This is a genomic window from Acinetobacter sp. IK40, from assembly GCF_035615075.1.
GTDB lineage: Bacteria > Pseudomonadota > Gammaproteobacteria > Pseudomonadales > Moraxellaceae > Acinetobacter > Acinetobacter courvalinii.
Genome location: NZ_JANBOE010000003.1, coordinates 1 through 57,671 on the forward strand (window position 1 = coordinate 1; position 57,671 = coordinate 57,671).

At 43.1% G+C, this 57,671-nt stretch carries 57 protein-coding genes and 1 pseudogene (1 of these 58 running past the window's edge); 27 read left to right on the top strand and 31 right to left on the bottom strand.

Going from position 1 to position 57,671, the window contains the following annotated elements; translation table 11 throughout:
• Positions 1-92: pseudogene (locus tag MSG93_RS06340) on the top strand (IS5/IS1182 family transposase); the annotation flags it as partial.
• Positions 93-140: 48 nt separating this feature from the next.
• On the opposite strand, the gene MSG93_RS06345 reads toward MSG93_RS06340, so the two are convergent.
• Complete coding sequence (locus MSG93_RS06345) at positions 141-959, bottom strand: NAD-dependent epimerase/dehydratase family protein (RefSeq protein WP_324621035.1); 819 nt, start codon at positions 957-959, stop codon at positions 141-143.
• Between the two features lie 18 nt (positions 960-977).
• Here MSG93_RS06345 and recG point away from each other — a divergent pair, with 18 nt between their 5' ends.
• The gene (recG, locus tag MSG93_RS06350; protein WP_324621036.1) at positions 978-3,023 is read left to right on the top strand and encodes an ATP-dependent DNA helicase RecG; all 2,046 of its coding nucleotides are present in this window, start codon (positions 978-980) and stop codon (positions 3,021-3,023) included.
• Entirely contained in the window at positions 3,016-3,699 is a 684-nt protein-coding gene (locus MSG93_RS06355; RefSeq protein ID WP_324621037.1) for a ComF family protein, read from the top strand. Before recG ends, MSG93_RS06355 begins: the two co-directional genes overlap by 8 nt.
• Here MSG93_RS06355 and MSG93_RS06360 read toward each other — a convergent pair.
• Both MSG93_RS06360 and MSG93_RS06365 read right to left on the bottom strand, forming a co-directional pair.
• Complete coding sequence (locus tag MSG93_RS06360; protein WP_032873781.1) at positions 3,653-4,048, bottom strand: NUDIX hydrolase; 396 nt, start codon at positions 4,046-4,048, stop codon at positions 3,653-3,655. The genes MSG93_RS06355 and MSG93_RS06360 overlap by 47 nt on opposite strands.
• Before the next feature lie 10 nt (positions 4,049-4,058).
• Positions 4,059-4,643 carry a TIGR00730 family Rossman fold protein gene (locus MSG93_RS06365; RefSeq protein ID WP_032868638.1) on the bottom strand — a complete coding sequence of 195 codons (585 nt, stop codon included), beginning with the start codon at positions 4,641-4,643 and terminating at the stop codon, positions 4,059-4,061.
• A 172-nt stretch (positions 4,644-4,815) separates the two neighbouring features.
• On the opposite strand from MSG93_RS06365, the gene MSG93_RS06370 reads away from it, so the two are divergent.
• On the top strand, positions 4,816-5,832 hold the full coding sequence (locus tag MSG93_RS06370; RefSeq protein WP_005227453.1) for a CorA family divalent cation transporter: 1,017 nt from the start codon (positions 4,816-4,818) through the stop codon (positions 5,830-5,832).
• 46 nt (positions 5,833-5,878) lie between these two features.
• On the opposite strand, the gene MSG93_RS06375 is transcribed toward MSG93_RS06370, so the two are convergent.
• From MSG93_RS06375 to dxs, 8 genes are all read right to left on the bottom strand, one after another.
• The gene (locus tag MSG93_RS06375) at positions 5,879-6,166 is read right to left on the bottom strand and encodes an STAS domain-containing protein (RefSeq protein WP_005227455.1); all 288 of its coding nucleotides are present in this window, start codon (positions 6,164-6,166) and stop codon (positions 5,879-5,881) included.
• An 11-nt stretch (positions 6,167-6,177) separates the two neighbouring features.
• Positions 6,178-6,810 carry an MlaC/ttg2D family ABC transporter substrate-binding protein gene (locus MSG93_RS06380; protein ID WP_005227457.1) on the bottom strand — a complete coding sequence of 211 codons (633 nt, stop codon included), beginning with the start codon at positions 6,808-6,810 and terminating at the stop codon, positions 6,178-6,180.
• A 19-nt stretch (positions 6,811-6,829) separates the two neighbouring features.
• Positions 6,830-7,504: an outer membrane lipid asymmetry maintenance protein MlaD gene (locus tag MSG93_RS06385; protein WP_009514011.1), complete on the bottom strand. Its 675-nt coding sequence runs from the start codon at positions 7,502-7,504 to the stop codon at positions 6,830-6,832.
• A complete protein-coding gene (gene mlaE / locus MSG93_RS06390) occupies positions 7,504-8,283 on the bottom strand; it encodes a lipid asymmetry maintenance ABC transporter permease subunit MlaE (RefSeq protein ID WP_005227460.1) in 780 nt (259 codons plus the stop codon). The genes MSG93_RS06385 and mlaE overlap by 1 nt, the downstream gene beginning before the upstream one ends.
• Complete coding sequence (locus MSG93_RS06395) at positions 8,280-9,098, bottom strand: ABC transporter ATP-binding protein (protein WP_005227462.1); 819 nt, start codon at positions 9,096-9,098, stop codon at positions 8,280-8,282. Before MSG93_RS06395 ends, mlaE begins: the two co-directional genes overlap by 4 nt.
• 418 nt (positions 9,099-9,516) lie before the next feature.
• Positions 9,517-11,403 (bottom strand): DEAD/DEAH box helicase, encoded by a 1,887-nt coding sequence (locus MSG93_RS06400; protein WP_324621038.1) that lies wholly within the window; start codon positions 11,401-11,403, stop codon positions 9,517-9,519.
• A gap of 847 nt (positions 11,404-12,250) precedes the next feature.
• The gene (locus MSG93_RS06405) at positions 12,251-13,081 is read right to left on the bottom strand and encodes an inositol monophosphatase family protein (protein WP_005227466.1); all 831 of its coding nucleotides are present in this window, start codon (positions 13,079-13,081) and stop codon (positions 12,251-12,253) included.
• A gap of 133 nt (positions 13,082-13,214) precedes the next feature.
• Complete coding sequence (gene dxs, locus MSG93_RS06410) at positions 13,215-15,110, bottom strand: 1-deoxy-D-xylulose-5-phosphate synthase (RefSeq protein ID WP_324621039.1); 1,896 nt, start codon at positions 15,108-15,110, stop codon at positions 13,215-13,217.
• Positions 15,111-15,414: 304 nt separating this feature from the next.
• On the opposite strand from dxs, the gene ribA reads away from it, so the two are divergent.
• The 3 genes from ribA to hemF all read left to right on the top strand — a co-directional run bounded on the left by ribA (position 15,415) and on the right by hemF (position 17,607).
• Complete coding sequence (gene ribA, locus MSG93_RS06415; protein WP_038346448.1) at positions 15,415-16,017, top strand: GTP cyclohydrolase II; 603 nt, start codon at positions 15,415-15,417, stop codon at positions 16,015-16,017.
• Between the two features lie 41 nt (positions 16,018-16,058).
• On the top strand, positions 16,059-16,544 hold the full coding sequence (locus MSG93_RS06420; protein WP_005282932.1) for a DUF4844 domain-containing protein: 486 nt from the start codon (positions 16,059-16,061) through the stop codon (positions 16,542-16,544).
• Between the two features lie 121 nt (positions 16,545-16,665).
• Positions 16,666-17,607 carry an oxygen-dependent coproporphyrinogen oxidase gene (hemF, locus tag MSG93_RS06425; protein WP_324621041.1) on the top strand — a complete coding sequence of 314 codons (942 nt, stop codon included), beginning with the start codon at positions 16,666-16,668 and terminating at the stop codon, positions 17,605-17,607.
• A 54-nt stretch (positions 17,608-17,661) separates the two neighbouring features.
• On the opposite strand, the gene MSG93_RS06430 is transcribed toward hemF, so the two are convergent.
• Positions 17,662-18,243, bottom strand: a complete 582-nt coding sequence (locus MSG93_RS06430; RefSeq protein ID WP_005227474.1) for a histidine phosphatase family protein — start codon at positions 18,241-18,243, stop codon at positions 17,662-17,664.
• Between the two features lie 157 nt (positions 18,244-18,400).
• Between MSG93_RS06430 and aroE the strand changes: the two genes are divergently transcribed.
• On the top strand, positions 18,401-19,189 hold the full coding sequence (gene aroE, locus MSG93_RS06435) for a shikimate dehydrogenase (RefSeq protein ID WP_324621043.1): 789 nt from the start codon (positions 18,401-18,403) through the stop codon (positions 19,187-19,189).
• A gap of 59 nt (positions 19,190-19,248) precedes the next feature.
• On the opposite strand, the gene MSG93_RS06440 is transcribed toward aroE, so the two are convergent.
• Positions 19,249-21,561, bottom strand: coding sequence for a hypothetical protein (locus MSG93_RS06440; protein WP_324621044.1), 2,313 nt, complete (start codon positions 21,559-21,561; stop codon positions 19,249-19,251).
• A 239-nt stretch (positions 21,562-21,800) separates the two neighbouring features.
• Here MSG93_RS06440 and MSG93_RS06445 point away from each other — a divergent pair, with 239 nt between their 5' ends.
• Positions 21,801-23,624 carry an acyl-CoA dehydrogenase C-terminal domain-containing protein gene (locus MSG93_RS06445; protein ID WP_005227481.1) on the top strand — a complete coding sequence of 608 codons (1,824 nt, stop codon included), beginning with the start codon at positions 21,801-21,803 and terminating at the stop codon, positions 23,622-23,624.
• Between the two features lie 57 nt (positions 23,625-23,681).
• Here the strand turns inward: MSG93_RS06445 and MSG93_RS06450 are convergent, their stop codons facing one another.
• The gene (locus MSG93_RS06450; RefSeq protein ID WP_324621045.1) at positions 23,682-24,353 is read right to left on the bottom strand and encodes a hypothetical protein; all 672 of its coding nucleotides are present in this window, start codon (positions 24,351-24,353) and stop codon (positions 23,682-23,684) included.
• 341 nt (positions 24,354-24,694) lie between these two features.
• On the opposite strand from MSG93_RS06450, the gene MSG93_RS06455 reads away from it, so the two are divergent.
• Positions 24,695-24,964, top strand: a complete 270-nt coding sequence (locus tag MSG93_RS06455) for a PspC domain-containing protein (RefSeq protein ID WP_005227485.1) — start codon at positions 24,695-24,697, stop codon at positions 24,962-24,964.
• Between the two features lie 63 nt (positions 24,965-25,027).
• On the opposite strand, the gene MSG93_RS06460 is transcribed toward MSG93_RS06455, so the two are convergent.
• The 5 genes from MSG93_RS06460 to MSG93_RS06480 form a co-directional block, all read right to left on the bottom strand.
• Positions 25,028-26,131 carry an HPP family protein gene (locus tag MSG93_RS06460; protein WP_324621046.1) on the bottom strand — a complete coding sequence of 368 codons (1,104 nt, stop codon included), beginning with the start codon at positions 26,129-26,131 and terminating at the stop codon, positions 25,028-25,030.
• A 120-nt stretch (positions 26,132-26,251) separates the two neighbouring features.
• Entirely contained in the window at positions 26,252-26,668 is a 417-nt protein-coding gene (locus tag MSG93_RS06465) for a lysozyme inhibitor LprI family protein (protein WP_202740480.1), read from the bottom strand.
• Between the two features lie 132 nt (positions 26,669-26,800).
• Entirely contained in the window at positions 26,801-27,592 is a 792-nt protein-coding gene (locus MSG93_RS06470; protein WP_202740479.1) for a TIGR03915 family putative DNA repair protein, read from the bottom strand.
• A gap of 2 nt (positions 27,593-27,594) precedes the next feature.
• Positions 27,595-28,857 carry a putative DNA modification/repair radical SAM protein gene (locus MSG93_RS06475; RefSeq protein WP_005227493.1) on the bottom strand — a complete coding sequence of 421 codons (1,263 nt, stop codon included), beginning with the start codon at positions 28,855-28,857 and terminating at the stop codon, positions 27,595-27,597.
• A 211-nt stretch (positions 28,858-29,068) separates the two neighbouring features.
• Positions 29,069-29,863: a tetratricopeptide repeat protein gene (locus MSG93_RS06480; protein ID WP_324621048.1), complete on the bottom strand. Its 795-nt coding sequence runs from the start codon at positions 29,861-29,863 to the stop codon at positions 29,069-29,071.
• 716 nt (positions 29,864-30,579) lie between these two features.
• Between MSG93_RS06480 and glyQ the strand changes: the two genes are divergently transcribed.
• From glyQ to MSG93_RS06505, 5 genes are all read left to right on the top strand, one after another.
• A complete protein-coding gene (gene glyQ, locus MSG93_RS06485; RefSeq protein WP_004775941.1) occupies positions 30,580-31,569 on the top strand; it encodes a glycine--tRNA ligase subunit alpha in 990 nt (329 codons plus the stop codon).
• Positions 31,569-33,638: a glycine--tRNA ligase subunit beta gene (gene glyS / locus MSG93_RS06490; protein ID WP_324621051.1), complete on the top strand. Its 2,070-nt coding sequence runs from the start codon at positions 31,569-31,571 to the stop codon at positions 33,636-33,638. Before glyQ ends, glyS begins: the two co-directional genes overlap by 1 nt.
• A gap of 73 nt (positions 33,639-33,711) precedes the next feature.
• Positions 33,712-34,122: a hypothetical protein gene (locus tag MSG93_RS06495; RefSeq protein ID WP_262754872.1), complete on the top strand. Its 411-nt coding sequence runs from the start codon at positions 33,712-33,714 to the stop codon at positions 34,120-34,122.
• A gap of 160 nt (positions 34,123-34,282) precedes the next feature.
• A complete protein-coding gene (locus tag MSG93_RS06500) occupies positions 34,283-34,753 on the top strand; it encodes a hypothetical protein (RefSeq protein WP_262475756.1) in 471 nt (156 codons plus the stop codon).
• A 108-nt stretch (positions 34,754-34,861) separates the two neighbouring features.
• On the top strand, positions 34,862-35,284 hold the full coding sequence (locus tag MSG93_RS06505) for a hypothetical protein (protein WP_005227501.1): 423 nt from the start codon (positions 34,862-34,864) through the stop codon (positions 35,282-35,284).
• A 41-nt stretch (positions 35,285-35,325) separates the two neighbouring features.
• On the opposite strand, the gene MSG93_RS06510 is transcribed toward MSG93_RS06505, so the two are convergent.
• Entirely contained in the window at positions 35,326-36,828 is a 1,503-nt protein-coding gene (locus MSG93_RS06510) for an NAD(P)/FAD-dependent oxidoreductase (RefSeq protein ID WP_324621053.1), read from the bottom strand.
• 239 nt (positions 36,829-37,067) lie between these two features.
• Between MSG93_RS06510 and MSG93_RS06515 the strand changes: the two genes are divergently transcribed.
• Positions 37,068-37,472, top strand: coding sequence for a hypothetical protein (locus MSG93_RS06515; protein WP_324621054.1), 405 nt, complete (start codon positions 37,068-37,070; stop codon positions 37,470-37,472).
• 93 nt (positions 37,473-37,565) lie between these two features.
• On the opposite strand, the gene MSG93_RS06520 is transcribed toward MSG93_RS06515, so the two are convergent.
• Together MSG93_RS06520 and MSG93_RS06525 are read right to left on the bottom strand one after the other, a co-directional pair.
• On the bottom strand, positions 37,566-38,921 hold the full coding sequence (locus tag MSG93_RS06520) for a S8 family serine peptidase (RefSeq protein WP_262768927.1): 1,356 nt from the start codon (positions 38,919-38,921) through the stop codon (positions 37,566-37,568).
• A gap of 73 nt (positions 38,922-38,994) precedes the next feature.
• Positions 38,995-39,306 carry a hypothetical protein gene (locus tag MSG93_RS06525; protein ID WP_324621056.1) on the bottom strand — a complete coding sequence of 104 codons (312 nt, stop codon included), beginning with the start codon at positions 39,304-39,306 and terminating at the stop codon, positions 38,995-38,997.
• Between the two features lie 617 nt (positions 39,307-39,923).
• On the opposite strand from MSG93_RS06525, the gene MSG93_RS06530 reads away from it, so the two are divergent.
• Positions 39,924-40,538, top strand: a complete 615-nt coding sequence (locus tag MSG93_RS06530) for a hypothetical protein (RefSeq protein ID WP_005282875.1) — start codon at positions 39,924-39,926, stop codon at positions 40,536-40,538.
• 64 nt (positions 40,539-40,602) lie between these two features.
• Here MSG93_RS06530 and MSG93_RS06535 read toward each other — a convergent pair whose 3' ends face one another.
• Positions 40,603-41,877 carry a hypothetical protein gene (locus MSG93_RS06535; protein ID WP_324621057.1) on the bottom strand — a complete coding sequence of 425 codons (1,275 nt, stop codon included), beginning with the start codon at positions 41,875-41,877 and terminating at the stop codon, positions 40,603-40,605.
• Between the two features lie 121 nt (positions 41,878-41,998).
• Here MSG93_RS06535 and MSG93_RS06540 point away from each other — a divergent pair, with 121 nt between their 5' ends.
• Positions 41,999-42,778: a class I SAM-dependent methyltransferase gene (locus MSG93_RS06540; RefSeq protein WP_324621058.1), complete on the top strand. Its 780-nt coding sequence runs from the start codon at positions 41,999-42,001 to the stop codon at positions 42,776-42,778.
• A gap of 19 nt (positions 42,779-42,797) precedes the next feature.
• Positions 42,798-43,358 (top strand): hypothetical protein, encoded by a 561-nt coding sequence (locus MSG93_RS06545; RefSeq protein WP_324621059.1) that lies wholly within the window; start codon positions 42,798-42,800, stop codon positions 43,356-43,358.
• A gap of 282 nt (positions 43,359-43,640) precedes the next feature.
• On the opposite strand, the gene MSG93_RS06550 is transcribed toward MSG93_RS06545, so the two are convergent.
• Complete coding sequence (locus MSG93_RS06550; RefSeq protein ID WP_009513834.1) at positions 43,641-44,204, bottom strand: hypothetical protein; 564 nt, start codon at positions 44,202-44,204, stop codon at positions 43,641-43,643.
• A 167-nt stretch (positions 44,205-44,371) separates the two neighbouring features.
• Here MSG93_RS06550 and MSG93_RS06555 point away from each other — a divergent pair, with 167 nt between their 5' ends.
• Positions 44,372-45,007 (top strand): class I SAM-dependent methyltransferase, encoded by a 636-nt coding sequence (locus MSG93_RS06555; protein ID WP_324621062.1) that lies wholly within the window; start codon positions 44,372-44,374, stop codon positions 45,005-45,007.
• On the opposite strand, the gene MSG93_RS06560 is transcribed toward MSG93_RS06555, so the two are convergent.
• Positions 45,004-45,471, bottom strand: a complete 468-nt coding sequence (locus tag MSG93_RS06560) for a Holliday junction resolvase-like protein (RefSeq protein WP_004775965.1) — start codon at positions 45,469-45,471, stop codon at positions 45,004-45,006. The two genes, MSG93_RS06555 and MSG93_RS06560, sit on opposite strands and share 4 nt — an antisense overlap.
• Positions 45,472-45,601: 130 nt before the next feature.
• On the opposite strand from MSG93_RS06560, the gene MSG93_RS06565 reads away from it, so the two are divergent.
• A complete protein-coding gene (locus tag MSG93_RS06565; RefSeq protein ID WP_005227525.1) occupies positions 45,602-46,246 on the top strand; it encodes a ParA family protein in 645 nt (214 codons plus the stop codon).
• 81 nt (positions 46,247-46,327) lie between these two features.
• Here the strand turns inward: MSG93_RS06565 and MSG93_RS06570 are convergent, their stop codons facing one another.
• On the bottom strand, positions 46,328-46,678 hold the full coding sequence (locus MSG93_RS06570) for a hypothetical protein (protein WP_324621065.1): 351 nt from the start codon (positions 46,676-46,678) through the stop codon (positions 46,328-46,330).
• A gap of 307 nt (positions 46,679-46,985) precedes the next feature.
• Here MSG93_RS06570 and MSG93_RS06575 point away from each other — a divergent pair, with 307 nt between their 5' ends.
• Both MSG93_RS06575 and sodC read left to right on the top strand, forming a co-directional pair.
• Positions 46,986-48,080, top strand: a complete 1,095-nt coding sequence (locus tag MSG93_RS06575; protein ID WP_005227529.1) for an AI-2E family transporter — start codon at positions 46,986-46,988, stop codon at positions 48,078-48,080.
• Positions 48,081-48,187: 107 nt separating this feature from the next.
• The gene (sodC, locus tag MSG93_RS06580) at positions 48,188-48,769 is read left to right on the top strand and encodes a superoxide dismutase [Cu-Zn] SodC (protein ID WP_324621067.1); all 582 of its coding nucleotides are present in this window, start codon (positions 48,188-48,190) and stop codon (positions 48,767-48,769) included.
• A gap of 95 nt (positions 48,770-48,864) precedes the next feature.
• Here sodC and MSG93_RS06585 read toward each other — a convergent pair whose 3' ends face one another.
• Together MSG93_RS06585 and MSG93_RS06590 are read right to left on the bottom strand one after the other, a co-directional pair.
• Positions 48,865-50,100: an MFS transporter gene (locus MSG93_RS06585; protein ID WP_420714304.1), complete on the bottom strand. Its 1,236-nt coding sequence runs from the start codon at positions 50,098-50,100 to the stop codon at positions 48,865-48,867.
• Positions 50,101-50,457: 357 nt separating this feature from the next.
• Positions 50,458-50,829 (bottom strand): hypothetical protein, encoded by a 372-nt coding sequence (locus tag MSG93_RS06590; protein ID WP_324621069.1) that lies wholly within the window; start codon positions 50,827-50,829, stop codon positions 50,458-50,460.
• Positions 50,830-51,009: 180 nt separating this feature from the next.
• Between MSG93_RS06590 and MSG93_RS06595 the strand changes: the two genes are divergently transcribed.
• The 3 genes from MSG93_RS06595 to MSG93_RS06605 all read left to right on the top strand — a co-directional run bounded on the left by MSG93_RS06595 (position 51,010) and on the right by MSG93_RS06605 (position 52,911).
• Complete coding sequence (locus MSG93_RS06595; RefSeq protein WP_324621070.1) at positions 51,010-51,885, top strand: DUF4349 domain-containing protein; 876 nt, start codon at positions 51,010-51,012, stop codon at positions 51,883-51,885.
• 110 nt (positions 51,886-51,995) lie between these two features.
• Positions 51,996-52,583 (top strand): NAD(P)H-dependent oxidoreductase, encoded by a 588-nt coding sequence (locus tag MSG93_RS06600; RefSeq protein ID WP_005227538.1) that lies wholly within the window; start codon positions 51,996-51,998, stop codon positions 52,581-52,583.
• 13 nt (positions 52,584-52,596) lie between these two features.
• Positions 52,597-52,911: a putative quinol monooxygenase gene (locus tag MSG93_RS06605; RefSeq protein WP_324621071.1), complete on the top strand. Its 315-nt coding sequence runs from the start codon at positions 52,597-52,599 to the stop codon at positions 52,909-52,911.
• Between the two features lie 126 nt (positions 52,912-53,037).
• Here the strand turns inward: MSG93_RS06605 and MSG93_RS06610 are convergent, their stop codons facing one another.
• The 3 genes from MSG93_RS06610 to MSG93_RS06620 form a co-directional block, all read right to left on the bottom strand.
• Entirely contained in the window at positions 53,038-53,898 is an 861-nt protein-coding gene (locus tag MSG93_RS06610; protein ID WP_005227542.1) for a hypothetical protein, read from the bottom strand.
• Between the two features lie 205 nt (positions 53,899-54,103).
• Positions 54,104-54,664 carry a hypothetical protein gene (locus MSG93_RS06615; RefSeq protein WP_324621074.1) on the bottom strand — a complete coding sequence of 187 codons (561 nt, stop codon included), beginning with the start codon at positions 54,662-54,664 and terminating at the stop codon, positions 54,104-54,106.
• A gap of 119 nt (positions 54,665-54,783) precedes the next feature.
• Complete coding sequence (locus MSG93_RS06620; RefSeq protein WP_324621076.1) at positions 54,784-56,193, bottom strand: FAD-binding oxidoreductase; 1,410 nt, start codon at positions 56,191-56,193, stop codon at positions 54,784-54,786.
• Between the two features lie 346 nt (positions 56,194-56,539).
• On the opposite strand from MSG93_RS06620, the gene serA reads away from it, so the two are divergent.
• A protein-coding gene (gene serA, locus MSG93_RS06625) for a phosphoglycerate dehydrogenase (RefSeq protein ID WP_005227546.1) crosses the window boundary here: on the top strand, positions 56,540-57,671 show its 5' portion. Its footprint extends 101 nt past the window's final position; only the first 1,132 of its 1,233 coding nucleotides appear in the window; the start codon lies at positions 56,540-56,542; the stop codon falls past the right edge of the window.

A 57,671-nucleotide genomic window follows, 5' to 3' on the forward strand; every position in this document is an offset into this window, starting at 1 on the left:
TTAGAGGGATAGCCACTCGATACGACAAGTTAAAACGGAACTATGAAAGTTCTGTTGCATTAGCTTGTATATTTTTATGGCTCCCCTTGTAGGTTAAATTATGAACCCTAAATGTCAACAGACCCTACAGTGTAATCGAATTATTTTTCATTACTATGGACAGATAAGGCCGCAGCGTAGTCATTAAAGCAAATCAAATGGTCAAATTTAAATCCGGTCTTTGGCAAGCGGGTGGCATAAATTTGCTTGCCGCTCGGTCGGTCCGAAAGCAACTTTAAAGGCGCTAAATGCAATTGCTGTTGAAACCATAATAGAATTTCATGCATCGGAAGCGGTCGATTATTGGTGACGATATAGCTCTGTTCAACTTGAACCAAATTCACCAGTAATGCTAAAAACCTAGCCAGATCATCAATATGAATCCGGTTGCTATAATGAACAGTGGGATAAGTCGGGCTTTGCTCAGCCAGCTTTTTCAGTCGGGCAATTGAAGCCCCATAGATACCCGTAGGACGGACAATGATACTGTGTTGTGGGTAATACTGCTGCCACAGCAACTCCATACGTCGCAACAGCTCACCTTGTGGATCAGCAGGATGGATCTCGCTCTCGTCATCAATGCGTTGCCCTGCATTTTCGCCATAGACGCGGGTTGAGGATACAATCACGATACGTTGCACCGGATGGGCTTTTAAGGCCTGAGCAATCGGCTCCACGCTATCGACATAGGTCTGCTGATAAGCCTCAATCCCACTTTCAGAAGGCGCCAGAATCACATACACCACATCCACAGGCGCCAGCCCGGTCAAATCAAGTTGATGAATGTCCTGAATATAATGGGTCGCGTAACAATCTGTTTTTGCACTGCGACTTATTGTGCTAATGTGGTGTCCTTGCTCAAATAAGTGTTTAGCGACACGCTGAGATGTTTTACCATAACCAATAAATAAAATATGCATACACACCTTTGACCAGAGATGACATCAGTTCAGCAATTACAAGGCGTTGGTGCTGCCGCAGCGACCCTCTTAGAAAAGCTTCATATTTTTAGCACGGATGATTTGTTATTCCATCTTCCCCGTGACTATGAAGATCGTAGCACTATTATTCCAATGAATCAGCTGGTCGTTGGACGAAGTTACTTGCTTGAAGGTGAAGTCCGCTCTGTTGACTTTCCACCCGGAAAAAAGAAATCTCTTGCTGCATTGGTCCAGGACGATTTCGGCAAGGTCACCTTACGCTTCTATCATATTTATAAAGGTCTTACGGACCGTATCAAAATGGGGCAACGGCTGCGCATTTTTGGTGAGGTGCGCGTTGGTGCACGGGGGCTGGAACTGTATCATCCTGAAATTCAGGTGATCCAGCAACATACGGCCCTGCCCAAGACCCAGCTGACCGCGATTTATCCCAGTACCGAAGGCCTGACCCAGCCCAAATTACGTGAGTATGTCCGTCAGGCACTCACCCATCACAGTGATGACCTACCCGAATTATTACCCAGTAAATATAGCAATGGCTATGAGCTGAAAGAGGCGTTGCATTACATTCATGAGCCGCCTACCGATGCCAACATGTTGCAGCTCAATCAAGGCTCACATCCGGCACAGCAACGGCTGATTTTTGAAGAACTGGTGGCGCATCAAATCAGTTTACTCACACGCCGTGCCTATATCCGTCAGATTTCAGCACCACGCTTTAGTAGCAGCAAAGTACTGGCCAAGACATTATTAGAAGGGCTGCCTTTCCAGATGACCAATGCGCAAAAACGCGTTTCTAAGGAAATCTTGCAAGATCTTAAACAAGATCAACCGATGTTACGTCTGGTGCAAGGCGATGTCGGTGCTGGTAAAACCTTGGTGGCCGCAGTCGCAGCCTGTCATGCGCTGGAAGCAGATTGGCAAGTGGCGCTGATGGCACCGACCGAGATTTTGGCCGAACAGCATTATTTAAACTTTAAACGCTGGTTTGAGCCTTTAGGCATTCAGGTGGCTTGGCTGTCGGGTAAACAAAAAGGTAAAGCCAGAACACAAGCTGAACAGCAGATTAAAGAAGGTCATGCCCAGTTGATCGTGGGTACCCATGCGCTGTTTCAGGATACGGTCGGTTTTTCCAAGCTCGGCTTGGTGATTATCGATGAACAACACCGTTTCGGGGTTGATCAACGCCTCGCCTTGCGCAATAAAGGCGCGGACCAGTTCACCCCGCACCAACTGGTGATGACCGCAACCCCGATTCCCCGCACCCTCGCCATGAGTGCCTATGGCGATCTGGACACCTCGATTATTGATGAACTGCCACCCGGTCGTACCCCAATCCAGACCGTCACCATCCCTCTGGAACGGCGGGAACAGGTCTTACAACGTATTGCCAGTAATTGTCGTGAAGGTAAACAGGCCTACTGGGTCTGTACCTTGGTGGAGCAATCTGAAACACAGGATGCACAAGCCGCAGAGGCCACTTATCAGGAAATTAAAGACCGCTTCCCAGATATCAATATCGGGCTGGTACATGGCAAGATGAAAGCCGATGAAAAGCAGGCTGTGATGCAAGCTTTTAAGGACAATCAATCACAACTGTTGATTGCCACCACGGTCATTGAAGTGGGGGTTGATGTCCCCAATGCCTCGATTATGGTGATTGAAAATGCAGAACGTTTAGGCCTGTCTCAACTGCATCAGCTGCGTGGCCGTGTCGGCCGTGGCGCCACCGCCAGTTTTTGTGCCTTACTCTATAAAACCCCGTTATCACAAAATGGGCAGGAACGGCTTTCTATTTTAAGGGAAAGTAATGATGGCTTTGTGATTGCGGAAAAAGATCTGGAAATTCGTGGCCCCGGTGAATTACTCGGGACCAAGCAAACTGGTGATATGGGCTTTCGTGTGGCTCGTCTAGAACGCGATGACCACCTGCTGACTCAGGCACATTATGTCGCAGAGCAAATCCTGAAAGACTATCCACAACATGCAGAAGGCCTACTGAAACGCTGGTTACCTGAAGCCCCAAGATATGCCTATGTTTAAATTATTGGGCAGATCAGCACAGCAGCTATTTGATTATTTTACCCCATGTAGCCTGTGTGATATTGGCATGAAACGGCAGTTCGGTGTCTGTCAAAGCTGCTGGCAACAATTGCCCTGGCTCAAGCAAACCATTGAACGCAATCAACAGCAAATCATGGTTGCCTGCCATTATCAGTACCCAATTGACCGGATTATCCAACAGTTTAAATATGAGCAGAAACTGCATCATCAACGTCTATTAAATGGCTTGCTATTGCAACCCAGACTGCCCAAAGTACATGCCATTGTCCCCATGCCTATTTCAACAGATCGTCTGGCCGAGCGTGGTTTTAACCAGAGTCTGTTATTGGCACAATCCTTAAGTGAGCACTTGAACATTCCCGTCTGGCAACCGGTCCAACGCTTGGCCCAGCATTCTCAAAAAGGGTTAAGCCGTCTGGAGCGGCTGGAAAATATTGAACGGCAATTTGTTGCTGCTGCACCGAATCAGATTCGCTATCGCAAGGTCCTCATTGTCGATGATGTGGTCACCACAGGCAGTTCGATTACTGCATTATCTCAGGTGCTGCAACAACTGGGCTGCCAACAGGTCTATAGTCTGTGTCTGGCAGCCGCACAGCATCAGGAAATTAATTCAAATGCTGCTGCTGACACCACGGAATCACCACTTCTTTAGTCAGTGGCGCCAGTACCGTCGACTGGTCATCCAGATCGATCCATTTCATCTCTGCAATCTCAGCCGCGATTTGTGGCTGCTGTTTTAACTCAACCGCATATACATAGCTGATCAAGGCATGATCAGGTTCATTGGCTGCTGCTGTTCTAAATTCACCGACAAACTCCTTAAGCTCACACTCACAGCCTATTTCTTCCAGAATCTCACGCTGAATTGTCACTTCAGGTGCTTCATCCAGCTCAAGCTTACCACCGACCTGCATAAAGGCATGGGTATTTTGCTTACGCACCAACAGTAATTGATTGTGCTCATTCAAGATAATGGCAGCAGCAACAGTAATGGTTTTCACAATCGTATCCTCAGGCCTGAATTTCAGTGCTAGATAGCCACTTCGGTGCCGCAGGCTGATAAGCCGCAAATGCAGCCAGAACTTCTTCAATCTGCTCGGCCACAATCAGCTTGTCCACAAAACGTGCTTGGGTAAAACCACTGTCAACCGAGGCTTGCAGCATTTTCAGCAAATCGGTATAGAAACCATTCACATTTAAAAAAGCACAAGGCTTTTGATGGATACCCAACTGGCTCCAGGTCCATTGTTCAAAGATTTCTTCGAGTGTGCCTGCACCCCCTGGTAAAGCTACAAATGCATCAGATAGCTCAGCCATTTTGGTCTTGCGCTCATGCATATTGTTGACCCGATACAATTCGGTTAAACCGGTATGGGCCAGCTCTCGATCCACCAAGGCATGGGGAATCACACCAATCACACGACCGCCCGCCTGTAGTGCACTATCAGCCACCACACCCATCAGACCCGAACGTCCACCGCCATACACCAAGGTTTTGCCTTGCGCTGCAATCACCTGCCCGGTTAACTGGGCCATTTGCTTGAAAACAGGATCATTCCCGAGAGAGGAACCACAGAAAACACATATAGAATTCATACAATTAAAACCGTTTTATAGAACTGTCATGCTGATAAAGTAGGCTGTGTAACAAGATTTTTTAAAAAATAACGTTTAGGCAAGTGTTTTTCGTTTCATCCTTGTCTAAAATACACCCTGCTTTTCGGAAAAACACCGGAAACTTTACCTCGACTGCGCAAGGAAAAAAGACATGCTTGAAGCCTTTTATGCCACTGAGCGCGGTAGTCTAGAAGATGCAACAATCAATGGCAGTTTCGACCTTCATCCTGAACTGGTCTGGATCGATCTCATCGCCCCATCCCAAGAAGAACAACAATGGATTCTGGATGCCTATGAGCGAAACCTACCTACCTTAAAGTCACTTGAAGATATTTCCTCATCAGCACGATTCTACCGTGATGATGACGGAATTTTGCATATCAGCACCTATTTTTTAACAAAGAATAAAAATTTTCAATCGGATCGTGAACAAGAAGATCTCGAGAATACACTCGCCGCTACCGTCCACACCGTTGCGTTTCTACTGGATAAAACACAACTGATCACGCTACGTGGCGAAAAACTGGTGGCTTTCCGGGCCTTTCGTGCCCGGGCAAGACGCAATGATTACAGCATCGATTATAAAGATCCGGTGTGGATTTTATTAGGCTTGCTGGAATCTAAACTGGATGAGCTTTCAGATATTCTGGAAGATACGCACAAGTATCTGGAAGAATATTCAGCCGAGGTGTTAAACGATCACCATCGTGAACAGATCCTTGATCTGGATGACATGATCACACGGCTCGCGCATCAGGAAGACATGTTAGGGAAAGCTCAGCTCTGTCTGACCGACCTGCGCCGAGTTCTGTCTTTCCTTTCGCGGCCACGTGCCTTAGGCAGCCATATTTATGACCCCGATATCCGGGAGATGAGTGAGGATGTGCGTTCTTTACTGGAGCACAATACCTTCCTGTTTCAAAAACTAAAATTCTTACTGGATATTACCACCGGTTTTGCCAATACCGAGATGAATGAGACCTTCAAACGCTTCTCGATTCTTCCAAGCATGCTGGCACCTCCAATGCTGGTGGCCAGTATTTATGGCATGAACACCGAAGTATTACCGTTTTCACATGGCAGTACCAGTTTCTGGATTGTAATCACGCTGGTGTTAACCTTCCTGATTGGTCCGACCATCTACTTCCGCTGGAAGAAATGGATCTAATAAAAAAAGCACCTGACGGTGCTTTTTTTATTGCAACAAGTGATCTTTAAATTAATTTCAGATCATCCTGCAAATGACAGGCCTGGATGATTTTCAGCATTTTTTCAGTCACATTCTTGAAATGCAGCCCTTTACTGTCTGGTGTCTGACGCAACCATTGCACCAGTACCGCCAACGATAAAGTATTGCCCTGTTCAAGCTGCCCCAGATCAACAACCAGAGGAAAATTCTTATGCTGCTGAATATGCTTTAAGCCAGCTTGGTAGATCTGCTCTGCATTTGCAAAATTAATCGTTTTTGAAACGACCAATTGCTGATCAATATACTGAATCACCCGTCACCTACTTATTTTTTGCTAACTGCAGCATCTGCATCTGGTTTAAAGGTCGCAATCGCTTTATTAATATCGCCACCATTACGTTGCACCGTTGCAGCGAACTGGTTACGGAACTGCAAGCCCAAATCGATACCAGACACGTTGATGTTACGTACTTTCCACTGGTCGCCCTTGTCGGTTAACTGGAACGACACCGGGATTTTCTCGCCATTGTGCAAGAAGTCCAAAGTCACCACAGGGGTTTTGCTGTTTGTCGATTTAAACGGACGCATGGTGTAGCTTTCATTGGTATATTTCGCGAAAGCACCGCCATAGTTCTCGATAATCACTTCACGGAAGTTCTTCTCGAACTGTGCACGTTGTGCAGCATTGGTATATTGGTTATTCGCATAAGTACCTAACACAATACGGGTAAACGCTTGAGAATCCACATACGGGTCAAGGTTTTGACGAATAATGCTTTTCACCAGTGCCGGGTTATTCTGCAACTTGGCATGATCCGCTTTTAGACGCGTAATTAAGCCATCAGCTACACGTTTAACAAAGTCAGGCGGGGTTTCAGTTGGTGCTGCAAATGCCGCACTTGCAAGCATTGTCGATAATACGCTTGCGGTTAGCGTTTGTTTCAATAATGTATTCACTTCAATCTCCTAACCTGAATTACTCAACAAAAGAAGGTTCTGCTTCAGCAGCAGGCTGTGAAGCTGGGCTTTCTGTCGCTGTTGAGCTTGATGTGGCTTTACCAGCACCACCGGTAATAAATTTACTGATCAAATCTTCTAAATCCATGGTGCCTTGGGTATTTGAAACCACGTCACCCCGTTTGAGGTAGTTCACACCACCACCTGGAACAACTTTCAAATATTTCTCACCCAATAGACCATTGGTTGCTACCATTATATAAGCATCTTCATCGAGTGTGGTGATGGAGGTCATGTTACTGGTAAGTTGCTGTTCCATTTCTTTTTGTTTCGCAGCATTCGCTTGCTCATAATCAGAACTATAGCGTAACTCTTCCAGCGCATTGTTCTGCACCTCTTTGAGCTGCTCCGGATTAAAACTGGTCAGCTTACCATCCAGATCAAATTTAACGGTGGCCAGACGGGAAACCGGATCAAGCGTAATTGATTCAACACGACCAATCGTTACACCACTCATGGTCACTTTGGCACGTGGCTTCAAGCCGTTCACATTGTCAAACTGTGCTGTCATGCTGTAGCTGTCGCGCAGATTAGTACCCACCAAGCCACTGACCTTCATCGCCAGAAAAAATAGAGCGACACCGAAGATAATGACAAAAATACCTACGGCCAGCTCACTAGTACGTGATTTCATTAAATCCCTCCGAACATGACCGCAGTCAACACGAAATCAAAACCTAATACACAAAGTGAAGAATATACGACCGTTCTGGTCATTGAAGTCGCGATACCTTCTGGGGTTGGTTCACAGGCATAGCCCTGATACACCGCCACCCATGTACAAATCAAAGCAAAGACAATGCTTTTAATAATGGTGCCATTAAAAATGTCATGCCAGAACTGGACGCTGCTTTGCATACCACTCCAGAACGAACCTTCATCGGCCCCTAAAAAATCAACACCAACCAGCTTGCCGCCAATAATACCAATGCTTGCAAAAATGACCGTGAGCATGGGCAAACTGACAATACCGGCCCATAGACGAGGAGCCACGATCTGACGCAGTGGATCAACACCGATCATTTCCATGCTGGCAAGCTGTTCACTCTGTTTCATGGAACCAATTTCAGCGGTTAAGGCCGAGCCTGCACGCCCTGCAAACAATAAGGCAGCAACGACAGAAGCAAGTTCTCGCAGCAAGGTCAGTGAAATTGCAGTACCCAGCATTGCTTCACTGCCAAAAGTGACCAGAATGCTATACATCTGCAAACCCAGCACGGCACCAATAAACAAACCGGAAACCGCAATAATCAGCAGGGACATCACCCCGACACGATACATCTGGTAAACAAAGCGCCGAAAACCACCTTTCGATGGCATGGAAAATAAAACTTGCAGGAGCATCAATGCGGCAGCACCGATGCCTTTTATTCGCTCAATAACGAGTCTACCTAGCCAGGCAATCGCATTCATGGACGAACCTCGTTATCTAAATATGCTTGATGAGTAAATTGATATTCCACAGGCCCCTCAGCCGAACCTGTTAAAAACTGACGTACAAAAGGTGAAGCATGGTTTTTTAATTGTTCTGGTGAACCTTCACCCTGAATTTTACCTTCTGCAACCACATAAATATAATCCGCAATCGACAAGGTCTCAGCCACATCATGCGATACGATAATCGTGGTCAGATCCAAAGCATCGCGCAAGGAACGAATCAGACGGGTCAATACGCCCATCACAATCGGGTCTTGACCTGCAAATGGCTCATCATACATGATCAGCTCAGGATCCAGTGCAATCGCTCGCGCCAAGGCAACACGACGGTTCATACCACCGGAAAGCTCGGTTGGCATCAACTGTTCAGCACCACGCAATCCAACCGATTCCAGTTTTAATGCCACCAGTTCTGCAATCAGATGTTCTGGCAATTTGGTATGTGCGCGGATTGGAAATGCGACATTCTCATAGACCGACATGTCGGTGAATAATGCACCACTCTGGAATAACATGCCCATACGCGCGCGCGCAGCGAACAACTCATGACGTGACATGGTGGCAATATTTTTACCATCCAGTAGCACCTCGCCATGATCTGGGCTTAACTGTCCACCAATCAGACGCAACAAAGTGGTTTTACCGGTACCGGACGGTCCCATAATGGCAGTAATCTGACCACGACGAATCTTGAGACTGATATCGTCATAAATGACGCGCTCTCCCCGATTAAAGCTTAAGTTTTTAACTTCAATTAAGGCTTCACGATCAAGAGGAGATGGATTATTCATAATGGCATTCTTTCCTGCACTTTTTATGCACGCATACTATACACTGAAACACTAAACGCTTGTTTCCATTTTGATAAACCATGTATCAAGAGTATTTAATTTATGTAGTTATTCTTGGGAACAATTTGGCTGGTGGTTGGATGAGAATTAACATTGAATGATTCCGTATTAATCATATCAAACAACGCATAAGCAAAAAACAAACCGTTACACAGCATTAAAATGACGAATAGGCATGGCAGCCCTTCACTACACATGAAAGACCAAGCTTGACTCAAAAGGCTTTTATTTTGCTTCACCTTATTCATTTCTTATATAAAGTTTGAATTAGTACACATTTTTATAATTTTACATGACTAAACCGAAATAAAAAAGCCAGTTTTTCAACTGGCTTCTTCATTCTATCGGTTTTTAACGATTAAAAATCGTTTTTGCGACGACGGTCGCCACCGAAAGTTTCTTCACGTGAACCGCGCACTGGACGCTCATCACTACCAAACTTGCGCTTTGGACGGTCATCACCACCGAAGCTGCGTTTTGGACGGTCATCACCGAAGCTACGCTTTGGACGATCACCGAAACCGCCTTCACGCTGTGGACGATCGCCAAAGTCACGTTTAGGACGGTCACCGAAGCTACCTTCACGACGCGGTTTGTAATCTACACGGTTACCACGGTTGTCATCATTTGAGTCAAAACGCGGTTTATCGTTGAAACCACCTTCACGACGTGGGCGATCAGAATTGAACTCGCGACGTGGACGGTCTTCACCACCAAAGCTACGTTTTGGACGATCATCAAAACCGCCTTCACGACGTGGACGATCTGAATTAAATTCGCGACGTGGACGGTCTTCAAAACCACCTTCACGGCGTGGACGATCTGAATTGAACTCACGACGTGGACGGTCAGAGTTGAATTCACGACGTGGACGATCTTCGCCACCAAACGATGGACGCTCACCACGTGGCTTGTCATCGAAGCTACGACGTGGACGATCATCACCGCCTTCACGACGTTTGAAGCTACCTTCCCCTTCAAAACGACGGCCACCGCCAAAACCACCGCGACCACGACCGCCGCCATCACGACCACCGCGACCACGACCGCCACCGTCACGACCTGAACGTGCAGGAGGTGGAGATGGTTCTAAACCTTCGATTTCAGATACATTTAAACGTGCATCTAAATAATCTTCCAAAGCACGGATTTTGCCACGCTCACGGTAAGTTGCCAAAGTCACGGCTTGACCGGTACGACCCGCACGACCTGTACGACCAATACGGTGTACATAGTCTTCATTTTTCATCGGTAAACCGAAGTTAATGACGTGTGAAATGGTTGGTACGTCTAAACCACGCGCCGCAACATCTGTTGCAACCAGGATTTTTGCACGACCTTCACGAATGCTACGTAAACGACGGTTACGAACGGTTTGTGGCATCGCACCATGGAGTGCAACAACAGAGTGACCCGCTTCAGCTAATTCTTCAGCAAGCATATCAGTATCTTCTTGCGTGCTTGCGAATACAACCGCTTGATCTACAGACTCATCAGATAACCAGTGAGTCAATAATTTTTTCTTGTGTTCAAAGCCATCCGTCCAATGTAATGTTTGAGTTACATCAGTGTTGGTGCTGTGACCAGTTTCAATCGCAATACGTTGCGGATCATTCATCATGCGTTCAGCAAGACGGATAATACGATCAGCAAAAGTTGCAGAGAACATTAATGTTTGATTACGGTTTGCAGCCAATTCACCAATTGCTTCTAAATCTTCAGAGAAGCCAAGATCAAGCATACGGTCTGCTTCATCAACAATTAATGATTCAACTTTATCAAGTTTGATTTGACGACGGTTTACAAGGTCAAGTAAACGACCTGGAGTCGCAACGACAACTTGTGCACCTTTAAGCTGCTGGATTTGCTTACCGAAAGGCATACCACCCATAATTGCAGCAATACGAACACCTTTCATGTGACGTACAAATGCAATCGCGTCTTGGCTTACCTGTTGAGCCAATTCACGCGTAGGAGAAATAACTAAAATCGTAGGTTGAGTGACTGCTTTCATGCGCTCTTTGAATGGCACAAAAGTATCTTCACCCGCTAAAGCGTTTAATGTAGGAAGTAAAAATGCTGCTGTTTTACCAGAACCGGTCTGGCTTGAAACTAATAAATCTTTACCTTCTAATGCAGCTGGAATCGCTTGTTCTTGCACAGGAGTTGGTGTCGTAAAACCTAAACCTTCTAGGGCTTGTTGTAAGGTTTCGTGCAAAGAAAATTCGGCAAAAGTTTTGCTCATAGAGAGTTTCACCCTTGTGGGTGCTCCATTTTAATAAATACAAAAAATAGACATCGGCAACAAGCGGCAAAGCGACTCAAGCTGAAAATATATGAAATTCAGCGGCGATCCGAATAACGACGATGTGGACTAAACGCACGCTTGATTACTGCCTCAACCTGAAGAATCGCTAAGCGATTTGGGCGCAAGATGTGGTCCTCTCTATGGACAGCGTGCGCTAATATGAATAGAACTGAATGTTCAGGTAATGAACTGGAATTTAAGTGCGTGGGCGGATTATAGCAGAAACTTTAAGAAAGTCACGTTTTTTTAGAAAATACTGGGTCTGGCGATCACAAATAAGCGATACACTTCTATTAAATGTACAATTATTCTGTGTGACAACAACAGATTACTTTAAATAAAACATGGAAAATAAACTACAAAATAATTTTATGCTGATCAGATTATTACTGGGTTTATGGTTATTCGGGTGTTTGAATATTATTTATCATGGACAGCAGGAAAATCCCTACCCCTTTATTCATGATGCTGGATACGTCTTTGAGTATCCGATTAAAGGAGTCATTTTAACCTGTGTTCTTTTTTCAATTTATTTTATTGCCCGGGGCTTCTCAACCTTTCTGAAACTGGATACAACCTATCCCATCCTCACCTATACAGCCTACAGCTGCATCGTGATTGGACAATTCCTGATTGCCCTTTTCGGATCAATGCATGCTCCACCGTATTGGGCTGCCTATTTAATCAATACCGTTATTTTACTTTTATCTCAGCTATTTATTATTCCCGTTCTATTACACAAAAAAAAGAGTAGCTAGATGCTACTCTTTTTTTAATCTACAAATTATTTTGCAGCATCGCCCCAAGCTGGAACAACGTTTTGCATCAATGGCTTTAACATCTTCAATGAACATGCAAGCACCTGACCATTGTCAAATGATTCATTGCCACCGCGCGCATCAACAACAACACCGCCCGCTTCTTTCACGATTAATTCGCCCGCAGCGATATCCCACGGTTTTAAGCCAAGCTCAAAGAAACCATCAAAACGACCTGCAGCAACATAGGCCAAGTCTAAAGCAGCTGAACCACCACGACGGATTTGCGCGCCAGATTTAGTCACTGCCAATAATGAAGCAAAATGTTGCTCGGCATAAGAAACGATTTCACCATTACGCTTGGCACGGTACGGATGACCGACTGCAAGGAAAGTATTTTCAAGGTTTTCTTTAACATTGACACGGATACGGCGTTGGTTCATCACTGCACCACGACCGCGGCTTGCAGAGAACAACTCATCACGTACTGGATCATAGATCACACCGTGTTGAGTCACACCTTTATGTTGTACTGCGATAGAAATACAGAAATGCGGGAAACCGTTGATAAAGTTTTGTGTACCATCTAAAGGATCAATCACCCAGCACCAGTCTGCATCGTGACCTTTACCTTCTTGCATACCAAACTCTTCACCAAGGAAGCTGTGGTTTTTATAGCTTTTGCGAAGTGTATCAATTGTAAGTTGTTCCAAGTAACGATCAACACGTGTTACCGGACCATCAATGCCTTTTTCTTCAACTTGTAAATCGAGTTTATGACGATTTTGATGTGCCTTTAAAAGCTCTTGACCAACTGTTTGAGCCGCACGCGCAGCCATAACCACCATAGGTTCCATTGAACACCCACTACAAATTTGAAGATTTTGACAAAGAATAATGCATAAAAGCGCGTATATTCTAGCAAATATAAGCGCTTTTAGGGGAAAAATGTTGCGAAAAATTATTTTCGCTTTTACATCAACTTAGAAACTAGAACCAGGCTTGCTCAATGGACGCCAAGATCCCTTGAGCATCTAGACCACAATCTTGTAGCATTTGCTGATGCGTGGCTTGGTGTAAGAATGTATCGGGCAAACCCAGATTCAGGATCGGTTTGACAATCTTGGCATGTGCCATGAATTCATTCACCGCACTGCCTGCGCCCGCCATCACGGCATGTTCCTCAACCGTTACAAATAGTTGAGTGGTCGCTGCCAGGTCACGAATCATTTGCTCGTCCAGTGGCTTCACAAAACGCATATTCACAACCCGCACACTAATCGCATGTTTCTGTGCAAACTGTTCTGCCGCTTCAACCGATGGTGCAACCCGACTACCAAAGGCCAGAATACTGATGTGCTGCTCAGCATCAACATTAAATTCAGCCACGATTTCCGACTTACCAATTGGCAAAGCCGTCATCTGTTGTTGAATTTCAATACCCGTGCCTGCGCCACGCGGATAACGGACTGCTGTCGGCCCTTCATAGAGGTAAGCGGTATGTAGCATCTGACGACATTCATTTTCGTCTTTCGGCGCCATAATCACCATGTTAGGCACAGTACGCATATAGGCGTAATCGTAAGCACCCGCATGGGTTGGACCATCTTCACCGACCAATCCTGCACGATCGATTCCAAAAGTGACATCCAGATTTTGCAAGGCCACATCATGGATCAACTGATCGTAACCACGTTGCAAGAAGGTTGAATAAATCGCGACAACCGGTTTTAAGCCTTCACATGCCATACCCGCAGCTAAAGTCACTGCATGTTGTTCCGCAATCGCGACATCAAAGAAACGTTCAGGATATTGCTGTGCAAATTTCACCATACCCGAGCCTTCACACATTGCCGGTGTAATAGCGAGCAGACGCTGATCTTGAGCGGCTTCATCACATAACCATTGTCCAAATACATCGGAGTACTTAGGTGGTGATTTTTTTACCGGTGCTGCTGCGGCTGGCGCAATTTTAGTAATGGCATGATAGGTAATCGGATCGGCTTCCGCTGGCGCAAAACCTTTCCCTTTTTTGGTATAAATATGAACAAGACGTGGGCCTTTACGCTTTTTCAGCGCATGGAACACTTGCGCCAGTTGCTCCACATCATGCCCGTCAAATGGTCCGAAATAATCAAAACCAATTGCTTTAAATAAATTATCAGCGGCATCGGTCGCTGATTGATGTAACCGTGAATTATACGTCCACTTAGGATGGGGCTGAACATAGGCTTCACCCTGTTCATTCACATTAATCAACTGCCCTGTTTCCCAGATTGCAGCCAGATGTTTGGCAAAACCACCGGTACTACACGAGATCGACATATCGTTATCATTTAATACCACGATCAAGTCGGCATTATGCGCAACAGCATCATTCATGGCTTCAAATGCCATGCCTGCGGTCATTGCCCCATCACCTACGATTGCAACAACATCACATGGATCTTTTTGATAACGACGTGCCAGTGCCATACCCAGACCTGCTGAAATGGCAGTTGAGGAATGACCTACACCAAAGGTATCAAATTCAGATTCATCACGTGCAGGGAACGCAGCCAAACCATCTTTACTACGAATGGTCGCGATACGATCACGACGCCCCGTCAGCACTTTATGTGGATAAGCCTGATGACCGACATCCCAGACCAAACGATCATCTGGTGTATTAAAGCTATAATGCAAGGCTACGGTCAGTTCGACCACACCTAAATTTGCACCAAAGTGTCCGCCACTCTGCCCAGCTGCATACAAAATATATTGACGTAACTCATCCGCCACTTGAACGAGTTGGCTTTGCTCGAGCTGACGTAATTGTTGTGGATGATCAATTCCATCTAACAATGGCGTAACAGGGCGTTGAGTTGGAATTTCGGTATACAACATAATGTGGCAAAGCCTTTTTAAGCCTGGCAAGTCCGAAGCTGGGTTAAATGGGGGCAATCATACAATTAAATATGATCTACCTTCAATCAGCCACACGTGCGAATGATGTAGTGCTGAACATTCTTCTACAATTTTTAAAGAATGACCCGTAGATTATCCTGAATTATGTCACTGTTTATCAACCATTATTGTGTGCTTTGTATGAAAAAGAAAAACTTATATAAAAAATCAGAAATTCCGGTTCGCGCAATCTTCACACATTAAGCTATACTCAGACAGTTTTTATGATCATAGTGAGTTCTCTGTGCCGATTGAATTTATTGCAACATCAAAGCTGCCGACTGCCTTTGGTGACTTCAATATTTCCGTGTTTCAAGATCCGGAAACGGGTGAGGAACATGTGGCGCTTTCTAAAGGGCTAGAAACTGCTCCAGATAAGCCTGTGCTTGTGCGTATCCATTCTGAATGCCTAACGGGTGATGCTTTCGCTTCACTTAAATGCGATTGCGGACCGCAGTTACAAGCCACCCAACGCCTGATAAATGAAGCGGGCCAAGGTGTCATTTTATATTTGCGTCAGGAAGGACGTGGTATTGGCTTGACCAACAAGATCCGCGCCTATGCCTTACAGGATCAAGGTCATGATACGGTTGATGCGAACCTGTTATTAAACCTGCCTGCCGATGCACGTCGCTACGATATGTGCAGCATCATGCTGGATCACCTTCAAGTTAAAGAAGTGAAACTGGTGACCAATAATCCCCTCAAACTCAAAGCGTTGACTGATCTGGGGATTAATGTGGTTGAACGTGTTCCACTTACGGTGGGTCGTAATCCCTTCAATGAACAATATTTAAAGACCAAACGTGAACGTATGGATCATCTCTATAAAAAAGATGATTTCTGACTTTAGAGTTATCTTTTGTTGAGAGAAGAGAATTTATCAAAATGAAATTATTCAGTATTTTCTTAGCCACAGCTGTTCTACTACTCTGTGGCTGTACTCAAGCAGAAGAGAATAAAGCTCATCCATCAAACGCTGGAATTATCAATCAATTGAATCAATTCCAGCAACAAGATCATTTTTTAACGGATGGCTATCTATATTCTGGCGTTCAAGATCCCCAATTAAAAAAGTTATTGAATAAAAAGGTAGCTGAAACTGCTGAAGCGTATATCCAACTCTATCAGCACTCTGCTCAACCAAGTAAACAGCAACGGCTAAAAATACTTTCGGACGGTATCCATCAAATTGATCCCGATTCACTCGGTACCGATGATAGAGAGCAGGTTGCTGGTACATTTGAACATTTTTTAGATATAACTGGCTTGGAAAGTTCTGAAGGTATTTTAAATACTTGGCTATACAATGAAGAAATTAATGAGCTTATTGAAAAGAACCGTTCCAAAGGTCAAAGTAAAAACCAAGATTAACAGAACATGATTTTTTCACCCTAAATCATACATATTTCATATAGATTCAAAAATCCCTTACTTTTTTTATGGATTTATGTTTTGATATCAGTAATTCCTAGATCTTATCAAGAGGATCATCATGCAGCATCCAACTTCAGCTGATATTCAACGTGTTCGCGAGTTTTTACTCGATCTACAGGCACGCATTTGTGCAGGACTAGAGCAACAGGAACGTGCAGGCGGTGGAACCGCTGAGTTTATCATTGATGATTGGCAACGAACCGAAGGCGGTGGCGGACGCTCTCGTGTTTTGCAAAATGGTGAAGTCATTGAAAAAGGTGGGGTCATGTTCTCCCACATCAATATCAGTAAACTCCCCGCTTCAGCGACTGAACGTCATCCACAAATTGCAGGTGCGAAGGCACAGGCATTGGGTGTCTCGTTGGTGATTCACCCGAAAAATCCGAATATCCCAACTTCTCATGCCAATGTTCGCCTATTTGTCGCTGAGCCTGAAGGTCAGGATCCAGTGTGGTGGTTTGGTGGCGGTTTTGACTTAACCCCATTCTATCCAGATGATGAGGATGTGCTGAATTGGCATCAACAAGCTTATGACCTGTGCCAGCCTTTTGGTGAACATGTTTATGCAGAACATAAACAATGGTGTGATGATTATTTCTATTTAAAACATCGTGATGAACAGCGTGGTGTCGGTGGTTTATTCTTTGATGATTTGAACCAGTGGGATTTTGAAACCTGTTTTAGATATATGCAGGCCGTTGGTAATGGTTACTTAGACGCGATCTTGCCGATTTTTGAAAAGCATCGTGAACAGCCTTATACCGAAGCGCAACGTGAGTTCCAGTTATACCGTCGTGGCCGTTACGTCGAATATAATCTGGTCTATGACCGTGGTACCTTGTTTGGTCTACAGACTGGCGGGCGTATCGAATCAATCCTGGTGAGCTTGCCTAATCTGGCCGGTTGGTCATATCGTCCTGAATGGGATGCAGATTCGGCAGAGAAGCGTCTCACCGATTATTATCTAAAACCAAGAGACTGGTTGGGTCTAAATCAATAAATGAAAAAACTCATCCCAGACATATAGTTCAGGGATGAGTTTTTTTACGGATTCCTAAAATAAAAAGATTGCGGTATTTGGGATGGGTTGCTGAATTAAATTCTTTCTAAAATCTTGCATCAGTTCTCGACTCAAAGGCTGTGGTGCATGTTTTAGGGTGAGCAATAATTGTAAAAACTGACCATGCGTAAATACGGCCAAATTCTTATGCACATATTGCTGCGCTAATTGACTTAATTTTTCATGAACACATTGCACTCGCCCATATAAGTCAGCAAAAGATTCAGCGTCATCGGCATCACGATATTTATCATCCATTCTTTCCCAATACGCATTGACCCATTGCTTACGATCATCCAGATTGGTATTGGCACACCTCCTTTCCGAAAGATAACTAAACTCATGCAAATTGTCGTCGATTTCTGCTGTAATCTGATACTTGAGTAAAATTGGTTGTGCGGTCTGATAGGTCCTGTGGTATTTAGAAATCAGGACATGGTCAATAGGTGGTAAGGTTTCGCAAAGTTGTTTTGCCTGCTGCCACCCCTGCTCACTTAGTTCAATGGCAGCATGTGATCGTGTACGGCCATTCATATTCGCTTCACTTTGTGCATGCCGAATTAAATAAATACTCATCCTTAAAACCAGTCTCAACGTTTACAACAATCTAAAATTATCAAATCATGTTCTGGTGCTGAAATCATGCCTTCCTGACATATTCAGATGTAAATCAATATTGCAGCACTTGCCCCAAATTTATACACTTCAACTAACGCACAAGAATGATTCGCCCATGACCAAACAATTTGCTGTAATTGGAAACCCGATTGAACAATCACGCTCACCAGAGTTACATCATGCATTCGCAGCAAAAACCGGGGTCGATTTAAACTATAGAAAAATTCTTGCGCCACTGGATGGTTTTGAAAGTACCGCCAAAGACTTCTTTGCCAAGAATGGTGCGGGAATGAATGTCACCGTACCGTTTAAAGAACAGGCCTTTGCGCTGTGTGATCAATTGACTGAACGTGCCAAGATTGCCAAAGCCGTAAATACGCTTTGGATGCAGGATGGCAAACTGTATGGCGATAATACCGATGGTCAGGGTCTGGTTGCTGCGATTCAAGCACTAGGCTGGGAACTTAAAGATAGCCGTATTTTGATTTTAGGGGCTGGTGGTGCAACCCGTGGTGTGATTTATCCTCTAGGACAGGCAGGTGCAAAACAGATTGTGATTGCGAATCGTACCCTTGCTCGCGCAGAACAACTGGTTGAAGATTTAAAAGATGCTGTCCCGCAAACTGAGCTAAAAGCGATCGGTCTCGATCAACTGTCAGGTGAATTTGATTTGGTGATTAATGCAACTTCAGCAAGTTTAACGGGAGATACCTTGCAGTTGCCTGAAAGCTTGATTTTCCATCATGCTTATGAAATGGCTTATGGCAAACTTTCCAGTTTTCTCGATCAGGCCCGACAACGCCAAGTGCCTGCGACGGATGGTTTCGGCATGCTGGTGGGGCAGGCGATTGAAGCCTTCTCCATCTGGAACGGGGTTAAACCTGAGCTGAAAGATTTTTTATAATCATTTGAAAATTAGATAAAAAAAACAGCCTGTATGTTACAGGCTGTTTTTGTGCTGGCTTACTTCAAATTTAACATCTTCTGATAGACCTGTTTAAAGATTTCATAATCAATAAATTCATTATGTTCAATCTTTAAAGCTTTAATCGATTGTTCAGACAGTCTGTTTTTACGTGCATCGACATATACTTGTCCCAGAATATTTGCCGTTTGCGCAAGTAAGACTTTTTCCTCACTTGAAGCGCCATTTTCTTGTTCGAACTGGATTTGGTATTGCTTGGCAAATAACTGTTGCGGCTGCTTATATTGAGCCTGTAGCTTTTTCCATGCCTGACGATCTTGTTCACCCTGCATCGCCTCACTGACAATATGGTAAACCGAACGCCCTAAACCATCATCAAACTGGTCTTCACCTTGCAGATGATGTTTGTTTTGCAAAGTTTCAATCTTTTGTAGCGCTTTGCCTTCCGGATTATAAACATCTTCATCGGCGTACCAATACGCATATACAGCAGCTATTTCCTGCAACTCTTGGCTTGAGTAACGCTGTACAATGTGTGGCGCATTTTCTGTCAATTTGGCAATGAACACCGCCTTATAGGTTGGCTCATAAGCACGTGTTGCGTCGTAACGCTGCTCAGCAATAAGGTTGAGCTGATCATCTAAAGATAAGTGATACGGCTCGGCTGAACGCTCCTGAATACCTGCCTGCCCTAACTTTTCCGAGAAGCTGTTCACTGCCTGCTCAAGCATTGAACCTTTGCTGGCTTCAGCCCATGTTTTCGCCTGCTTCAACTGCGTTTGGTCAATCGGTGTGCCTTGACCATAATTGGAAATCAGCATATCGGCCTTGATATTAAATCGAGATTTCAACTCAGGCAGACCATAATTCAAATCATAGTCAATCTTTACAGCACGTCCTTTAGCATCCAGTCCAACATCCATCACAAATGGATTGCGTTTATCGGCAGGCGGTAAAGCTTTCTCAATATCCGCCTGATGTTTCAGCCAAAGTGCTTTAAATGCCTGATCATCAATAAACTGGTTTTGATCATAAACAGCGAATTCTTTTTCAATCACTGATAATTTCTGGATATAAGTCAAGAAACCAGGCTCTACTGGCTGATCCGAGAACACATCAATGCCATATATACTTTGACAATATTGCACATCGCCATAGGTGGTTTTAGGCGCTGTTTGCAGGACTGTACATTGTTGCTCAGATAAACCCGCCTGCTCATCTTCAGCTGCTTCCAGATCATCAGATTCCTCCGGATATTCAGATGCTTTGGGATCGTCAGCCGCTGCTGCTTCTGCCGTATCTGCACTTTCATCAGCATCGGCTTCCTCGATATCCTCAACACCAAAATGCTGATTCACAAGACGGTATAGCTGTTGGCTTACCAAGCTGGCATCATCTGCCGAATCTTTTGCATCAAGTAACGATGCTTTAGATTTTGCCTGCTCGGCATTCGCCACTTCATCTGCAACCAGTTTTTCTAAATTCTGCGCGTTCAGATTTAAAACGCTTTGCATCAAATATTTTTCATTAACCTTGCTATATAAATTCGCTTGCAGGATCAGTTCTTCAACCGAGGTTTTTAAACGGATTTTTTCCACCACGCCTGCAGCCTGATCAGCAGAGGAAACGGATAAGGCCTGAATATTCTTTTGATCGGCAAGACGATAATAAACCGCACTGGATGCTTTCACATATTCAGCAAATTTCTTGTAATCCACTTGCTTGAAAGCATCCTGATATTTTGAAAAATCCAGATAGGCCAGCTTGTTCTGGTTGTCTTTATTGACCAGATAAGGCATCAAGGCAAAGTAGTTGATATAGAATTTATAATGGTTCAGATCAAGCACCATCGGTACTTTGGCCTGTACCAGCAAGGTTGGCTTTTCATAACGCGCAGTCAGGTTCAAGGAACCCATTTTCTGACGATAATGCACCGAACCCTCGTACTCAAACTGCATCTCGTTCAGAATATTGGTCATGACCTGGGTAAACTTGTCAGCCTTGGAACGACCAGCGCTTTTTTGTTCCTGCGCCAGTGCGGTATACAAAGCCTGCTTCTGTTTATTGTTTAAGTTGACCTTTTGCTCTCTTAAGTATTGTTCCACTTTTTGCTTGAGTGCCGGTTCTAAAGATGCAGGTTCAGCTTTTGCAGTATTTTTACTTGGCTCCTGATCAACATGAATATTGAATTTGCCACGGTAGTCATAGCTTGGATATTCGTAGATGGCATTCAGGCTATTCACTGCCTTCTGCTCGAGGTTGACCGTCGCTGGATTGGTTTTAATGACATGTTGAGAACAGGCCGAAAGACTGAGACCCATTAAACATAAAGTTAAATATTTTAGACGCATAGCTTTACCAAACACCTTTATATCATTATATTCTCAAGTATAGAATTAAGTATTTTTCACGTTTAATATAAGTTTAAACACCCACAGAAAAGTGATTTTTCCATCTCCCTCAAATCCAGGAGATTCGCTTTTCTGACATTCTTTTCCCCAGTGATTATCAATGTATTTTTATCACCATTGTGAATAATCAAAGTATCGAAACAGATAATCCAAAATGATTCAAATACAGGATTAAGATTATGCCAGCTTATAAAGCCCCGCTCCGTGATATTCGTTTCTTAATGAACGAAATGTTAGATTATCCAGCACATTACCAAACTTTGACAAGTGGTCAAAATGCGGATGCTGATACAGTTGATATGATTCTTGAAGGTGCGGCAGATTATTGCGAAAACGTACTTTCTCCGCTTAACCAGTCAGGTGATGAAGAAGGCTGTACTTTTAATAACGGTGAGGTAACCACACCGAAAGGCTTTAAAGAAGCGTATGACCAGTTTGTGATGGGTGGCTGGCAAGGTCTTTCTTATCCAGAAGAATTTGGCGGTCAAGGCTTGCCAATGTCTTTAAACCTGATCAAATCAGAAATGATGGGAACCGCGAACTGGTCCTTCACCATGTACCCAGGTTTAAGTACAGGTTGTATGAACACCATCATGCAGTTCGGTACAGACGAGCAAAAAAATACTTATATGCCTAAACTGGTTGAAGGTACCTGGTCAGGCACCATGTGCTTAACCGAGCCTCAATGTGGTACAGACTTAGGTCAAGTCAAAACCAAAGCAGAGCCAAATGCAGACGGTACCTATAAAATTTCTGGCACCAAAATCTTCATCTCTGCGGGTGAACACGATTTAACTGAAAACATCATCCATATCGTATTGGCTCGCCTTCCAGATGCGCCTGCGGGTACACGTGGTATTTCTCTATTCATCGTGCCTAAATTCATCCCGACTGCGGATGGTGGCGTAGGTGAGCGCAATGCAGTGTCTTGTGGTTCTATCGAGCACAAAATGGGGATCAAGGCCTCTGCAACTGCCGTGTTGAACTTTGACAATGCTACAGGTTACCTGATCGGTGAAATCAACAAAGGTTTACATGCAATGTTTACCTTTATGAATACAGCACGTATCGGTACCGCAGTGCAAGGTATTGCACACGCTGAACTGTCTTTCCAGGGTGCTTTACCGTATGCCAAAGATCGTATGTCAATGCGTGCCCTTTCTGGCAAGAAAGAACCTGAACGTGTAGCTGATGCGATTATTCACCATGCTGATGTTCGTCGTATGTTATTGACGCAAAAAGCAATTGCTGAAGGTGGTCGTTCAATGATCTACCATGCTGCAAAACTTGCGGACAAAATGACAGATGCATTGGTCAGTGGCGATCAGGCAGCTTATGAAGCTTATGATGACAAGCTTGGTTTCTATACGCCGATCTTGAAAGGTTTCTTGACCGAAATGGGTCTAGAAGCAGCTAACCACGGTATGCAGGTTTACGGCGGTCATGGCTATATCCGTGAATGGGGTATGGAACAAATCGCACGTGATGCACGTATCTCAACCTTGTATGAAGGCACAACAGGTATTCAGGCACTCGATCTGATTGGTCGTAAAGTCCTGTTAAGCTCGAAAGGTAAAGTGGTTCGTGATTACACGGCTGAAATCCTGAAATTCTGTGCTGCACATGCACGTAACAAATACCTCCGCCGTTTTGCATGGGACTTAACCAAGCTTTGTGCACAATGGAACACTTTAACTGTTCGTATCATGCTGGCTGCACGTAAAGACCGTGACATCGTGTCTTCAGCTTCAGCTGATTTCTTGATGTTCTCTGGCTACGTCATGATGGCTTATTTCTGGGCGCAACAAGCAGTGATTGCCTCTGAGAAATTGGAAGCAGGTAACGGCATTGAAACTCCTGAATTCTATAAAGCAAAAATCAAGGTTGCTGATTTCTACTTCGACCGTTTATTGCCACGCGCTCAAGGCCATGCCGAGTCAATGGTAACAACATCTCGCACCTTGACTTCACTGGCACCAGAACACTTCAGCTTCGATTACTAATCCAGGCTGTAAAAAAAAGAGCGCTCATTGCGCTCTTTTTTATGATAAAAACAATTTTTATTCTACTCTTTTAAAGACATAGGCTTGCTGCGGAAAAGGATATTCTTTAAAGAACTTGCGGTTATTGCCATTGCCTTCATTCCACATCTTGTCCAGATTTAATACCAGATCCTGATGCTGATTGATCTTATAGTAAAGATTTAGATCTGCCGCATCACAACGCACCATGATCTCATTCAGTTCTTTATGCACATGCCAGTGCACCTGTTTACAGGTTTGTTCGATCTTGGCCACACTACGTGTTGGATCAGAACCGAGACGCCCAAAGCTGGTATTGGTCCAGTACACTGAACCATCACTTAATAAATTCAGGATATATTCAGCTTCTTTTTCATTATTTACACAGCCTGCAAAAGGGTCTGTACATGGAATGCGGGCATGATAGCGACCGACATAGATCAGATCAGCTTCCGAGGGTCGACTATGATTATCTTGACGCACCACAGGATGTGACAAGGTGGCTTGTCCAGCAACCTGATTGAGCGACATCGCTTCTGTATCAGAAGTTGCTTGCTCTTGTTCATCTGCGAGGACATAACTCGCTTCATGATCCGATTGCGTCTGCGGTTGTTGTCTTACAGGTTCCGGATGATGACTATCACACGCCATCAAACTTAGACTCAATAAGACTCCTACACTAAGCTGCTGTAAGGATAACCTGAACTGCATATCTACAAATCTCTAACATCAACATCGCTACCGCGTACTTTTCACGCTGTGCCCTAGGTTTTTAACAGGACTTCATTGAGTGCTGCTACATACCTGTGATAGGTAATGTAGACCGTCGCAATAGGATGGAAATAGCAAATTAACAAAGCAGTGTGCTTTAAGTCGGTGCATTTTAGGCGATGCTGTTGTTTTTTCCAGCAAGAATTTACACAACTTAACTAATCTCTCATCTGTTTAAACTTTAAAAAAAATTCATCGCCCATATCTCTTAAATAACAGCAGCTCTTCAACTCATATTTTACTTTTTGCTGCCATTTCATAAATTTAAGGAGATACACTCGATGACCAACTCTGGTTTATATCGCTCAAACCAACAAAGCATGATCGCTGGTGTGATGGGCGGTATTGCGGAACGATTTGGTTGGAATGCAAATTTATTACGCCTGATCTTTGTTGTGATCTCGATTATGAGCGCCGCTTTCCCGGGTATTTTGGTGTACCTCATTTTATGGCTGGTCATTCCAAAACGTCAGCAAGCGCGTGTTGACCATGTTCAAGGCTATAACCAGCCTGTGAAAACTGTCTATGAAGACCAAGGCATAAAACGTTAATTTCTCACTTTCCTTTTTGGTCGCTACGGTTGAAATTACCCCTAATCCAACCGTAGCTTTTTTTTAACTTAATTTTTTATTCAGCTGCTGCTGTAAGGCCGCAATCATATCGGCACGACTGATAATGCCGACCAGCCGCTGGTTTTCAACCACTGGAATATAGTTAAAAGATTTTTCTACAAAATAAGGCACCAAATCCTGAATCGGCTGTAACGGATCAACCGTCACCACTCTCCGGCTCATAATCTGTCGCACAAAATACTGCCATGAATTACGTGGATCGGTCGCGCCCTTAAACCATTCCACCACTTCGTATAAAGCCAGCGTCCCGACCAGTTTTTCCTCTGCATTGACCACAGGCAAACTCATCAGGTTAACCGCCTTGAATTTATCTACGGCCTGATGGATATCATCATTTTCATGCAGTTTAATCACGTCCCGACTCATAATATCCTGACAGACAAATGAGTTGACCAGTCGCTCATTGGCATGTTCTTGCGCTTCTAAAATGATTTTTTCCAGATCATATTGGCTAATGTCTAACAGCTCGGTGTGATGTTCTAAAGCATATTCAATATCTTTCGGCTGGATCGAGACTTTCTGTGTCGGTGTCGGGTCTTTAGAACGTTCATTGACATGCGCAGTCAAAGGATAATGACGCCCAATCAAACGGTTAAACACTACCGCGAAAACCAGTAATAAAATCGAGTTCAGCAGCACCGGATATAAGATAAAATGGAAACCCAGCCGATGGACCGCCTCCCCGCCCAACACGGCGGTAATCGCCACTGCCCCACTGGGCGGATGTAGCGAATCTGTGGTCATCATCATAAAAATTGCCAGACCAACGGCCACACTAAAAGCAGTGGTCAGATCAGGCAATAATTGAGTACAGGCAACCCCAATCAAACCCGCCAAGGTATTACCGACCACCACATTCCACGGTTGCGCCAAGGGACTATTGGGTACCGCAAAGAGGAGCACTGAAGAAGCGCCCATCGGTGCAATATACCAGGCATTCATGCCCCCCAGCACATACCAGCTGATGAGTGAGGAAATCGCCAGACCACATAAAGCGCCAACGCCTGACAGCATCCTCTCCCTCAAAGGCAGGACTTTATAATTAGGTTTAAGCAGATTTAGCCAGTCTGATTGGGTAGAGCTCACAATGCACCTTGCTGGAATAGTGTTGTTTTATTCGAGGCAGAAGTATACGCCGACTCAAGCTGAAGGTGTATTTAAATTATAGTTTTAGATTATGAGTAAAGCTGTTGAAAATAAATTTTCTCAGTTCAGATATTCTTTTAACTGCTCAATTCGCTCGCCATATTTTTGCATCGGGCAAAACTCATACATCGGCGAGCCAATATAGGCACCCGCATTACGGCATTCCTGATCCACAAAACTTTTCCACAATTGTTGTGATTTCATAATGTCGTTGTAGCGTTCAGGCTGCTGATATTCTTGACTCTGCTTCTTGATTTGGTCGAGTAATTGTACGATCTGCTTGCTATATAATGTTTTGGTTCTGCTACTACAGATTTCCACCACGGCATTATTGATATTGCCCAGTCCCAATTCCTGAATGGTTTCATCCACACAAAGGCTATAAGCATCGGTAGATTTATCCGGTGTTTCCGCCATGACCTCCACACTTAAACAGGTCATTGCCAGTAATAGGCATTTAAAACTTAATTTGTTCATTTTCTAGCTCTTGGTTTTGTCATTTTTAAAATCGTGTTCAAGCCGTAAGGACAAGTTTATTTTTTACTCAGATTCAATTAAAACTGCAAGTGGCTCTCAAGCACACTTCTTTTCAGGCCCCTCACCCAAGCACTAAAGATATTTTTCATTTAGATAACGCCAGTATCGTTTTGGCAAATATTGCACATGGAGTTTGATATTCTGCCGTTCTTTAATATTGACGCTATTGAAGTAATCTTTCCATAACTGATCATATAACGCTTCCTGCTCATCCAGTTCTAACTGGAAGCTTTGACTAAAGCCCGTTTCAATATTACGGTCGATCTCATTCACCTCCATCGAGACTTCATGAATCTCATGCAAGTCATAATACAGCCCATATTGGCGCTGCTCATCATAAATCAGCCAGCGTTGATCCTGATAACGACGTTTAAAATGCGGCTGAATCAGAGGCAATACATTAAAATCCGGTCGTACCAAACTCAGAAATAGCCCATCCGAGGTTTTCTTAAAACGTATAAATGCCTCCATCCGGTGTTTTTCACGCCCGACCTTTTTGGTCCATTGCGCAATAGCCAGCACACTCGGATGTGAATAGTCTTTTTCAACAGAAACTTGCTGCTGGAACACATAAATACAGTAATTAAATAAATGCTGATAAGCCTCCAGCGATTCTGATAAAGACGTAAAATAGAATTGTCTCAAGGCCGATTGCGATAGTTTCTGCTGCAGGCCTGCCCAGACCCGTTGTGCCTGCTGTTCATGCGTTGGCACCTCAATCAGACTGGCAAACAGGCCATGTTGGACCTGATTGTGCAGACACAGCTGCACCTCAAATTCTTTGAACTGAAAGGCTCGAAAAACACAACTCAGCAGTCCCGCCATGGAACCATCAAAGCAATACGCCACTGGATCAGTGAACACGCTTAAAAGCCTAAACTCAGCTGCGGTGAAAGTTGTTGCACGTATTTTGAAGAACCCTGCGTCAGGATTTGCTGACGGATATAATGAGGAGAAAGTTCCTTCTGAAAACGTGGGCTGTCTTCACAGCGAATAAAAAACTTTGCCCGCGAATAGGCCACACCGAGCTGTTTCAATAAATCGATATGGATTTTGCCAAAACGTCTTGCCTGCACAATTTTCTTGGCTGATTTCACCCCGATGCCGGGCACACGCAATACCATCTGATAATCGGCACGGTTTAAATCCACCGGGAATTGTTCAGGATGGCGTAAGGCCCAGCTCAGTTTCGGGTCAATATCCAGATCCAGATGCGGAAAACGCTCATCTACAATTTCATTGACCTGAAAGCCATAAAAACGCATCAACCAGTCACTCTGGTATAGTCGGTTTTCACGTAATAGTGGTGGCGCTGAACCCACAGCAGGTAAATAATGATTCTCGGTATTGATCGGAATATAACCCGAGAAATAAACCCGTTTAAGTTTAAATTCCTTGTAATGCCGATCCGCCATTAACAGCACATCCTGATCGGTTTCCTGATGGGCCCCCACGACCATTTGTGTGGTCTGTCCCGCAGGTACGTATTTTGGCACATGCTTGATCACCTGCCGCTCATCTTTCAACTGAATCAGGCGATCGCGAACCAGACCCAAATCCTTTTGTACTTCCTGATGCGATTTTTCAGGCGCAAAGGTTTTCAGTCCGGCTTCTGTCGGCATTTCCAGATTGATACTCATCCGGTCGGCATATAGCCCTGCTTCATGGATCAGTTCTGGGGAAGCACCTGGAATGGTCTTGAGATGAATATAACCATTGAAGTTTTCTTCAAGACGCAGCTTCTTCACCACTTGCAGCATGCGCTCCATGGTGTAATCTGCGGACTTGAAAATACCTGAACTGAGAAATAGCCCCTCAATATAATTACGTCGATAGAAATTGATGGTCAGGTCAACCACTTCCTGCACGGTAAATGCCGCACGTTTTACGTCATTAGAACGGCGTGATACGCAATAAGCGCAATCAAAAATACAGACATTACTGAACAAGATTTTCAGCAAGGAAACGCAGCGTCCATCTTCGGTATAGCTATGGCAAATCCCTGAATGGCTGGCATCTCCAAGTCCCTTGCCTTTGTTTTTACGGTCACTGCCACTGGAAGAACAGGACACGTCATATTTGGCAGCGTCCGCTAAAATTTGCAGCTTTTCACGAATGCGATCAGACATTTCAAACGACCTGAAAAAAACAGAGAAGATCGTTTAAAAATTAACATGTCTACATTGTGAAATTAAGAGCATGAGAGATGCTACACGTCATGGGGTGACGCTTAAATAAAAGAGATATAAAAAGATATTTATTATCAAATAATTAAAAACCTAAAAAATAGGTATAAATAGATAGGGATTAAAATCATATTTATACCTTATTGCACACCCACTAAAACCTATTTTTATCCTTACAGGTATTTGGATAAGTTTCTTTTCTTTTCAGATCAAAATCAAAAACAGGCTGAATCGGTATTTCCTCAGTACGGTAATAACACATTTCTCGCCATTTCATTGCTTCTTGTTTATTTTCTGGCAAACCATTTAACCCAGAATAATAATTTTGAAACATATTCTCCTGACCATTTGCATACCCCAAATTGGCAGCTTTGATGTACCATTCTGTTGAAACCTTACCATTTTGCTCTACCCCTAACCCTTGCTGATAAAGTACTCCAATATTATTCATTCCAGCAGGATTACCCTGCTCGGCAGCTTTGCGATACCAATACATGGCTTTTTTATAGTCTGTATCTACACCATAACCTGTATGAAAAAATGTACCTACCCTGAACTGAGCATCCGCATTACCTGCTTGCGCAGCCTCTTCAGATAGTTTGAACATCTTAGGTACAAAACGACTTAAGTCTTCTTTCCGATAATAAAGTGTAGTCAAATTCAATTTAGCTAAAGCACTTCCTTGTTCAGCCGCTTGTTGAAAGAGCTGCTCGACCTTTAAGGCTTTTTTTGCTTTGGTCGCTTCATCATAATTTCGATCCCTGATACGATCATTCATATTCTTATAATAGATCAAGGCTGCATAATCATTTAATTCATCTGCACTTAAATCTTTAAAGTGATAATCATAAGAAGCAGAAAAATAAGTCCAGTTATGCTTTAAATAGTAAAATCCCAAAACTCCTAAAAACAATATAAAAACACCAAGATAATACTTTTTTAAATTCATTTTCAGAACAATCTAATTCAAATTATGACAGGTTATCCTAACAAAGTTTTATAGTTCCCTGTATACAAAAGATAATCGTCATATTCTAAATACAGATAGACATGCTCGGCAGATCATCTTAGAATTTTTAAAACCCTGAAAATACGCTATTTATGATGAACACAACAAAAAATATCGATTATCAACCGAAAATCGGCCTTATTATTACGCCTCTTATTCCAATAAGCCTCTTGTTCTTATTCTGTTTGTTTACCGGAAAATTTAGTCTTGACCTTGTTTATATTACAAGTCTGTTTTCGGGTATTTACTATATTCTGTTATTCCCCGTTTTACTCCGGATCTGCCACATTCTCATTGCTAAAAATCGCTTTATCTTTCCGATCATGTGGTTCGGTGCACACCTATCATTTAGCCTGTTATATTTCTTTCTGGCCATCTATGAAAACATTTCTCATAACCAACCCCTATTCGAATACGTTTTCCCAACGGTTTGGCATACATTCGCCTCAACCTCTACGCTGACAATCAGTTTTATTCTGAGTCTGATTTTTTGGTCTTTTGCCTCGTTTCGACCTAAATTAAAAGCCAAAGAGATGAAAGAATCTGCAATAGATCATGCTGAATAATTTTTACGGGTGAAGAAACAAGCCTTTGCCACTCCTCCCCAAAATCCTTATACTTAACCACAATTTTTGTTTGATTCCAGTGGATGCACCATGAGTCGTGCTATATCGCATATTGACACATTTCAGGGCTTGATTCTTGCCCTTCAAAACTATTGGGCGGAGCAAGGCTGCGTCGTATTACAACCATATGATATGGAAATGGGTGCAGGGACATTCCACACTGCAACCTTCTTACGTGCGTTGGGGCCAGAAACCTGGAACGCGGCTTATGTTCAACCGTCACGTCGTCCGAAAGACGGTCGTTATGGCGAAAACCCAAACCGTTTACAACACTACTATCAGTTCCAGGTGGTGCTTAAACCAAACCCGGACAATATCCAGCAGCTTTACCTGGATTCATTAAAAGCAATCGGGATTGATACGCTGACACATGACATCCGTTTCGTGGAAGATAACTGGGAATCTCCAACACTTGGCGCTTGGGGCTTGGGTTGGGAAGTCTGGTTAAATGGTATGGAAGTGACCCAGTTCACTTACTTCCAGCAAGTCGGTGGTATCGAATGTTACCCAGTCACAGGTGAGATCACTTACGGCTTAGAACGTCTGGCAATGTACCTGCAAGGCGTAGACTCAGTTTACGATCTGGTCTGGACTAAAGGTCAATTCGGTACAGTGACCTATGGTGACGTATTCCATCAAAACGAAGTTGAGCAATCAACCTATAACTTCGAATACGCACCTGTCGATAAAATGTTTGAATTATTCGACTTCTATGAAGCTGAAGCCTCTCGTTTAATCGAAGCTGAATTGCCACTTCCTGCTTACGAACAGGTGATCAAAGCATCACATTGCTTTAACTTGCTCGATGCACGTGGTGCGATTTCCGTGACTGAACGTCAACGTTATATTTTACGTGTTCGTACTTTGGCGCGTTCAATTGCACAAAGTTATGTGGCTGCCCGTGCCAAACTTGGTTTCCCGATGGCAGAACCGCATTTACGTGACGAAGTATTGGCTCAGCTCAAAGCACAAGTTGAGGCAGAAGCCGCCCAAGCTGAAAAAGCGAAGGAGAATAAATAATGACCAAGCATACAGTTTTATTCGAACTTGGCTGTGAAGAACTTCCACCCAAAAGCTTAAAAACCTTACGTGATGCATTAAAGGCAGAAACTGAAAAAGGCTTAAAAGATGCAGGCTTAAATTTTGCCTCAATCGAAGCGTATGCTGCGCCACGTCGTTTAGCATTGAAAATTGTTGATATCGATGCGGCTCAGGCAGATACACAAAAACGTTTTGATGGCCCTGCAGTACAAGCTGCCTATGATGCTGAAGGCAAACCGACCAAAGCGCTTGAAGGCTTTATGCGTGGTCAAGGCATTACCGTTGACCAGCTTTCGACTTTCCAAGCCGGTAAAGTTGAAAAAGTATGCTTCTTGAAAGATGTCAAAGGTCAAAGCCTAGACGTTTTACTGCCGCAAATTTTACAGACTGCACTGGATAACTTGCCAATCGCAAAACGTATGCGTTCAGCAGCAAGCCGTACTGAATTCGTTCGTCCAGTCAAATGGGTGGTATTGCTGAAAGATGCTCAAGTGATTGATGCAAGCATTCAAGATCATAAAACAGGTAACGTGACCTATGGTCATCGTTTCCATGCACCTGAAGCCGTGACTTTGGCGCATGCAAATGACTACTTGGCAACGTTAGAACAAGCCTATGTAGTTGCTGATTTTGCAAAGCGTCAAACCACGATTCAAGCCCAAGTGAAGACCTTGGCAGATGAAGTCAATGCCACTGCAATTGTGCCAGCAGACTTACTTGATGAAGTGACCAGTCTGGTTGAATGGCCTGTGGCTTTACGTGCGACTTTTGAAGAACGCTATTTGGCGGTCCCGCAAGAAGCCTTGATCACGACCATGCAGGATAACCAGAAATATTTCTGTTTAATCAATGCTGAAGGTAAATTACAGCCTTACTTCATTACCATTTCAAATATTGAGTCTAAAGATCCGGCTCAAATTATTGAAGGGAATGAGAAAGTGGTTCGCCCGCGTTTGTCCGATGCGGAGTTCTTCTTCTTACAAGACCAGAAGCAACCGCTTGCGTCTCGTAAAGAAAAATTAGCCAACATGGTGTTCCAGGCACAATTGGGTACCCTTTGGAATAAATCACAACGTATTGCCAAACTGGCGGTGGCATTGTCGCCAATTACCGGTGCGAATGCAGTCGATGCAGAAAAAGCAGCGTTATTGGCTAAATGCGACTTAACCTCTGAGCTTGTGGGTGAATTCCCAGAACTTCAAGGGATTGCAGGCACGTACTATGCGCGTCTTGAAGGTGAAAATAACGAAGTTGCTGAAGCTTTGGGTGAACAGTATTTACCTAAGTTTGCAGGCGATGTATTACCGCAAACCAAGACGGGTACAACCATTGCCCTTGCGGACCGTTTAGATACATTGGTCGGTATTTTCGGTATTGGTCAAGCACCAACAGGTTCGAAAGACCCATTTGCATTACGTCGTTCTGCAATCGGTATCTTGCGTTTAATCATTGAAAATGAATTAGACATTACGATTGAAGAATTGGTGAACTTTGCTTTGCAAGGTTATGGCGACATCATCAAAGATCATGACAAGACACGTACCGATGCAGTTGCTTTCCTTGAAGGTCGTTACCGTGCCAAGTATGAAGACCAAGGTGTTGCGGTTGATGTGATTCAAGCGGTACAAGCACTTGCACCAAAATCTCCACTTGATTTTGATAAACGTGTGACTGCAGTCAATCATTTCCGCACCTTGCCAGAAGCGGCGGCATTGGCTGCGGCAAATAAACGTGTTGCCAATATTCTGGCTAAAGAAGCAACGCCTGACGGTGCTGTGGTTGAAGCGAATCTGGTAGAAGCGGCTGAAAAAGCACTTTATGCAGAACTTCAAGCATTAACACCTGTAGTTCAGCCATTGCTTGCTGCACGTAACTACACAGAAGCCTTGTCTAAGCTTGCTGCGCTTCGTGCACCAATCGATGCCTTCTTTGAAGGTGTAATGGTGATGGCAGATGATGCAGAATTAAAAGCCAACCGTTTACGTTTACTGGCTCAGTTGCGTGATTTATTCACGGCAATTGCAGATGTAAGTGTATTGCAGGGTTAATTTACTTTTTATAAAAAACTCGCTTTTAGAAGCGGGTTTTTATTTATTTTCTTTTAAAAAGATCTATAAGCATATGAATAAATACGTTCTATCATTTCTTATCCTACTTTCTGTGGGTCATACAGGTTGTAGTTTAAACCCTAGTTCTAAGACTCAGCCTCAAATAGAACATAATCAAAATATACAAAATCCTATTACTATTGGAATGGCTCGCAGTGAATTTATTAGCAAGGTAATTACACCAAGCTCAAGCAAATTAGTCGGCGATCAACGGATCGATACTTTTATATTTTACAAACAAGACAGCACATCCAAACGATTGGGACAAGCGTTATACAATGGTTTAGTCGCAAGTACATTACCGTTTGATTCATTAATAGAAACGGTATCAATACCTGAATCAGCGACTAGAGGCGCTAAGGTAATTATTCAAGTGGTCTATGACTCATCGGATCGTGTAGAAAAGGTTGTAAGGATCCAATAAATCAGTTTGTGCAAACTGATGTATCCACAATTATCACATTCATTAAAGATACCATTGTGATGACGAATGTCAGTGTATGCAAGGTTAAGCTAATATTTGTAGTCCTTCAAAAAACCTGTTAGTAATAGCAGATTTTTTTATGTGCATTAAATTTATATAAATGTCTCAATCTAAAAATTATTATCGTATCGATATCATTATTGCAGCTATACATGCCGCTTTACTCTTGATCGGTTGGGCAAGCTATACATGCTTTCCATTCATTCGAACTAAACCTGATATGAGTGGACTGTTTTTTATGATCATTTCTTTTTTAGGCGGAATGATTGCACTGATTATTTTGGCCGTTGTATTACCGCGTTTAGATCAATCTGTCAGCCAATTAGCACTCAAGAAATTTTTATATGCCCTGCTCTACTGGATTTCGAGTAGCATTATTTTTATTCTATTCAGCAATACCCAATGGCTATTTCACCAACCCTTAGCTTGTATTCTTGTTTTTGCACTGGTTTTTTTCAGCTCAATCTATCTATCTGTTATACGTTTGGCAAGTTTACGCAAAAAAGACTATTTTATTGTGCTCGGTATTTTTAGTTGCTTATTTCTCTTCTTTTTCTGCATAAGTTTTTGATAAAGGTTACGTAGCGTATCAATTTCATATCATCCTCACTCTTTTCTTCAACTCAACGATAAGATATAAAATCTCGATTGCGACACGATCGCTGAAAGGACAGAAAAGATGATGAATAAAGTACAACTCTTATGTTTAACCACTGCACTTGCGGCCTCGTCTTCTCTCTGGGCAGCGGATACCACAAATCACACCGCAACAATATCAAATGCCGAAGCTGAAAAAGCGATGCCATATGGCGACAACCCAAGCATCGGTCGTGTATTGCTGTATAAAACAGGCAAAGGCATGCAGAACCTGGGCAACTCAATTCAGGGTGCATCTGAAAACACCTCTCAAAAAATGAGTGAAAAATGGCAAAGCACCAAACAATATAGCGCTGAACAATCCGAGATCGTGCAAGAGCAAACCCAGAAAGCCAAACAATATACTGCTAAAAAATGGCAGGACACCAAGGATGCAGTGGTCGGAACCAACGAAGGTAATGTTCCAATTGAGCGTGCCGGACTCAGTCAGCCCTCATCGAATTAATCGAAAAACCTCTAGCTTAAACTAGAGGTTTTTTTGACTTATCAGACGGAAACGGGTTCAGTTTGTGGTGCAACCTGACGATCAATCAGATACTCATTTAAATTAAAATGACTGAGTTGCTGGCGCATCTTAAACGTCGTCCATGGCCATACCGTACTGTTGCGTCCATTACGATCAATGAAATAACTCTGACAGCCGCCTTTATTCCAGACCGTGGTTTGTAAGGCTGCTTGTACACGCTGATTAAACCGGGCCATGCGCACAGGATCAACTTCAATGGTTTGAATATTTTGTTGAATCGCCTGTTTAAGTGCATCAATAATATAGGCCAGCTGCGCTTCAATGATAATAAATGCCGAAGAACTCACCGCAATATTGGGCCCAAAAATCAAGAAACCATTTGGACAGTCCGCCACCATGGTTCCCATATAGCCTTCCGGACTACCCTGCCAGACTTCTGACATGCTCTGACCATAACGGTTAAACACTCGTTGGGCAATCGGCGGTTCAGCCACTTCAAACCCCGTACCGAGAATAATCACATCCGCTTCGACGCAGCGACCATCGCTAGTAAATAATCGGTTGTCTTTAACTTCACTGAGAGCAGCAGCTACCACTTCAACATTGGGCTGTGCCAAAGCAGGATACCATTCATTAGACTGGAGAATCCGCTTGCAACCAATCACATAATTAGGCGTGACTTTACGGCGTAATTCAGGATCTTTAATTCCCCGTTTAATATGAAATTCAGCAATACGCTGTACTTGTCGCATGGCTACATTACTTTGTAAGCCGCCATTTAAACTCTCAAAAATACCATATACCGAACCACGCATCAGCGACTGGGTAACAGGGAGATATTTAAAAACGGTCTGGAGCGGAGCAGGTAAAGGCATATCCGACTTCGGTAAAACCCAGTGCGGTGTGCGCTGAAATACCGTCAGTTGCTTTACCAAAGGTTGAATCTGGGGAATAAACTGGATCGCTGATGCACCCGTGCCAACAACGGCTACGCGTTTTCCGGTTAAATCCAGATCATGGCGCCAACGCGATGAATGGAAAATTTCCCCTTTAAAGTCTTTTAATCCTTTGACATCCGGTATCACAGGCTCATGCATCGGGCCACACGCCATAATCGCAAATTGTGAATGCAATTCGCCTTGAGTAGTTTTAATGATCCAGCACTGTTTAGCATCTGACCACGTTGCGGCTAAGGCTTCATGATTGAAGTGAACATGCGGCATGACCTGATATTTTAGTGCGGTATTTTGCAAATATTGTTTGATTTCAGCCTGTCCAGCGAACACCCGACTCCACGCAGGATTCGGTTCAAAAGAATAGGAATACAAAGCAGAAGGCACATCACAGGCACAACCGGGATAGGTATTTTCACGCCATACCCCACCCAGCTCATCAGCTTTCTCAAGCAAAATAAAATCATGGATGCCAGCTTCTTTCAGTTTGATAGCAGCCCCTAATCCTGCAAAACCGCCACCAATGACGATGACCCGATGAAATGCTACAGCTTTCGACTTTGTATTCATGACCTCTTGTTCCCTGTACTTAAAGCCCAAAATACTATGGCATTAAGCCCTGAAACGGTCATTATCAAGACAGGCCGTTTATAGCGTTATTTTTGACAGAATTTGCCAAATCATGCTGCTGTTGGATTCATTCAAAAAATAAGCTTAAAATTTACAGTGTTATCTCAAAACATGCATTGAACTTCACGACCCTAGACCACACACTGAAGTGATTAATTCACAGGACCGGAATTTTGCCCATGCTGCATCGCCCCTTCAAGATCATGCTAGTCTCAGTGCTGAGTGGAATGAGTTTCACCGCCTGTTCAACCTTGCAAAACCAGAGCCCAGCCACTCCCCAAGTATTAGAGCAGATTAAAAATATTGCTGCTTCTCCAACAACAGAAGACAATATTGCGAAACTGATGAAACAGGATAAAAATTGCATTATTGAATTCACCGGCTACTTTGACGGCGGACAAGCCATAGAGCACTGGACATTCAATCACTCTGGATTAATTTCAGCGAGTTCATCGACACAATATACCACCCGTGCCTCTGCAAACACCTCCACAGCATTTGATATTGAAGATCCTGCAGTGCAGGCAAATTTCAAGAAACTGCAAAGTAATTTTAGTGCCAGCACACTGGCGCAATGCCATTGAGGCCATAAAAAACTCGTTGCGGCTATCTCTAGCTGCAACGAGTTATGGCTTTTAAACTATTTTCTGGATCAGTTTTGAGCTTCTAAACCCAGCTTAATTCGCATTGAGACCACTGGTGGCCGCAAGTAAATCAATACGCGGGAAGATCAAACCGGTACGTTTATCGCGAATCGGCTTACCTGTTGCCTTCAAGCGGTTCACGGTCTGGTCTATCGTCTCGGATGGGCTGACATCATTGGCACGTAATAAGGCAATCGCGCCTGCAACATGCGGGGCCGCCTGTGAGGTGCCACCTTGAGTTTCACCGCCTGCGGTAATCATGGCACCCGGTGCCAGCAGGGTCACCAGTGAACCGCCATTACTAAAGCAGGTCACCTGATCGGCTGCAGTGGTCGGATCTGAACACTTCACCGGATTACCCCAGGAGACACCCCCAATATTGCTGTCATAAACAGCACCTACCCGTACAGCGCCTGCAACACAGGCCGGTGAGGAAATACCATCGGCAAAGCCATCATTACCTGATGCGACTACAGGCACAACACCTGCAGCACGTGCATTGGCAAATGCGGTGCTATAACTGCTATTGCTACATTCAGAGGTATATTTCACCCCTGGCACCCCTAAACTCAGGTTCACCGCTTTAATGTTATAGGTTTGGGCATTGTTCACGGTCCAGTTTAAGGCCGCCAGAATATCACTGTCATAGGCAGTACTGCCCCACTGACCATTGACACGAATTTTACGGAAGGTATCGATCCCTATGATTTTGGTTTGCGGTGCAACTTTGGCAATAATACCTGACACATTGCTGCCATGCCCATCATCATCCAGACTGTTATCATCCGGAGCGCTGTCAAAGGCATATACCACCCGACAACTCGATGCCGGGGTATTTACCGCGGTACAGCCAAAATCAGCATGCTTATAATTCACGCCCGTGTCGATCACTACCACGCTGGTTCCCTCTCCGCTAAAGCCATTTGTAACCGCTTGCGGTTGGTTAATTAAAGGGAGGCTTTCCATGGTGGTGGTTACATTTTTACGGTTTGGATACACCCCTTTAACGCTCGGATCATTTAACACTTGCGCCAAGGTTTCGCGGTTTTGAATCCGGTACAAGCCCAAAGGCAGGCCATTAAACTCACGTAAGGTTTGAAAGCCTGCGGCTTTGCTGTATTTAGTTTTGAACTGATTTTTACCCACTGCAATCAGACTACGTTTTTCTCGCCCAAAAGTGGTGCTGGTTGCACTGTTATCATATTCGATCAATAAATCATTTGAATCATTATCGATCAGGGCTTCAATATTAATTTTACCCTGCTGTACTTTATTTAATGCCGCAGAACTCAGGCGTTGTTTGAGTTGGACTGCATTCAGTGTTGCAGCTGAGGTGGTGGTGGTTAGAAAAGCGGATAAGCTTAATAGTAATAAAATTTTATTGTTCACTGTGGATCTCCATCGTTCTTGGATAAAGAACTTTTGAGTTTTTGGTTTTCTTGGATAAAGAAATCCAGCGTATTTAAAGTTTTTTAATTTCATTCGCTGGGTCGTTTTCCGGATCAATCGGTTGTATCGAAGGATCACTTTTGGTGTCATAAAATTGAACATCTTTTTGTGTTGTATTTAATTGATTCAACATATCGGATGTAGTGTGTGTTGCTGTTTTGGCCTCCTCTGGTTTTAAAACGCTTGAACTGCTGCCTGAGTGCTCAGGACGCATCTGGTAAACTGCGGTATCGTCTGAGGCATTGCTCGGCGTTGCGGGTTCAAAATAGAACACCACTACGCCAAGTGCGATCAGGACAAATAAAAATGCGGCAATCTGTTTCATTTATATTCTCCAGTGCTTGAGTTACTGGTCATTACCTGGTTGTCAGTTGTTTTTCTATAAATAATGCGAATACAATTTAAAAATTCACTTTAAATTTCACATATACATTTCAAGTCAAAACGATTAAAAATTTCATGGGACCTAAACCCCTTAAATCTTTTAACTCGATTTCATTCTTCAAAATGAAAAATGAGGTGGAATCGAAAATGGGTCATAAAACTTTAAATGACTCAAAAAAGTACAACTACGATTTCACCTATTTATACCAAGCAATAAAAATGCCATGATTTTGATTATTTTTAAACCGGTTTAATCCTATTTAAATATTCTAAATTTTCATATTTGGTTCGATAAAATATAACTCGAAATGATTAAAAACCGTTTTGCCCCAAAAATATAAAAATGATGATTTACAGGATTTTATATTAATTAAAAAACATCACTTTTCACGTGCTTATTATGATAACCAGTCTTCATAATTTCTCGCCAAAGTGTGTTTAAGCTGTAATCTGGATGTAATTTTTGATGAAAATCACACATTTTTGCTTTTTTGCTCGCTATGATGCAGTTGCGTTAATGAAGTACCGCTTTACGGTACATCGCTTAAGGAAATCGCAATGAAAAAAATGATCAAAACAGCTATCGTGACAACAACTATCCTTGCTTCTGCCTCTGTTTTTGCACAGAGCGCTGAAGTCAATGCGAATGGCTCAGCTCAAGTCAATGTACAGTCTGGTGGCTTGCTTAAGGGTGTGACTGGCGCAGTAAAAAATACTGCTCAAGGCGTTGGTCACGTGGCACAAGGCGTAGGTCATACAGCACACAATGTCGGTCACGCTGCTGTTAATACAGGCGTAAGCGCAACTCAGAAAACCGTTGGAACAGCAACTCATATCGGTTCAACTGTCGTGAACAAAACCGGTGAAGCCGTTAAAAACACTAAAGATTATGCAGTAGAGAAAACTGTTGATGGGAAAGAGTTTGCAGCGGAGACCACTGCAAATGTCAAAAAACGTATTGAAGACAAAAAGGCATCTAACCAACCTAAATCATTAAATTTAGGTGCTCAAACCAATGCGCAAGCACAGGTAAACGGTAAAACTACCGGTGTAAATGCCCAAACCGGCTTGAATGCAGATAAGAAAGGCCTGCAAACAGGTGCCAATGTCGGTGTTAAGGTGCTAGGCGTCAATGCCAATGTGAATACCAACGCAAAAATTGGTGCAAACTAATCCTTTAAGTCCGTTCTAAAAAAAAGCCCTTTGCAATGCAAAGGGCTTTTTTTATGGCAAAGAATTAATTAAATAATTGCAGTTTGGTCTGCTCATCCACATTATTTTCAACAAAATGCGTGAAGCCTTGTTCATCACAGCTTAAGCTCAGTTGCTTATAACTGATGCTACAAAACTCGGCATAACGTTTAAACACCAGCGGCGACTGATCCAAGGCCAAAGCCTCACCGACCTTGACCAGCTTGTGAATACCACGATCATTCATGGTCAATAAATAAGTTTCATCATTCAGCTCGATTTGCACTAATGCGCTGTCCGCAACTTTTAACGGAACAAGATAATTCAGATTGGCTGCAAGCGTCTCAGCGCTATAACTTTCCAGTTTTAAACTCACCAGATTAAAGACCAGACAGCTCTGTTGAGCCGTTATGAGCGTTGGCTTCGAATGACCAGCCTGTTGTACGAAATGCGGCTGAATCCCCAACTTATGCAGGTTCTGCTCGCTGGCATGTTTCAGCTTAAATAACTGTTGTACCAGCTTCTGCTTGATGACCGCATCAAAATAGCGTTCATCCAGCTCAAACTCATTGTTTTCTAAAATCTTCAGTAAGGCTTGATGATGTGTTGCCAATAAGGCATCCAGCACATGACGATAATAGAATTTGCTTTGCTTTTTAACTTCACGTACACGCTTGTAGAAATAAGTAATTTCAAAAGGTTTTTCGACAAAATCATTCAGCAATTGCGAGCTTGCCAGCACCGAAAGTGCTTCATGGCCAGTAAATGGCAAATGAATGACATGCATCTTCGGCAATAAAGGCTGAATTTTTAAAAAATGCTCTTTATCTTCGACAAAATAAGGGTCGTAAACAATAATGTATTCACGCGATGCATCGACTTCATCAGCCTGAATCTGCATATCTTGATGAATGCTGGCATCAAAAAACTCGGCATAACGGCGATCCTGAACCACATCAGGATCGATCGAATACTGTGGGACAAAAGCCACCACTTTTTGCATATTCAACAAGTTGGAATATTTAATTGCAGCATAGCCCCCCATGGAGCCGCCATAGCCGACAATCTGTTTAAACTGTTGCAAAATTGGCAATATCTGTTGCTGCATTTGCAGCATGCTGCTTTTAGGAAACCATGATTTTTGTTTTGGCATAATGCCAAGGACGTTGTATTGATATTTTATTAATGATTTTTCAGCATTAATGGACATTCCTTTGGCGCGACTAATCAAATCGCCGAACGAAACCACTAAAGTGTCACTTGAACCTTTTAAAAAAATAACGCGAATATGTTCATCTTCAAATACGATTTGCTTATCCATGCTCACACTGAGAAATTGATCCAGGGTCTGTAGCAAAAAGTCACCAAATGATGGCTTTGCCAAACCATAATTGCGGAGTATCTTATTTTATAGAGATAAGACAGATTAAAAAGCGCAAAAGATGACACAATCCTTACACCCTGCCGCTCAAAAAGGCTTTAGTTTAGGTGCCGAACTGTACCAGCAGGTTCGCCCCAGTTACCCGCAAGATATTGGGGTTTGGCTGCAAGATCGCCTCCAGATAGGTGAAAATTCCACTGTTATTGACCTTGGTGCCGGGACTGGCAAATTCTTACCCTACCTGTTGCAAAGCAAGGCAAAAGTGATTGCGGTCGAGCCTGTCGCTGAAATGTTACAACAGCTTCAGCACAGCCATCCACAGGTGAAATGTATACAGGCATCCAGTGATCATTTGCCACTGGCAGATGCCTCGATTGATGCGATTCTATGTGCCCAATCGTTCCACTGGTTTGCCAATCTTGAAACCTTGACAGAAATGCATCGGGTATTAACACCGTCAGGATATTTAGGGCTGATCTGGAATCAACGCGACACCACGGTGGACTGGGTCAACGCATTGGCGGAGGAAATTGCTCCGCTAGAAGGAGATACTCCACGTTATCACAGTGAGCAATGGAAACAGGTTTTTGAACAGCAGCAACTGTTTAGCTTTGTTGAATTGCAGACCTTCCAGCAGAAACATCACGGTACGGTTGAGCAAGTGGTGAGTAAGCGTTTATTGTCGACCAGTTTTATTGCCGCCATGCCGGTCGCAGAACAGCAACAGTTAAAAGCAAAGTTCGAACAAATCGTATTTGATTTTACCGGTCTAACTGCGCAAGATCAGATTGATTTCCTCTATACCACCTTTGCATATCATTTTCAGAAAATTGCAAACTAAATATTTGTCGAGTTGATCCATGCCGAGTATGAAAACCACCTTTGCCCTGAGCTGTATGCTCAGTTCAGCCCTGCTCTTGAGCGCCTGTAATAAAGATAAAGAACCGACAGCCAAACAGGAGCAGCAAAGCAGTTCGGCCCACGATGAGATTGGTCAATTAAAGCAGTTGCCGATCAAACAGTTCCCTGCAACCGCAGATGATGGCCATGATATTGCCATACTGGATGACTATGACCGCCGCTTTACCGATATGAGCGATAGCATGGAAATGGAATTGGCCAAGATGAAAGAAGCCAATACCTTAACCCCGGAATTTGAACAGCAACGCCAAAAGGACAATGTTCAATCTGCGCTGTCGATGCTGAAAGATCTGGAACTAAAAACCGAGCAAGGCCGTTATATTCAAGGCTTACTGTATGATTATTGGGAACAGCAGGCAAAAATTTTGGACCAGACGGGTACTGCTAAAACAGAGACTCGCCAGCCGGTCGATCAGCTCAATGAATATCTACATGCTCAAAGCCAGTTACATCACTGGAGAAGTACTCAGTCCGCTGAAACAAAGATGCAGGCTGAGTGATAAGTCACAAATTTTTCCTAAAAATTAGATACGCGCTAAAGTCATCCGCAACCTGACAATTATCTAAAAAGTGTTAATTTTTGTATTTAATACAGATACTAATAAAATGCAGAGAGTGAACAGGTTTTGCGGATGACAATGCCTTTGCTTACTTTGGGCGAAACCAAAGTAAGTCCAGCTGAAAGCTTATCCTGATAGTGGATCAGCCTCCTGCAAGACTCCGCCTTAATAAGGCAAAATCAATCTTTTGAATGACTAAAATCTGTCTAGAACGGTTGAACATTAAATATTCTGTTTCTCAATCCACTGGATCGAGTTAACACGGAACAGTTCACAGGCCCCATCACCGACACCACCGGGGGTAAGCGATGATTTCCACACCAGATCCTTATCACGAATCTCAACCAGTTCACCTTTTAACTGCACCAGATCACCACGTTTCACCTGTTTAATCTGCTTGGCAATCTCTGGATTGGCAGGAATAATGTGCATATTCGATACCATTTTGATGGCCTGATCGGGTGGGACCGGTAAGGTTTTCATTTTCCAGTTCAGGTAACGGTCATATTGTTGAACATCAATGGTTCGAGCAATCTCGGGATTCGCAAACAGACCCAAACTGACCGCATAATCAATCGGAGAAAATTTGGCTTGCTCATCATCATGATAGAGTTTTGAACCAAGAATCCGGAAGTTGCCGTCAAACGGCTTGAGTACCGAAATCGACTGATATTTCACAACGGGCGCTAAACCATTGGCAATATTGTATTCTTCCCCACTGGTCGATGCATGTGTCTGCCCAATTGCAACAACCATGCACAAACTCATCAACAGACGTTTTTTCATGGCTCAATCATCCTCAACATAACGAAAAACTTAGAAAAGCACGTCTCTTCATAGTATGCTTAGATGGTGAAAAAAAGTGCTTTTTTTAGTAACAATCAAACTCACTTTGGTCATATTTTTGTGGTGCAGAGACCCTCCGCTTATTTTGAATCAATGAATGGATTTGTATGATTTACCAATTTTACCAACGCCGTATATTCCCTCATTTGCTGAATCAGGTCATGCAAACCGCCAGCCTGATGGATCGACGTCGTGAATTATTGCTCCCGATCGAAGGAGAAGTCCTCGAGATTGGTTTTGGTACAGGTCTGAATATTCCCTTCTATGGCAATGTCGATACGCTTTATGCGCTGGAGCCAAATCCGGACATTTATCTGCTTGCGGTTGAACGGGTTCAACAGGCGCCATTCTTTATCAAGCATATCCAATCCAGTGCAGAAAAACTGCCTTTTGCCACCGCATCTCTGGATCATGTGGTCTCAACCTGGACCTTGTGCAGTATTGCCCAGCTTGATCAGGCACTGGCAGAAATCTATCGCGTGCTCAAGCCGACAGGGACCTTTCATCTGGTTGAACATGTCAAACATCCAGACTCTGCGAAAATACAGTCCTTGCAAACTTTACTCACCCCGATCCAGAAGCGTATTGCAGATGGTTGCCACCTCAATCGAGATATGGAGCGACACCTGTTACAAGCCAAATTTAAACTGATCGAAAAACAATATTTTGATGCGGAAGGCATTCCGGTCATTGCCCAAAAGATGCTATTCGCGCGGGCACAGAAATTAGAGATCCCACATTAATCTTCAAAATCGATTCTTAAGGTCTCAAAACGGATCCGGCCTTCGCGTACCGCTTGGGCAATGGCCTGCTGTCCCTTGCTTAAGCGTGCCCCGCCACTTTTGATGTCGAGCAAGATCACTTCGATATCTTCGGCCGTTCCATCACCATCACGGAAATCGGTATAACCATCAAACACCACATAATCGACCGGATCACCGAGGAATTTGGCATCACTAGGCAGATACTGGAATTCAGGCAAGATCGGTGCAAACTGTTCCGCCATTTTTCCCTTCAGCACCGCCCGGCTGGTATTGACACTGCGCTTCTGTGCATCCAGCAAGGCCTGTTTATGTTCCAGTTCCAGCTCGGCAATATACTTTTCATATTCGGCCTGTACCCGACCATTTCGGGTACTGGACAAAATAATGGTGGTGATGACAACACCAATACAGCCACCGATCAACATTGCAAGCCAAACCGACATAAAACCTTCCTTTTTCTGAATATCGCTATTTAACTGCAACATTAAACTTTTGTCATGTGTAACACACTCGCGCTAAAAAGATGCTAAGGTATGGTTGAATACGAGAGCCAAGTTAAATAAATCTAATTTCATGAAAACCATATTAATCGCAAATCAAAAAGGTGGCTGTGGCAAGACCATGACAGCGATCACGCTCGCTGCCGCACTCTCACAAAAAGGCTATAAGGTCGCGCTGGCCGATGCAGACAACCAGAAATCTTCTTTACAATGGTTAAAGCAGCGTCCGGCGACGGTGACTGGCATTCAGAGTCTGGATTGGCGACATGAAAAATCAATCGGTGAAGCACCAAAAAATCTGGACTATTTAATTATTGATGCCCCTGGTGCGCTGTCAGGTGAACATGCGGAGCAACTGGTCAGCGAAGCGCATGCCATCGTGACGCCGCTGCAACCTTCGTTCTTCGATATCGATAGTACCCGTCGTTTCCTCAAGCATTTGCAAGACATTAAACGCATTCGTAAAGGCAAGGTCCAAATCCTGCTGATTGCCAATCGGGTCAAACCGAACAGTTCCAGCTCTAAAGATATTCAGGACTTCTTTAACAAGATTGAACAGGAACCTGTGGCCTGGATTTCAGAGCGGAGTGCCTACGGCACATTAGCCATGCAGGGTCTCAGTATTTTTGATAAAACCCAGAAAAACTTTGTCAGTATCCAAAGCCAGTGGCAACCGGTGTTAAACCAGTTAGTCGACGATCCCAGTGAATGGTTTTAAATACACTGGTTCCATCTCGTAAAGATGAAACCAGTGAAAGGCTTGGTTCTCGATATCGCTCGATTTAGCAAGCTTTGATGTTTATTCAGGCGTGATAAACGGAGCAGGATTTTCGCTCGGCCCGTCTTTTTCAGCACTTTCATCTTTCAGATTATGCTTCATTTCGTCACGGTCCAGATTTTCAACTGCTTTACGAATATTTTCATTACCATGACTTCCCTCAGGGTTTTGCGAAGTCGCGTTCTGGTCTAAGCTTTGCTGCAATTGCTCGGTATCTGTGAGCCCTTCAATCTCTTGATAGCTGGCTTTATCGTTATTGAATAGGTTCGCAACGTTGTCATTGGGCTGGGAAACATCGTTAGGATTTGTTTTTGCTTGATTATGCGGATCTGCTTTTTCAGGTGATTGATTGTGATTATTTGAATAAGCCATCGAACTACTCCTTAAAATTCATTTATGGATGCGTGATGGATTTAATCTAACAATACGCTTTGTAACTCGTTGCCGACTCCTGTATTAAACTCGATAGTAAATGTTGCCAGCGTGAGTTCATGTATTTTGTGCTGAACATTATTTCCTGTTTTTTACATGTCTCACCATCGAACGCGCTGACATTTTTAAATTTATGCTGTTGCTGGAGCAAAACATTTAAAGGTGAAATTACCGAATGAAATTTTACTGTGCAGATTTTTCAGTTAATATGATTTTATTCGCATTTTACTTTTAGAGACGGACGCTTGTGCAACAATACGCTCCCATATTACAACGCGTTTTGCTATTTGGACTGTTCTTTGTCCTGCTCTTTTTGGGATTCAGTATTCTCAAATACTTTATTGTCCCTGTGCTTTGGGCGGCCATTATTGCGTATATGACCTGGCCTGTTTATTTATGGGTACAGCGTCGTTTCTTTGGTGAAAACCGTCCTACCCTAAATGCCACACTAATGATTACGCTGGTGATTTTAGTGATCGGAATTCCTTTTATTTTTGCAATCTTCATGTTGCAACTGGAAGGACGCAATTTATATTTTAATTTACAACGTCAACTATTCTCGGGTCATATCCAGATTCCGGACTTTATCAGGAACCTGCCCATCATTGGTAAGGATATCAGCCGTACCGTAAATGAACTCAGCAATGATCCGAACAGCATTACCAAGAATATTGCGGAATGGATTCAAAGCCACTTGAGTTATGGACGTTTTGTGCTGAGTGAAATTAGCCGTAATCTGGTCAAACTGACCTTTGCCATCATGACCCTGTTCTTCTTTTATCGTGACGGGCAAATGATTCTGGCTCAGGTGAGCCGTGCCCTGGAAATGGTGATTGGGCCACGTGTGCATCATTATCTGGACACCATTTCAGAAACGACCCGTGCCGTAGTCTATGGCGTTGGTTTAACTGCAGTGGCACAAGCCCTGCTGGCAGGTCTGAGCTACTTTGTCGCGGGTGTACCGAATCCAATGCTACTTACTATGGTGACTTTTATCCTCGCACTGATTCCTTTTGGCACACCGGTTTCCTATCTGGGTGTTGGCCTATGGCTCTTTGCGCAAGGCCAAACCATGGAAGCGATTGGCGTGGTGCTGTGGGGTGTATTGATTGTCAGCAGTTCGGATAATGTGATTCGACCGTTGGTGATTTCAGGTGCAACCCGGATTCCGTTTATCCTGATCATGTTTGGGGTACTGGGTGGTATTGCCAGTTTTGGTTTGGTCGGTCTATTCATTGGTCCTGTGATTCTTGCGATTCTATTGGCGATCTGGCGTGAATGGCTGCATGAAAATGTGGATGAACCGGTTGCAACACTGGATGCTCCATCTGAAACCAAATAGGTTTATTTTGTTTAATTTTTTGTCACCAATTGATTAACTTGCTTGCGGGATATCCTAGACTTTGTTTGAATCGTCAAATAAAGATAATTTATAAGGATATCTTCGCAATGACTTTAACGATTCAAAAACTCTCTTTACTGGGCTGTCTGGGCCTGAGTATTGCTGCCTGTTCTTCTGCTGATTTAGATCACAATGCATCAAAAATCCAGACCCAATCAACCACGCAAGAACAAAAACAACTGGTACAGGTCTATCAGGTCGATGCCAAAGGTGTAGGATCTTCTATTGGTACAGTGGCTTTTCAGGAAACGCCAAAAGGCTTGCTCATCACCCCTGCGCTCGGCAAGCTTTCGCCGGGTGAACATGGTTTCCATATTCATGAAAATGGTTCATGTGAAGCCGCAATGAAAGATGGCAAAATGGGTGCAGCACTCGCAGCTGGAAGTCATTTAAATCCAAATAATGCTCCTCATCACGGTACCCCGGAAAATGGTCATTTGGGTGATTTACCAGTTCTGGTTGTAGATGCAAAAGGCTTTGCCACCCAACCTGTGATTGCACCACGCTTAAAACTGGCTGATATTCATGGCCGTGCCATTATGGTGCATGTCGGTGGCGATAATTATTCTGACTCACCGAAACCTTTAGGCGGTGGCGGAGACCGTATTGCCTGTGGTGTGATTAAATAATTTAAATACTGTGGGTATCTAAAAAGATATCCACAGTTTTGCTGCTGTTTTGAGCAGCATAAAAAAAGCTGAGATATTGATCTCAGCTTTTTTTATTAGTTGAGGCCTTCTGCTTTACGCTCCAGCATCACCTGTTTTAACACCTTGCGCGGTTGTGCAAACCAGAATCCAATCAGCACCACACTCGCCAGTGCAAAGGCCCAGATATGCACATGGGTATATAGCACCCGTACCAGTTCAATGATGACAAAATAACTGACCATCATCAGCATTGAAACCGCCGCAGCGACCGTCCCTTTTGACACTTCAGAAGACATCAAGGCAAAACGGTACATCACTGAGAAACTGATCCCCTCGCCTAAACTGACCAAAGTCATACCAATCAATAAGCATGGCACCAGATAAATGGGCCAGATCACCCCCAGCACCAAGAACAGCGTTCCCAGTAACATAATCGGCAAGCCCATTAAAATGGTTTTACCTAAAGGGAAACGGTCAATAATCTTGATTAGAATCACATTACCGATAATCAGGCCAAAGAACACCGGGAACTGGGCCAAGCCATATTGCACACTGCTGAGCTTTAACTCATCTACCAGAATGATCGGTGACAAGGCGATCCACAGCATTAACGGCATACCGACCAAAGGTAAAGCAATGCTTAAACCAAGAAAACGGCGATTGCTAAACACTTTTTTAAAGTCATCCAAGATATAGCTAAATGGCTGTTTCGGCTGTTTGCGACTTTCCTGTGTGGCAGGCATAAATTTCTTTAAACCAAACCAGCTCATGAAAGACACTGCCGCAATGGCGACAAAGCCCCAATGCCATGACACATAATCAATCAGGAATGCACCCAGTACCGGCCCGAGCAAAGGGGCAAGCAAAGAGATATTGGCCATGAGTGCCATGACCTTGATGGCATCACGCTCTGCAAAGCTTTCCTGAATCGCAGCATAACCCACTGCTGAAATCACCGATAAACCCATGCCTTGCAGGAAACGTAGCGTTAAAAACTGCTCGATATTATGGGTCAGCAAAATCAGTAAACAGCAGATCGTAAAGAAAGCTACACCTGCCAGTAATACTTTTTTTCGTCCCAGCCGGTCTGAAAGAGGGCCAAGTAACCATGCCACACTGGCCCCACCCAACAGGTAGAACGACATGGATGAGGGCGCCCAGGTTGCACTTACGGCAAACTGTTCGGTAATGGCCAGCATGGCTGGCTGAATCAGGTCATTACCGATATAAACCGAAAATTCAAATAGTACTAAAGCTAAAGGAAACATGAGCGTTATACGGTTTAACGTCATGTTCTGATTATTCGTCATCATGTTTTATTCACAAAAATAACCAACTAGTGCCCGTCCCATTTTCAAAAAAAGAAAACAGGATCACGACCACGAGATTTTATGGTTTAGAATTAAATTTTGATTTCATGCCCTAAAAAAGCATGTGATAAATGTGAAAACACCGTATTCACTAGGTGTATATAAGAAAAACAATCTATTTACGTGAGACTGGTAAATGTTTTACCTTCTGGCACAATCGCCAGACGCAACTTTAGCACTTTTTTAAAATGACAGCAATTTGAATCCATCTTCCACAGCGATTGTGACAATGTGAATAACCTGAAAGTTATCCACATTTTTGAATAGATTTTAGACTGGACAATAGGGTCCCGATCATTATGGGCATAACTCAAACTGGAAGGTTTCGGTATTTTCACCTCTGGCACATTGGTAGCTCTGCTTTTTATTCACAATTTTCCAGACGTCCTGATCGCGCTTTAATTGATATTCGGTACGCACCGCCACCACAGAATCATCTAGTTGCGCCTGTTCCACCGTAATCTGTGCATCGCTTGGATTCTCTGCCGTATTAAACTGCTGATCTATCTTTAGATTATTATCATCGTGAAATAAATTCGGCTGATCCAGTAATACCGCATGCATGGCCGTACTTTTTTGAACTGCCGCTTGTTGTTGCGATTCAGTAATAGGTTGATTACATGCGCTGAGGAATAAAGCACATCCCAATATCATTGCAGTTTTATACATTTTGCCCTCTGCACTTCATGTTGCTCATTTATGCTACTATACAAAACTGCATGGTCAGGCAACAAAATGTTATGACGTGCTAGAGATTTGTTGGATTCAACAATCTGCTTATAAATAAACAAATAAATCGAAGATACTGATTTTACGACCTTCATATCACAACAATTTAGGCATGCAGAGATGTCAGATTTTACTAAAAAATTAACTGTTATTTTAATACTGAGCAGTAGCCTGGTTGCCTGTTCAAAACATCCAGATCATGCGGCAAATGAGGCTGCTGTTGCAACTGAAACTGCCGCTGCAGACAGTCAAGCGATTCAGGACAATGCCGCGAAAAATCCGGAACAACTGGTGAGTCAGCAACAAAATGCCTTGGAGCAGAACCGTCAACTGGTTAAAAGTGCCCAACTCCAGTTTGAAGTCAAAGACGTATTAAAAACCACATCAGCACTGGAACAGCAGTTATCGCAATACCAAGGCTATATCGAAGAGAAACAGATTAATTATCAAGTCAGTGACCGATCTGAACGGGATCGTATCGATGGCAGTGTCGATATTTATGAAAAAATCACCCCCACGGTACAACTCACGGTCCGTATCCCCAATCAACAGGTTACGCCTTTCCTGAATCAGTTATTACCCTTGATGTTGAACTTTAATAGCCAAAGCTATGAAGCCAAACGTTATGAATTAAAACTGCTTGAAGAAAAACTGAATACCGCCAACCAAAGTAACAGTGCATCAAATGCGGTCAACAACCAGTTGCAGCAACTGACCAATCTGGAAGTCAAAGACCGTTTGGCCTATAGCACCATCCGACTGGAGTTTTTCCAGCAAGCGCAAGTCCGCAAGACCCGTGATCTCAATATCAATCGCATTGCAACCTTAGACAGCGATCCTTTACTCAGCCGAATCTGGGAAGCGATTAAAATCGGACTCTATGGCCTAAGAGAGACGATCATCTGGCTCGTGATGTTATGGCCGTTGTATCTCGCGATTGCAATTTTATGGGGCATTCGCCGTTGCTATAAGGCGAAAAAATCAAAAGCTGAATAGTTTAATTATTGATTTTTGGTCAATAGTATTTTGCTCATTTATGCATTTTTACTCATGAATAGATTTTCTAAAATACGCTCAGTTTTTAGTATCTATTTTTGAGTAATCCCATGAGCAATATTTTAATTATTAACGGCGCGAAAAAGTTTGAACATTCTAATGGTGAGTTGAATGACACCCTGACCGAGATGTCTCAAGCACATCTAAGCAGCTTAGGTCATCAGGTACAGGTGACGCGTACCGACAGTGACTATGACATTCAGGCCGAAATTGCCAAATATTTATGGGCAGATGTGGTGATTTACCAAATGCCAGGCTGGTGGATGGGCGCGCCGTGGACCATGAAAAAATATATTGATGATATCTTCACCATCGGGCATGGTTCACTCTATGCCAGCGACGGTCGCAGCCGTTCAGATGCCTCTAAAAAATATGGTTCAGGTGGTCTAATTCAGGGTAAAAAATACATGTTGTCTTTAACCTGGAATGCACCGATGGAAGCCTTTACCGATCCTGACCAGTTCTTCCACGGTGTTGGTGTGGATGGTGTTTACCTGCCTTTCCACAAAGCCAATCAATTTCTGGGTATGGAATCGCTTCCAACATTTATTGTCAATGATGTGATCAAGGCACCGAATGTGCCAAGCTATCTTGAAGCCTACAAAGCTCATTTAGATCAATTATTTGCAGCACATTAAGCGAGAACATGTCATGCTAATTATTATTGCTGAAATCCGTACCCATGCAGGTGCTGAGCATCGTCAAGCGGTATTAGATGCATTTAAAAAAGTGACACCAACCGTACTGGCAGAAGATGGCTGTCATGGTTATGAAGCCTTGATTGATCACCTGCCTGCAATTGAGATGCAGGCCACTGATGAGAATACCATTGTCATGTTAGAGAAATGGCAAAGTACTGCTCATCTGGAAGCTCACATGCAAACTGCCCATATGCAGCAACATTTTGAAGCAACCAAAGACTATGTGGCTAATGTGAATATTCGTATTCTGGAAAGCGGTATCTAGATTACAAGCGATCAGTAAGGTAGGCTTACTGATCGTGATCTTATCCAATATATTCAACTAAATAAAAGGAAAAATCAGAATTAAAGAGTAACAAACAGGTTCATTTACTAAAGGACCTTAATGCTTCTATTCTTTACTCAAAATACTTTTTATAATTTTGTGAAACAAAGGCTCACTTCCTGAACTTTGTAGTTCGATTGGCTGTGTAATTAAAAAGGACCTTATCTCGCCATCAAAAATATAAGGATAAAATTTTGCATTCAAAAATGCAGGCTTCAGCTTTTGATATATCTTATCTGTCTCATCACTAAAATAAATATTTGGATACCCAACTTTTATAACATCACCACTTTCATTGACTAATAACTGAATTTCTAAAGTTCTTTTTTTCCAACCTAACTCGTGTGATTGGAAATTTGGTATTGATGGAAAAATAAGGTATTTAGGGGACATTTCATCATTAGGTCTAAACCTCCTAGAACTTAAATCAATATAATTATATTGTTCCCAATCACATTCAGAGTTATTTTTCTGAACCTGTCCAATAAATGAGCCATCTTTCGCCCTTAGAGAAACTTTCATCGTACTTGCATTTACTTTCGTAAATATATTTTGGCTTAGCTCATAACAATATATTGGAAATAAAATATTAGTAAACATGTCAACATATTTACTTATAGGATCTTCTAAATCTTTATTTGATTGAGCTTTTAATAAAGTTACATCAAAATTCATTTCTTGAAGTAACCCCGTAGAAGATAAAATTATTTTAAAAGCATTAGAGTCAGGATCTAGATTTCTTTTTTTATTTAATTTTTCAGTTGTTTTGGAAATATTTATAATTTTATAATTCGTATCTAAAAGTCCTGCTTTAATTAAAGCCAAGTCTAAGTCAGACGGCCTATCACCTTTACTCAAATTATCGTCAGCCCATCCGAGCTGAGTTCCAAATAAAATGAATAAACATAAAAGAGTATTCTTAAACATCAATTTCCCCAATAAATAGAATAATTACTTATGTAATTGTAAATTTTTACTTACAGCAATATATATTTTAATAAAAAAGCGCATCTTTCGATACGCTTTTAGCAGAACTTCTTTTATTTCATCAAGCATTAAAGAGCAAATAATTTACTGAGGATGTTAATCTATTTAACTGACAGACAGTTAAATACTAATAGATTTAACCTGCTTATCTCTGGTTCTCACCCAATATATTGCCAAAAATTCTATGTAATATAGGTTCCTTATCTGAGCTTTCAATTTCAATGGGTTGCTGAGCTCGAAAAGCTCTTGACTCTCCATTTTCAACATAAGGATAAAACTTTGCTTTTAAAAACGCTGGTTTTAATTTTTGAAAAATTTTATCAGTCTCGTGCTTTTGATTTTTATTTTCAAATAAAACCTGCTCTACATCTCCATGCTCATTAACGAATAGGTCTAGAACCAACACTTGCTTTTGCCAGTTCAATTCAGCCGAACTAAAATCAGGAATTTGAGGTGCTATCCGATAATTCAGACGTGCAGGTCTCTCTTGTGTTTTTGTTAAATCCAGATAAGTATCTGCAGGATGTTTTTCTTCTTCTGCTGGCTGTGCGTGATGATTATTTTCTGAAGCTATGACATTCGCTTTTGCTTTAATTTTTTCATTCAACTCCTTTGAGTCAGACTTGTTAAAATCATAACTTTCTTGAGTTTGTTGCAGCACAAATAATAGTAGCAATCCTAAAAATATGGTTATATTTATTGACATTATACTGAGCTCAAAAATCCGAATCGGCCAAAAATGATGTTCACTTAAGTGCCATAGCATAAAATAAAAGCGCATCTTTCGATACGCTTTTAGCAGAGCTTGTTTTATTTAATCAAGCATTAAAGATCAAATAATTTGCCAGGGTTCATAATCCCGTTCGGGTCAAACGCCAACTTCAATGCCTTCATATATTCAATTTCTTCAGGCGAACGTGAATATTCCAAATACGGCTTTTTGGTCATGCCCACACCGTGCTCGGCAGAGATCGAACCATCATATTTTTTCACAGTATCAAACACGTATTTATTCACCACCTGACACTTGGCAAAGAACTCATCTTTGGTCAAGTTTTCAGGTTTTAGAATATTTAAGTGCAGATTGCCGTCACCGATATGACCAAACCAGCAGATTTCAAAGTCAGGATAATTATCTTGAACAATCGCATCAATCTCACGAATAAATGCAGGTACGTGGGTAATTAATACTGAAATATCATTTTTGTATGGAATGAACGGCGCGATTGATTCCGAAATATCTTCGCGTAAACGCCATAAGCTTTCGACCTGCTCAAGGCTCTGGCTCATCACGCCATCCAGCACCCAACCCTGCTCCATACAATGCTCAAAGATTTCCATAGCCTTGTCGACAATTGGCTCATACGGCGCTTCAAACTCAAGCAATACATAGAATGGGCATTGTGTTTCAAATGGACGTTGTACATGTCCACGATCGAGCACCTTTTGCATCGCAAGTTCACCAAAGAACTCAAATGCGGTTAAGTCAATATCTTTCTGGAATGCATGGAGTACCGGCATCACAGCATCAAAATCAGGTACACCGAGCACCAATACTTGTAAGTTCTGTGGCTGGCGCTCAAGCTTGATTTCAGCTTCAGTCACTAGACCCAATGTGCCTTCGCCGCCGATGAATAAATGCTGAAGTGAATAACCCGTCGCATTCTTAATCATGCCTTTGTTTAAACGCAGGATATCGCCTTTACCTGTTACCACGGTCAAGCCAAGCACCCAGTTACGAGTCATGCCGTATTTAATGACTTTAATACCGCCCGCATTGGTGCCGATATTACCGCCAATCTGGCTTGAACCCGCTGAAGCAAAATCGACTGGATAGTACATGCCTTGTTCTTCGGCATAATTCTGTAATTGCTCGGTCACGACACCTGCTTGTACGCGTACCATACGATCCGCTGGGTAGAACTCAAGAATCTGGTTCATCTTGTCAAAGCTAATCACGATCTCGCCATTGCTTGCGACCGCGCCCGCAGAAAGGCCGGTACGACCGCCCGATGGGGTAATTGCGACATTAAACTGGTTGGCAAGTTTGACAATGGCCTGCACTTGTTCAGTGCTTGAAGGGAAAACGATGACTGATGGGTTCGGATCAAAATGTTTAGTATGATCACGTCCCCAATTTTCCAAACTGTCGGCATCGGTTTTAATACGGTTTTCACCCACAATTGCCGTTAATTGGGTCAATAACTCAGGTGTTAAAGCGACTGAAGCATTCATCGTTTACAGGCCTAGCAAGAAGTAAAGATAGAGCGTCTGGATAACAATACAATATTTTTCAATATCTTAAACTGTAATATCCAACATATGGAAACTCGGCAGAACAGTGCAAACCTGATGGTTTCAGGTTTGACTATCAGATACCTGCATTTTACATAGAAGCAGGCATGGGATAAAGCGCAGGATAAAGATACTGTAATAACAAAATGTGTTTAACCCGTAAAATTCAGCTGCAACTGAAAAATTATAGCAATTCTGCTGTGCTAATTTTAAACCAAATATTTATATCTCAAAGCTGTATGCTATAGTACTGCAACTAAATTTTGGCCTTTGTAGCGGAGCCGTAATGAGCCAACATCTATCACTACCTAAAGACAAAATCCGTTTCCTTCTGTTAGAAGGTGTGCATCAAAATGCCATCGATACCTTAAACGCAGCGGGTTATACCAACATCGATTACCACAAAACTGCGCTTGAAGGCGAAGCTTTGAAAGAAGCGGTTAAAGACGCTCACTTCATTGGTATCCGTTCCCGTACTCAATTGACTGAAGAAATCTTTGCAGCTGCGAACAAACTGATCGCAGTTGGCTGTTTCTGTATTGGTACCAACCAAGTTGATTTAAAAGCGGCAATGTCTCGTGGTATCCCTGTTTTCAACGCACCGTATTCAAATACACGTTCGGTTGCAGAACTAGTTCTTGCTGAAACCATTTTGTTACTTCGTCGTGTACCTGAAAAATCGAAAGATACACATGCGGGTGGCTGGAACAAATCTGCGGTAGGTTCGTTTGAAACTCGTGGTAAGACTTTAGGTATCGTCGGTTACGGCTCGATCGGTTCACAACTTTCTGTTTTGGCAGAAAGCTTGGGTATGAAAGTGATCTACTTTGATGCTGTAACTAAATTGCCATTAGGTAATGCACGTCAAGTTGGCTCTTTAGATGAACTTTTAGAAACTGCGGATGTGGTGACTTTACACGTTCCAGATGTTCCATCTACGCGTAACTTCTTCAAGAAAGAACAGTTCGCGAAAATGAAAAAAGGCTCAATCTTCTTGAACGCTGCACGTGGTACCTGTGTAGTAATTGAAGACTTGGCGGATGCGATCAAAGCGGGCCACATTGCAGGCGCAGCGGTTGACGTATTCCCGAAAGAACCAAAAGCCAATGGCGAAGAATTCCAGTCTCCACTTCGTGGCTTAGACAACGTGATCTTAACCCCGCACGTGGGTGGTTCGACCATGGAAGCGCAAGCCAACATCGGTCTGGAAGTTGCTGAAAAATTCGTTGCGTATTCAGACAAAGGTATGACGCTTTCTGCGGTGAACTTCCCAGAAATCGCATTGCCACTTTCTGATGGCCAGCACCGTTTACTGCACATCCACAAAAACATGCCGGGTGTGTTATCGAAGATCAACACCTTATTCGCTGAACAAGGCATCAACATCTCTGGTCAGTCGTTAATGACCAAAGGTGATA

What these genes read in the sequence shown, in the direction of transcription:
- dxs (WP_324621039.1), bottom strand. Translation starts at nt 15,110, where the DNA reads ATGTTGTATACCGAAATTCCAACTCAACGCCCTGTTACGCCATTGTTA.
- MSG93_RS06600 (WP_005227538.1), top strand. Translation starts at nt 51,996, where the DNA reads ATGAGCAATATTTTAATTATTAACGGCGCGAAAAAGTTTGAACATTCT.
- MSG93_RS06405 (WP_005227466.1), bottom strand. Translation starts at nt 13,081, where the DNA reads ATGGAACCTATGGTGGTTATGGCTGCGCGTGCGGCTCAAACAGTTGGT.
- MSG93_RS06445 (WP_005227481.1), top strand. Translation starts at nt 21,801, where the DNA reads ATGCCAGCTTATAAAGCCCCGCTCCGTGATATTCGTTTCTTAATGAAC.
- glyQ (WP_004775941.1), top strand. Translation starts at nt 30,580, where the DNA reads ATGAGTCGTGCTATATCGCATATTGACACATTTCAGGGCTTGATTCTT.
- glyS (WP_324621051.1), top strand. Translation starts at nt 31,569, where the DNA reads ATGACCAAGCATACAGTTTTATTCGAACTTGGCTGTGAAGAACTTCCA.
- MSG93_RS06610 (WP_005227542.1), bottom strand. Translation starts at nt 53,898, where the DNA reads ATGTTTAAGAATACTCTTTTATGTTTATTCATTTTATTTGGAACTCAG.
- MSG93_RS06400 (WP_324621038.1), bottom strand. Translation starts at nt 11,403, where the DNA reads ATGAGCAAAACTTTTGCCGAATTTTCTTTGCACGAAACCTTACAACAA.
- MSG93_RS06385 (WP_009514011.1), bottom strand. Translation starts at nt 7,504, where the DNA reads ATGAAATCACGTACTAGTGAGCTGGCCGTAGGTATTTTTGTCATTATC.
- MSG93_RS06615 (WP_324621074.1), bottom strand. Translation starts at nt 54,664, where the DNA reads ATGTCAATAAATATAACCATATTTTTAGGATTGCTACTATTATTTGTG.
- MSG93_RS06515 (WP_324621054.1), top strand. Translation starts at nt 37,068, where the DNA reads ATGCTGCATCGCCCCTTCAAGATCATGCTAGTCTCAGTGCTGAGTGGA.
- MSG93_RS06450 (WP_324621045.1), bottom strand. Translation starts at nt 24,353, where the DNA reads ATGCAGTTCAGGTTATCCTTACAGCAGCTTAGTGTAGGAGTCTTATTG.
- MSG93_RS06355 (WP_324621037.1), top strand. Translation starts at nt 3,016, where the DNA reads ATGTTTAAATTATTGGGCAGATCAGCACAGCAGCTATTTGATTATTTT.
- aroE (WP_324621043.1), top strand. Translation starts at nt 18,401, where the DNA reads ATGACCAAACAATTTGCTGTAATTGGAAACCCGATTGAACAATCACGC.
- MSG93_RS06465 (WP_202740480.1), bottom strand. Translation starts at nt 26,668, where the DNA reads ATGAACAAATTAAGTTTTAAATGCCTATTACTGGCAATGACCTGTTTA.
- MSG93_RS06620 (WP_324621076.1), bottom strand. Translation starts at nt 56,193, where the DNA reads ATGAATGCTTCAGTCGCTTTAACACCTGAGTTATTGACCCAATTAACG.
- MSG93_RS06440 (WP_324621044.1), bottom strand. Translation starts at nt 21,561, where the DNA reads ATGCGTCTAAAATATTTAACTTTATGTTTAATGGGTCTCAGTCTTTCG.
- MSG93_RS06585 (WP_420714304.1), bottom strand. Translation starts at nt 50,100, where the DNA reads ATGACGAATAATCAGAACATGACGTTAAACCGTATAACGCTCATGTTT.
- MSG93_RS06505 (WP_005227501.1), top strand. Translation starts at nt 34,862, where the DNA reads ATGATGAATAAAGTACAACTCTTATGTTTAACCACTGCACTTGCGGCC.
- MSG93_RS06500 (WP_262475756.1), top strand. Translation starts at nt 34,283, where the DNA reads ATGTCTCAATCTAAAAATTATTATCGTATCGATATCATTATTGCAGCT.
- MSG93_RS06455 (WP_005227485.1), top strand. Translation starts at nt 24,695, where the DNA reads ATGACCAACTCTGGTTTATATCGCTCAAACCAACAAAGCATGATCGCT.
- recG (WP_324621036.1), top strand. Translation starts at nt 978, where the DNA reads ATGACATCAGTTCAGCAATTACAAGGCGTTGGTGCTGCCGCAGCGACC.
- MSG93_RS06530 (WP_005282875.1), top strand. Translation starts at nt 39,924, where the DNA reads ATGAAAAAAATGATCAAAACAGCTATCGTGACAACAACTATCCTTGCT.
- MSG93_RS06395 (WP_005227462.1), bottom strand. Translation starts at nt 9,098, where the DNA reads ATGAATAATCCATCTCCTCTTGATCGTGAAGCCTTAATTGAAGTTAAA.
- MSG93_RS06560 (WP_004775965.1), bottom strand. Translation starts at nt 45,471, where the DNA reads ATGTCGGTTTGGCTTGCAATGTTGATCGGTGGCTGTATTGGTGTTGTC.
- hemF (WP_324621041.1), top strand. Translation starts at nt 16,666, where the DNA reads ATGCAGCATCCAACTTCAGCTGATATTCAACGTGTTCGCGAGTTTTTA.
- MSG93_RS06525 (WP_324621056.1), bottom strand. Translation starts at nt 39,306, where the DNA reads ATGAAACAGATTGCCGCATTTTTATTTGTCCTGATCGCACTTGGCGTA.
- MSG93_RS06420 (WP_005282932.1), top strand. Translation starts at nt 16,059, where the DNA reads ATGAAATTATTCAGTATTTTCTTAGCCACAGCTGTTCTACTACTCTGT.
- MSG93_RS06565 (WP_005227525.1), top strand. Translation starts at nt 45,602, where the DNA reads ATGAAAACCATATTAATCGCAAATCAAAAAGGTGGCTGTGGCAAGACC.
- MSG93_RS06550 (WP_009513834.1), bottom strand. Translation starts at nt 44,204, where the DNA reads ATGAAAAAACGTCTGTTGATGAGTTTGTGCATGGTTGTTGCAATTGGG.
- MSG93_RS06510 (WP_324621053.1), bottom strand. Translation starts at nt 36,828, where the DNA reads ATGAATACAAAGTCGAAAGCTGTAGCATTTCATCGGGTCATCGTCATT.
- MSG93_RS06370 (WP_005227453.1), top strand. Translation starts at nt 4,816, where the DNA reads ATGCTTGAAGCCTTTTATGCCACTGAGCGCGGTAGTCTAGAAGATGCA.
- MSG93_RS06555 (WP_324621062.1), top strand. Translation starts at nt 44,372, where the DNA reads ATGATTTACCAATTTTACCAACGCCGTATATTCCCTCATTTGCTGAAT.
- MSG93_RS06430 (WP_005227474.1), bottom strand. Translation starts at nt 18,243, where the DNA reads ATGAGTATTTATTTAATTCGGCATGCACAAAGTGAAGCGAATATGAAT.
- MSG93_RS06590 (WP_324621069.1), bottom strand. Translation starts at nt 50,829, where the DNA reads ATGTATAAAACTGCAATGATATTGGGATGTGCTTTATTCCTCAGCGCA.
- MSG93_RS06595 (WP_324621070.1), top strand. Translation starts at nt 51,010, where the DNA reads ATGTCAGATTTTACTAAAAAATTAACTGTTATTTTAATACTGAGCAGT.
- MSG93_RS06495 (WP_262754872.1), top strand. Translation starts at nt 33,712, where the DNA reads ATGAATAAATACGTTCTATCATTTCTTATCCTACTTTCTGTGGGTCAT.
- mlaE (WP_005227460.1), bottom strand. Translation starts at nt 8,283, where the DNA reads ATGAATGCGATTGCCTGGCTAGGTAGACTCGTTATTGAGCGAATAAAA.
- MSG93_RS06570 (WP_324621065.1), bottom strand. Translation starts at nt 46,678, where the DNA reads ATGGCTTATTCAAATAATCACAATCAATCACCTGAAAAAGCAGATCCG.
- MSG93_RS06345 (WP_324621035.1), bottom strand. Translation starts at nt 959, where the DNA reads ATGCATATTTTATTTATTGGTTATGGTAAAACATCTCAGCGTGTCGCT.
- MSG93_RS06365 (WP_032868638.1), bottom strand. Translation starts at nt 4,643, where the DNA reads ATGAATTCTATATGTGTTTTCTGTGGTTCCTCTCTCGGGAATGATCCT.
- MSG93_RS06475 (WP_005227493.1), bottom strand. Translation starts at nt 28,857, where the DNA reads ATGTCTGATCGCATTCGTGAAAAGCTGCAAATTTTAGCGGACGCTGCC.
- MSG93_RS06605 (WP_324621071.1), top strand. Translation starts at nt 52,597, where the DNA reads ATGCTAATTATTATTGCTGAAATCCGTACCCATGCAGGTGCTGAGCAT.
- MSG93_RS06540 (WP_324621058.1), top strand. Translation starts at nt 41,999, where the DNA reads ATGACACAATCCTTACACCCTGCCGCTCAAAAAGGCTTTAGTTTAGGT.
- MSG93_RS06480 (WP_324621048.1), bottom strand. Translation starts at nt 29,863, where the DNA reads ATGAATTTAAAAAAGTATTATCTTGGTGTTTTTATATTGTTTTTAGGA.
- sodC (WP_324621067.1), top strand. Translation starts at nt 48,188, where the DNA reads ATGACTTTAACGATTCAAAAACTCTCTTTACTGGGCTGTCTGGGCCTG.
- MSG93_RS06535 (WP_324621057.1), bottom strand. Translation starts at nt 41,877, where the DNA reads ATGGATAAGCAAATCGTATTTGAAGATGAACATATTCGCGTTATTTTT.
- MSG93_RS06545 (WP_324621059.1), top strand. Translation starts at nt 42,798, where the DNA reads ATGCCGAGTATGAAAACCACCTTTGCCCTGAGCTGTATGCTCAGTTCA.